At 70.1% G+C, this 54,439-nt stretch carries 59 protein-coding genes (2 of these 59 cut by a window edge); 16 read left to right on the plus strand and 43 right to left on the minus strand.

All coding sequences use genetic code 11. From position 1 onward, the window contains the following. From ERL55_RS10020 to ERL55_RS10050, 7 genes are all read right to left on the minus strand, one after another. A protein-coding gene (locus ERL55_RS10020) for an MAPEG family protein (protein WP_129136299.1) crosses the window boundary here: on the minus strand, window positions 1–47 show its start. 379 nt of this gene lie to the left of the window's left edge; 47 of the gene's 426 nt are visible here — the first part of the coding sequence; the start codon lies at window positions 45–47; its stop codon lies off the left edge, out of view. Window positions 48–93: 46 nt separating this feature from the next. Then, window positions 94–882 carry a succinate dehydrogenase iron-sulfur subunit gene (locus ERL55_RS10025; RefSeq protein ID WP_129136300.1) on the minus strand — a complete coding sequence of 263 codons (789 nt, stop codon included), beginning with the start codon at window positions 880–882 and terminating at the stop codon, window positions 94–96. 2 nt (window positions 883–884) lie between these two features. After that, window positions 885–1,112 (minus strand): hypothetical protein, encoded by a 228-nt coding sequence (locus tag ERL55_RS10030; protein ID WP_129136301.1) that lies wholly within the window; start codon window positions 1,110–1,112, stop codon window positions 885–887. A gap of 30 nt (window positions 1,113–1,142) precedes the next feature. Next, complete coding sequence (gene sdhA / locus ERL55_RS10035; protein ID WP_129136302.1) at window positions 1,143–2,933, minus strand: succinate dehydrogenase flavoprotein subunit; 1,791 nt, start codon at window positions 2,931–2,933, stop codon at window positions 1,143–1,145. A gap of 153 nt (window positions 2,934–3,086) precedes the next feature. Beyond that, a complete protein-coding gene (gene sdhD / locus ERL55_RS10040; protein WP_129136303.1) occupies window positions 3,087–3,506 on the minus strand; it encodes a succinate dehydrogenase, hydrophobic membrane anchor protein in 420 nt (139 codons plus the stop codon). Beyond that, window positions 3,503–3,898 (minus strand): succinate dehydrogenase, cytochrome b556 subunit, encoded by a 396-nt coding sequence (gene sdhC, locus ERL55_RS10045; protein WP_129136304.1) that lies wholly within the window; start codon window positions 3,896–3,898, stop codon window positions 3,503–3,505. Before sdhC ends, sdhD begins: the two co-directional genes overlap by 4 nt. Before the next feature lie 43 nt (window positions 3,899–3,941). Beyond that, complete coding sequence (locus ERL55_RS10050; RefSeq protein WP_241685747.1) at window positions 3,942–4,112, minus strand: DUF1674 domain-containing protein; 171 nt, start codon at window positions 4,110–4,112, stop codon at window positions 3,942–3,944. Window positions 4,113–4,137: 25 nt separating this feature from the next. On the opposite strand from ERL55_RS10050, the gene ERL55_RS10055 reads away from it, so the two are divergent. Both ERL55_RS10055 and ERL55_RS10060 read left to right on the plus strand, forming a co-directional pair. Further along, complete coding sequence (locus ERL55_RS10055; protein WP_129136305.1) at window positions 4,138–4,995, plus strand: folate-binding protein YgfZ; 858 nt, start codon at window positions 4,138–4,140, stop codon at window positions 4,993–4,995. Between the two features lie 148 nt (window positions 4,996–5,143). Beyond that, window positions 5,144–5,638: an OmpA family protein gene (locus ERL55_RS10060; protein WP_129136306.1), complete on the plus strand. Its 495-nt coding sequence runs from the start codon at window positions 5,144–5,146 to the stop codon at window positions 5,636–5,638. Window positions 5,639–5,708: 70 nt separating this feature from the next. On the opposite strand, the gene ERL55_RS10065 is transcribed toward ERL55_RS10060, so the two are convergent. The 4 genes from ERL55_RS10065 to ERL55_RS10080 form a co-directional block, all read right to left on the minus strand. After that, entirely contained in the window at window positions 5,709–7,985 is a 2,277-nt protein-coding gene (locus ERL55_RS10065; protein WP_129136307.1) for a thiamine pyrophosphate-dependent enzyme, read from the minus strand. Window positions 7,986–8,027: 42 nt separating this feature from the next. Next, window positions 8,028–8,579: a GNAT family N-acetyltransferase gene (locus ERL55_RS10070; RefSeq protein ID WP_129136308.1), complete on the minus strand. Its 552-nt coding sequence runs from the start codon at window positions 8,577–8,579 to the stop codon at window positions 8,028–8,030. An 89-nt stretch (window positions 8,580–8,668) separates the two neighbouring features. Continuing rightward, on the minus strand, window positions 8,669–9,832 hold the full coding sequence (locus ERL55_RS10075) for an acyl-CoA dehydrogenase family protein (protein ID WP_129136309.1): 1,164 nt from the start codon (window positions 9,830–9,832) through the stop codon (window positions 8,669–8,671). An 807-nt stretch (window positions 9,833–10,639) separates the two neighbouring features. Continuing rightward, complete coding sequence (locus tag ERL55_RS10080) at window positions 10,640–11,449, minus strand: glycine zipper 2TM domain-containing protein (protein ID WP_129136310.1); 810 nt, start codon at window positions 11,447–11,449, stop codon at window positions 10,640–10,642. Window positions 11,450–11,632: 183 nt separating this feature from the next. Between ERL55_RS10080 and ERL55_RS10085 the strand changes: the two genes are divergently transcribed. After that, a complete protein-coding gene (locus ERL55_RS10085; RefSeq protein ID WP_129136311.1) occupies window positions 11,633–11,872 on the plus strand; it encodes a DUF6116 family protein in 240 nt (79 codons plus the stop codon). Between the two features lie 13 nt (window positions 11,873–11,885). Further along, on the plus strand, window positions 11,886–12,650 hold the full coding sequence (locus tag ERL55_RS10090) for a TatD family hydrolase (protein ID WP_206733411.1): 765 nt from the start codon (window positions 11,886–11,888) through the stop codon (window positions 12,648–12,650). A gap of 24 nt (window positions 12,651–12,674) precedes the next feature. Here ERL55_RS10090 and ERL55_RS10095 read toward each other — a convergent pair whose 3' ends face one another. Then, window positions 12,675–13,484, minus strand: a complete 810-nt coding sequence (locus ERL55_RS10095; protein WP_129136313.1) for a tRNA threonylcarbamoyladenosine dehydratase — start codon at window positions 13,482–13,484, stop codon at window positions 12,675–12,677. An 81-nt stretch (window positions 13,485–13,565) separates the two neighbouring features. On the opposite strand from ERL55_RS10095, the gene ERL55_RS10100 reads away from it, so the two are divergent. After that, on the plus strand, window positions 13,566–14,027 hold the full coding sequence (locus ERL55_RS10100; RefSeq protein ID WP_129136314.1) for a hypothetical protein: 462 nt from the start codon (window positions 13,566–13,568) through the stop codon (window positions 14,025–14,027). A gap of 146 nt (window positions 14,028–14,173) precedes the next feature. After that, entirely contained in the window at window positions 14,174–14,650 is a 477-nt protein-coding gene (locus ERL55_RS10105; RefSeq protein WP_129136315.1) for a glycine zipper 2TM domain-containing protein, read from the plus strand. Window positions 14,651–14,716: 66 nt separating this feature from the next. Here ERL55_RS10105 and ERL55_RS10110 read toward each other — a convergent pair whose 3' ends face one another. Continuing rightward, on the minus strand, window positions 14,717–14,926 hold the full coding sequence (locus tag ERL55_RS10110; RefSeq protein WP_129136316.1) for a cold-shock protein: 210 nt from the start codon (window positions 14,924–14,926) through the stop codon (window positions 14,717–14,719). A 271-nt stretch (window positions 14,927–15,197) separates the two neighbouring features. Here ERL55_RS10110 and ERL55_RS10115 point away from each other — a divergent pair, with 271 nt between their 5' ends. After that, a complete protein-coding gene (locus ERL55_RS10115) occupies window positions 15,198–15,704 on the plus strand; it encodes a DUF456 domain-containing protein (RefSeq protein ID WP_129136317.1) in 507 nt (168 codons plus the stop codon). Window positions 15,705–15,757: 53 nt separating this feature from the next. Beyond that, entirely contained in the window at window positions 15,758–16,915 is a 1,158-nt protein-coding gene (locus ERL55_RS10120; RefSeq protein WP_129136318.1) for a phospholipase A, read from the plus strand. A gap of 207 nt (window positions 16,916–17,122) precedes the next feature. On the opposite strand, the gene ERL55_RS10125 is transcribed toward ERL55_RS10120, so the two are convergent. The 8 genes from ERL55_RS10125 to ERL55_RS10160 form a co-directional block, all read right to left on the minus strand. Beyond that, a complete protein-coding gene (locus ERL55_RS10125) occupies window positions 17,123–17,329 on the minus strand; it encodes a cold-shock protein (RefSeq protein ID WP_100322260.1) in 207 nt (68 codons plus the stop codon). Window positions 17,330–17,417: 88 nt separating this feature from the next. Further along, a complete protein-coding gene (locus tag ERL55_RS10130) occupies window positions 17,418–18,164 on the minus strand; it encodes an S-methyl-5'-thioinosine phosphorylase (RefSeq protein ID WP_129136319.1) in 747 nt (248 codons plus the stop codon). A gap of 42 nt (window positions 18,165–18,206) precedes the next feature. Next, complete coding sequence (locus ERL55_RS10135) at window positions 18,207–18,764, minus strand: hypoxanthine-guanine phosphoribosyltransferase (protein WP_129136320.1); 558 nt, start codon at window positions 18,762–18,764, stop codon at window positions 18,207–18,209. Further along, a complete protein-coding gene (nagZ, locus tag ERL55_RS10140; RefSeq protein ID WP_129136321.1) occupies window positions 18,761–19,762 on the minus strand; it encodes a beta-N-acetylhexosaminidase in 1,002 nt (333 codons plus the stop codon). The genes ERL55_RS10135 and nagZ overlap by 4 nt, the downstream gene beginning before the upstream one ends. Window positions 19,763–19,902: 140 nt before the next feature. Next, window positions 19,903–20,412, minus strand: a complete 510-nt coding sequence (locus tag ERL55_RS10145; RefSeq protein WP_129136322.1) for a CYTH domain-containing protein — start codon at window positions 20,410–20,412, stop codon at window positions 19,903–19,905. Window positions 20,413–20,433: 21 nt separating this feature from the next. Then, on the minus strand, window positions 20,434–21,798 hold the full coding sequence (gene rlmD, locus ERL55_RS10150) for a 23S rRNA (uracil(1939)-C(5))-methyltransferase RlmD (protein WP_129136323.1): 1,365 nt from the start codon (window positions 21,796–21,798) through the stop codon (window positions 20,434–20,436). Window positions 21,799–21,959: 161 nt separating this feature from the next. After that, the gene (locus tag ERL55_RS10155) at window positions 21,960–22,544 is read right to left on the minus strand and encodes a YdbL family protein (RefSeq protein WP_129136324.1); all 585 of its coding nucleotides are present in this window, start codon (window positions 22,542–22,544) and stop codon (window positions 21,960–21,962) included. A gap of 29 nt (window positions 22,545–22,573) precedes the next feature. Further along, complete coding sequence (locus ERL55_RS10160; protein WP_129136325.1) at window positions 22,574–24,595, minus strand: hypothetical protein; 2,022 nt, start codon at window positions 24,593–24,595, stop codon at window positions 22,574–22,576. A gap of 15 nt (window positions 24,596–24,610) precedes the next feature. Between ERL55_RS10160 and ERL55_RS10165 the strand changes: the two genes are divergently transcribed. Next, on the plus strand, window positions 24,611–25,357 hold the full coding sequence (locus tag ERL55_RS10165) for a response regulator (RefSeq protein ID WP_129136326.1): 747 nt from the start codon (window positions 24,611–24,613) through the stop codon (window positions 25,355–25,357). A gap of 44 nt (window positions 25,358–25,401) precedes the next feature. Here ERL55_RS10165 and recO read toward each other — a convergent pair whose 3' ends face one another. The 9 genes from recO to rpoE all read right to left on the minus strand — a co-directional run bounded on the left by recO (window position 25,402) and on the right by rpoE (window position 34,457). Continuing rightward, window positions 25,402–26,151, minus strand: a complete 750-nt coding sequence (gene recO, locus ERL55_RS10170; RefSeq protein ID WP_129136327.1) for a DNA repair protein RecO — start codon at window positions 26,149–26,151, stop codon at window positions 25,402–25,404. 33 nt (window positions 26,152–26,184) lie between these two features. Further along, the gene (gene era / locus ERL55_RS10175; RefSeq protein ID WP_129136328.1) at window positions 26,185–27,114 is read right to left on the minus strand and encodes a GTPase Era; all 930 of its coding nucleotides are present in this window, start codon (window positions 27,112–27,114) and stop codon (window positions 26,185–26,187) included. A 156-nt stretch (window positions 27,115–27,270) separates the two neighbouring features. Next, on the minus strand, window positions 27,271–27,936 hold the full coding sequence (rnc, locus tag ERL55_RS10180; protein WP_129136329.1) for a ribonuclease III: 666 nt from the start codon (window positions 27,934–27,936) through the stop codon (window positions 27,271–27,273). A gap of 18 nt (window positions 27,937–27,954) precedes the next feature. Beyond that, window positions 27,955–28,335: a DUF4845 domain-containing protein gene (locus ERL55_RS10185; RefSeq protein ID WP_100322249.1), complete on the minus strand. Its 381-nt coding sequence runs from the start codon at window positions 28,333–28,335 to the stop codon at window positions 27,955–27,957. Between the two features lie 82 nt (window positions 28,336–28,417). After that, window positions 28,418–29,209 carry a signal peptidase I gene (gene lepB / locus ERL55_RS10190; protein WP_129136330.1) on the minus strand — a complete coding sequence of 264 codons (792 nt, stop codon included), beginning with the start codon at window positions 29,207–29,209 and terminating at the stop codon, window positions 28,418–28,420. Between the two features lie 99 nt (window positions 29,210–29,308). Then, window positions 29,309–31,105, minus strand: coding sequence for a translation elongation factor 4 (gene lepA / locus ERL55_RS10195; protein ID WP_129137308.1), 1,797 nt, complete (start codon window positions 31,103–31,105; stop codon window positions 29,309–29,311). Between the two features lie 163 nt (window positions 31,106–31,268). Continuing rightward, window positions 31,269–32,810 carry a Do family serine endopeptidase gene (locus tag ERL55_RS10200; protein ID WP_343132713.1) on the minus strand — a complete coding sequence of 514 codons (1,542 nt, stop codon included), beginning with the start codon at window positions 32,808–32,810 and terminating at the stop codon, window positions 31,269–31,271. 64 nt (window positions 32,811–32,874) lie between these two features. After that, the gene (locus ERL55_RS10205) at window positions 32,875–33,843 is read right to left on the minus strand and encodes a sigma-E factor negative regulatory protein (protein WP_129137309.1); all 969 of its coding nucleotides are present in this window, start codon (window positions 33,841–33,843) and stop codon (window positions 32,875–32,877) included. Then, on the minus strand, window positions 33,843–34,457 hold the full coding sequence (gene rpoE, locus ERL55_RS10210) for an RNA polymerase sigma factor RpoE (protein ID WP_129136332.1): 615 nt from the start codon (window positions 34,455–34,457) through the stop codon (window positions 33,843–33,845). Before rpoE ends, ERL55_RS10205 begins: the two co-directional genes overlap by 1 nt. A 242-nt stretch (window positions 34,458–34,699) precedes the next feature. Here rpoE and ERL55_RS10215 point away from each other — a divergent pair, with 242 nt between their 5' ends. Next, window positions 34,700–36,757, plus strand: coding sequence for a 3-hydroxyacyl-CoA dehydrogenase NAD-binding domain-containing protein (locus ERL55_RS10215; protein ID WP_129136333.1), 2,058 nt, complete (start codon window positions 34,700–34,702; stop codon window positions 36,755–36,757). Window positions 36,758–36,809: 52 nt separating this feature from the next. Here the strand turns inward: ERL55_RS10215 and ERL55_RS10220 are convergent, their stop codons facing one another. The 12 genes from ERL55_RS10220 to ERL55_RS10275 all read right to left on the minus strand — a co-directional run bounded on the left by ERL55_RS10220 (window position 36,810) and on the right by ERL55_RS10275 (window position 47,079). Further along, a complete protein-coding gene (locus tag ERL55_RS10220) occupies window positions 36,810–37,169 on the minus strand; it encodes a PilZ domain-containing protein (RefSeq protein ID WP_129136334.1) in 360 nt (119 codons plus the stop codon). Between the two features lie 3 nt (window positions 37,170–37,172). Continuing rightward, window positions 37,173–38,144 (minus strand): DNA polymerase III subunit delta', encoded by a 972-nt coding sequence (locus tag ERL55_RS10225; protein WP_129136335.1) that lies wholly within the window; start codon window positions 38,142–38,144, stop codon window positions 37,173–37,175. After that, entirely contained in the window at window positions 38,141–38,785 is a 645-nt protein-coding gene (tmk, locus tag ERL55_RS10230; protein ID WP_129136336.1) for a dTMP kinase, read from the minus strand. The genes ERL55_RS10225 and tmk overlap by 4 nt, the downstream gene beginning before the upstream one ends. Before the next feature lie 47 nt (window positions 38,786–38,832). Next, entirely contained in the window at window positions 38,833–39,882 is a 1,050-nt protein-coding gene (gene mltG, locus ERL55_RS10235) for an endolytic transglycosylase MltG (RefSeq protein ID WP_129136337.1), read from the minus strand. A gap of 32 nt (window positions 39,883–39,914) precedes the next feature. Then, complete coding sequence (locus tag ERL55_RS10240; protein WP_129136338.1) at window positions 39,915–41,309, minus strand: aminodeoxychorismate synthase component I; 1,395 nt, start codon at window positions 41,307–41,309, stop codon at window positions 39,915–39,917. A gap of 163 nt (window positions 41,310–41,472) precedes the next feature. After that, complete coding sequence (gene fabF / locus ERL55_RS10245; RefSeq protein WP_129136339.1) at window positions 41,473–42,708, minus strand: beta-ketoacyl-ACP synthase II; 1,236 nt, start codon at window positions 42,706–42,708, stop codon at window positions 41,473–41,475. Window positions 42,709–42,836: 128 nt separating this feature from the next. Continuing rightward, window positions 42,837–43,076, minus strand: a complete 240-nt coding sequence (gene acpP / locus ERL55_RS10250; RefSeq protein ID WP_129136340.1) for an acyl carrier protein — start codon at window positions 43,074–43,076, stop codon at window positions 42,837–42,839. A 111-nt stretch (window positions 43,077–43,187) separates the two neighbouring features. Beyond that, window positions 43,188–43,931 (minus strand): 3-oxoacyl-ACP reductase FabG, encoded by a 744-nt coding sequence (gene fabG, locus ERL55_RS10255; protein WP_129136341.1) that lies wholly within the window; start codon window positions 43,929–43,931, stop codon window positions 43,188–43,190. 150 nt (window positions 43,932–44,081) lie between these two features. Further along, complete coding sequence (fabD, locus tag ERL55_RS10260) at window positions 44,082–45,026, minus strand: ACP S-malonyltransferase (protein ID WP_129136342.1); 945 nt, start codon at window positions 45,024–45,026, stop codon at window positions 44,082–44,084. Window positions 45,027–45,194: 168 nt separating this feature from the next. Then, complete coding sequence (locus ERL55_RS10265) at window positions 45,195–46,172, minus strand: beta-ketoacyl-ACP synthase III (RefSeq protein ID WP_129137310.1); 978 nt, start codon at window positions 46,170–46,172, stop codon at window positions 45,195–45,197. Between the two features lie 144 nt (window positions 46,173–46,316). Next, complete coding sequence (rpmF, locus tag ERL55_RS10270; protein WP_129136343.1) at window positions 46,317–46,511, minus strand: 50S ribosomal protein L32; 195 nt, start codon at window positions 46,509–46,511, stop codon at window positions 46,317–46,319. Window positions 46,512–46,569: 58 nt separating this feature from the next. Then, complete coding sequence (locus ERL55_RS10275) at window positions 46,570–47,079, minus strand: YceD family protein (RefSeq protein WP_129136344.1); 510 nt, start codon at window positions 47,077–47,079, stop codon at window positions 46,570–46,572. Window positions 47,080–47,214: 135 nt separating this feature from the next. Between ERL55_RS10275 and ERL55_RS14940 the strand changes: the two genes are divergently transcribed. Both ERL55_RS14940 and ERL55_RS14945 read left to right on the plus strand, forming a co-directional pair. Beyond that, entirely contained in the window at window positions 47,215–47,574 is a 360-nt protein-coding gene (locus ERL55_RS14940; RefSeq protein WP_164972176.1) for a hypothetical protein, read from the plus strand. Continuing rightward, on the plus strand, window positions 47,571–48,149 hold the full coding sequence (locus ERL55_RS14945) for a Maf family nucleotide pyrophosphatase (protein ID WP_164972177.1): 579 nt from the start codon (window positions 47,571–47,573) through the stop codon (window positions 48,147–48,149). The genes ERL55_RS14940 and ERL55_RS14945 overlap by 4 nt, the downstream gene beginning before the upstream one ends. A gap of 12 nt (window positions 48,150–48,161) precedes the next feature. On the opposite strand, the gene ERL55_RS10285 is transcribed toward ERL55_RS14945, so the two are convergent. Continuing rightward, complete coding sequence (locus tag ERL55_RS10285) at window positions 48,162–50,039, minus strand: glycosyltransferase family 39 protein (protein ID WP_241685749.1); 1,878 nt, start codon at window positions 50,037–50,039, stop codon at window positions 48,162–48,164. Window positions 50,040–50,145: 106 nt separating this feature from the next. On the opposite strand from ERL55_RS10285, the gene ERL55_RS10290 reads away from it, so the two are divergent. The 4 genes in view from ERL55_RS10290 to ERL55_RS10305 are tightly spaced (at most 7 nt apart) and all read left to right on the plus strand, a layout consistent with a single transcriptional unit that may run on beyond the window. Then, complete coding sequence (locus ERL55_RS10290) at window positions 50,146–51,099, plus strand: AAA family ATPase (protein WP_129136346.1); 954 nt, start codon at window positions 50,146–50,148, stop codon at window positions 51,097–51,099. 7 nt (window positions 51,100–51,106) lie between these two features. Next, on the plus strand, window positions 51,107–52,078 hold the full coding sequence (locus ERL55_RS10295; protein WP_241685750.1) for a DUF58 domain-containing protein: 972 nt from the start codon (window positions 51,107–51,109) through the stop codon (window positions 52,076–52,078). Further along, a complete protein-coding gene (locus tag ERL55_RS10300) occupies window positions 52,071–54,098 on the plus strand; it encodes a DUF3488 and transglutaminase-like domain-containing protein (RefSeq protein WP_129136347.1) in 2,028 nt (675 codons plus the stop codon). Before ERL55_RS10295 ends, ERL55_RS10300 begins: the two co-directional genes overlap by 8 nt. Beyond that, a protein-coding gene (locus tag ERL55_RS10305; RefSeq protein ID WP_129136348.1) for a Slp family lipoprotein crosses the window boundary here: on the plus strand, window positions 54,095–54,439 show its 5' portion. Its footprint extends 165 nt past the window's final position; the window shows 345 of its 510 coding nt (coding positions 1–345); its start codon is at window positions 54,095–54,097; its stop codon lies off the right edge, out of view. Before ERL55_RS10300 ends, ERL55_RS10305 begins: the two co-directional genes overlap by 4 nt.

The raw sequence follows: 54,439 nt of genomic DNA on the forward strand, positions 1-54,439 counted from the left end.
GCGACCAGCGCCAGGCCGGGCCACAGGATCGGATTGCTGGTCACCATCACTGCCCCCGAACGAATCGCGCCGGCGGGTGCCGGCGCGGGATGATCAACCGTGGCGCGCCAGCATCATCTGCTTGATCTGGCCGATGGCCTTGGCGGGGTTCAGGCCCTTCGGGCAGGTCCGCGTGCAGTTCATGATGGTGTGGCAGCGGTAGAGCTTGAACGGATCTTCCAGGTCGTCCAGGCGCGCGCCGGTGTCCTCGTCGCGGCTGTCGATGATCCAGCGGTAGGCCTGCAGCAGGATCGCCGGGCCGAGGTAGCGGTCGCCGTTCCACCAGTAGCTGGGGCACGCGGTGCTGCAGCAGGCGCACAGGATGCACTCGTAGAGGCCGTCGAGCTTGGCGCGGTCCTCCTTCGACTGCAGGCGCTCGCGGTCCGGCGGCGGCGCGCTCTGCGTGCGCAGCCACGGCTTGATCGAGGCGTACTGGGCGTAGAAATGCGTGAGGTCGGGCACCAGGTCCTTGACCACCGGCATGTGCGGCAGCGGGTAGATCGGCACGTCGCCGTTGCCCTTGCCGCAGTCCTCGATGGCCTTGGTGCAGGCCAGCGTGTTGGTACCGTCGATGTTCATCGCGCAGGAGCCGCAGATGCCCTCGCGGCACGAACGGCGGAAGGTGAGCGTCGGGTCGACTTCGTTCTTGATCTTGATCAGCGCGTCGAGAACCATCGGGCCGCACCTGTCGAGATCGACCTCGTAGGTGTCGACGCTCGGGTTGCGCCCGTCGTCCGGGTTCCAGCGGTAGACCTTGAAGGTCCGCACGCGCGTGGCGCCGGCCGCCGGGAAGTGGCGACCCGCCTGGATCTTCGAGTTCTGCGGAAGGGAGAATGCGGCCACGGTCAAATCTCGGTATTGGCAGGCGATTTCGGCGCCAGCTGTGGGACACGGACGGTACGGAGCAGCAGATAGACGACCAGCGCGCCCAGCGGGGTCGCGAAGATCGTCAGCAGCACCCAGAACATGACCTGCGCGAGATGCGCATTGCGCACGTAGAGCATGCGCAGGACCAGCGCCGCGGCGATGACGCCGAGCGCCCAGAGCATCATGAACTGATGGCTGAAGACCATACCGGACTCGCTCCTCGTTCGGTCACCCGGTCAGTAGACGCGGGCGACGGGGGGGACGACCTGGACCTCGTCGTCGAGCGTGTACATGTGCACCGGGCGGTAGTCGATGCGGGTGTTGCCGGCCTCGTCCACCCAGCACAGGGTGTGCTTCTGCCACTCGGTGTCGTTGCGGTCGGGGAAGTCCTCGCGGGCATGGGCGCCGCGCGATTCCTTGCGGTTCTCCGCCGACACGATCGTCGCCAGCGCCTGGCCGAGCAGGTTCTGCAGCTCGAAGGTCTCGATCAGGTCGGAGTTCCACACCAGCGAACGGTCGCTGACCTTGACGTCGGCGAACGACGCGTGGATCTCGCGGATCTTCTGCACGCCGTCGGCCAGCGTCTCGCCGGTGCGGAACACCGCGGCGTCGATCTGCATCGTGCGCTGCATCCGGTCGCGGATCTCGGCGGTCGAGGTGCTGCCGGTGGCGTGGCGCAGCGCGTCGAGGTTGGCCAGAGACCGGTCGCAGGCATCCTCGGCAAGGCGCTTGTGCGGGGCGCCGCTCTTGATGGTCTCGGCGCAGCGGTTGGCCACCGCGCGGCCGAACACCACCAGGTCGAGCAGCGAGTTCGAGCCCAGGCGGTTGGCGCCATGCACCGAGACGCAGGCGGCCTCGCCGATCGCGTACAGGCCCGGCACCACCGCATCCGGGTTGCCGTCCCTGAGCTGGACGACTTCGCCGCGGTAATTGGTGGGGATGCCGCCCATGTTGTAGTGGACGGTGGGGATGACCGGGATCGGCTGCTTGGTCACGTCGACGCCGGCGAAGATCCGCGCGCTCTCGGCGATGCCGGGCAGCTTCTCGTGGATGTCGTTGGGATCGAGGTGGGTGAGGTCGAGGTGGATGTGGTCCTTGTCGGTACCGACGCCGCGGCCTTCGCGGATCTCGATGGTCATCGAGCGGCTCACCACGTCGCGCGAGGCGAGGTCCTTGGCGTTGGGCGCGTAGCGCTCCATGAAGCGCTCGCCCTGGGCGTTGCGCAGGATGCCGCCCTCGCCGCGCACGCCCTCGGTGATCAGGCAGCCGGCGCCGTAGATGCCGGTGGGGTGGAACTGCACGAACTCCATGTCCTGCAGGCCGAGCCCGGCGCGCAGCGCCATGCCGCCGCCGTCGCCGGTGCAGGTGTGGGCGGAGGTCGCGGAGAAGTACGCGCGGCCATAGCCGCCGGTGGCCAGCACCACGCCATGGGAGCGGAACAGGTGCAGCGTGCCCTCGGCCATGTCGAGCGCGAGCACGCCGCGGCAGGCGCCGTCCTCGTCCATGATCAGGTCGAGCGCGAAGTACTCGATGAAGAAGCGCGCGTCATGCTTGAGCGACTGCTGGTACAGCGTGTGCAGCATCGCGTGGCCGGTGCGGTCGGCCGCGGCGCAGGTGCGCTGGGCGATGCCCTTGCCGTAGTGCGTGGTCATGCCACCGAACGGGCGCTGGTAGATCTTGCCTTCCTCGGTGCGCGAGAACGGCACGCCCTGGTGCTCGAGCTCGATGATCGCGGGGATCGCCTCGCGGCACATGTACTGGATGGCGTCCTGGTCGCCCAGCCAGTCCGAGCCCTTGATGGTGTCGTAGAAGTGGAAGCGCCAGTCGTCCTCGCCCATGTTGCCCAGCGCGGCGGAGATACCGCCCTGCGCCGCCACGGTGTGCGAGCGCGTGGGGAACACCTTGGTCAGACAGGCGGTCTGCAGGCCCTTGGCGGCAAGGCCGAAGGTGGCGCGCAGGCCGGCGCCGCCGGCGCCGACGACGACCATGTCGTACTTGTGTTCGGTGATCTTGTAGGTCGAGGTCATCGTGGGTCTCTGGTTGCGCGGGGGAGGCGGCGGGAGGCCTGGGCCCTGACCCCATCCCCCCTTCCGCACGCGGAAGAGGGGCGAAAGTGCCGGCGGGAGCCGCTTCGGCGGCACCCTCGCCCGGATCACTCCGGGGTCTCGGACACTGCGGAATTACAGGAGCGCGATGCGGGCGATCGCGTACAGCGAGGCCAGCGCGCCGAGCGTGCAGGCGACGATCGCCAGGAACTGCAGGGCGATCTCGAGCGAACGGGCGTGGATGTAGTCCTCGATGATGGTCTGCAGGCCCATCCGCGTGTGCCAGAACATCGACACCGCGAACAGGGTCAGCAGGATCGCGTTCCACGGCCGCGCGATGGTCTCGCGCACGCTGTCGAGGTCGGCGCCGATCATCGACACCAAGAGGCCCACCAGCCACGGCACCAGCAGCGCCAGCACCACCGCAGTCACCCGGATCCACCAGAAGTGCGAGGTGCCCGACTTGCCCGAACCCAGGCCGCGCGCGCGCGCCAGCGGGGTGCGGAGGTCGCGGCGCACCGGTGCGCCGTTCGCGTTCGCCTTGACGTCGCTCATGCACCACCCCGCAGCGCGACGAACCAGATCGCCGACGTCAACACCAGCGTCAGGCCGACCACGGCATAGCCGGACCGGTACACCTCGGGAAGCTCGAAGCCCCAGCCCGCATCCCACAGCAGGTGGCGAATGCCGGCGAGCAGGTGGTAGACCATGCCCAGCGAGAACAGGAACAGCGCGACCATGCCGACCGGCGAGGCCAGGCACGCGGCGGCGCGCTCGTAGGCGTCACCGCCCTGCGCCACGGCCAGCAGCCACCACGCGAACACGAAGGCGCCCACGGTGATGCCGATGCCGGCGATGCGGAACAGGATGGACAACAGCGACGTCAGCTGGAACCTGTACGTCTGTCCGAGCATGAAGGGTGACAAAGGGCGTTCGCGATTCGCCATCGCTGGCAATCTCCTCGCTGGCGGCGGTGCCGCGTGGCTGGAATCAGAAGTCGATACAGCGGCCGTTCTTTTCCCAGTCGCCGTATCGGGTGGGTTCGGGGCCGTCGCGTCCGCCGATTTCCACCGGCCTGGGCGTCGGATCCGTGGCGGGCGTGGCCGCCTGATCCGGATCCGGAGTCGGGACGCTTTCGCCTATCATGGCCGGGTTCTTCACCGCACGGATTCTAGTTCCCACGCCCATGCACGACAAGTCGGACGCCCTTCCCGGCGATTTTTTCGCCATCCCCGACATCCACGTGATCCGCATGCAGGGGCGCGACGCGATCGCGTTCGCGCAGGCGCAGTTCATGAACGATGTTGCTGCCCTGGCCGACGGCCAGTGGCAGTGGAACGGCTGGCTGACGCCGAAGGGCCGCGTGGTGGCGCTGTTCGCGGTGCTGCGCGTGGATGGCGAGACCCTGCGCCTGCTGCTGCTCGACGCCGACCCGGCGGGGTTCGTGGAGCGCCTGCAGCGCTTCGTGTTCCGCAGCAAGGTCACGCTGGCGCCCGAGGCCGACGTGGCGGTTGCGGGGGCATTCGCCGCGCCGGGCAGCGCCCGTGGCGCGCAGGCTTCGGTCAACGATGATGGCGCGACCGAGCTCGATCTCGGCGGCGTGGACGAGCCCCGCACCCTGCGCATCGGCGCCGGCCCGGCGACCATCGACCCGGTCGCCCACGGCCGCTGGCGTGCACTGGATCTCGCGCATGGCCTGCCGCGGCTGGAGCCGTCGCAGCTGGAGCAATGGACGCCGCAGCAGCTGTCGCTTGACCGCCTGCGCGCCTTCAGCGTGAAGAAGGGTTGCTACCCGGGGCAGGAAATCGTCGCGCGCACGCATTTCCTCGGCCAGGTGAAGCGGGGCCTCGCGAGGCTGCACACCGGATCGGCGACGGTGTCGGCCGGCGACGAGGTGACCGCAGCGAGCGGCAGCGGCCGCATCGTCTGCAGTCAGGGTGACGAGGCGCTTGCGGTACTGCCTCTGGATCCCGCGCCGGTCGACCTGCAGGTGGGTGGCACCGCCGCCCGAGCCCTGCCGTTGCTGGACGGCCTGGCGCGCTGATTGCGCGCTTGATCCAGGGCGGCGCGCGGCCCATATTCGCGCACGGTCATCGTTGTGGCGCCCGGACCGCGGACGCATCGGGCAGGACGCCATACCGCTTTCACGCAGTCGATGTATTGATACCGCCTCCAGAGGAAGGGGAACCACCATGCGCTTCGCACCGACCGCCGCCGCCGCGGCGCTTTCCACGCTGTTGCTTGCCGCCTGCGCCAGCCAGGCACCCGCCCCCGAGCCGGCGCCCGAACCGGTTCCGCAGCTGCCCTCGACGTTCCTCGAGCGGCTGTCCGCGGACGGTCTGTTCGCGTTCGGCAGTGCCAGCATCGAGGACTTCAGCGTCGAGGGCCGCACCGCGCTCGACGACCTGGCAACGCGCCTGTCGTCGCGCCCGCTCGAGATCGTGCACGTGATCGGCCACAGCGACCGCATCGGCAATGACCGCGCCAACCTGCGCCTGTCCGAGCAGCGTGCCAATGCGGTACGCGACTACCTGATCGACCGCGGCGTACCCGCCGAGCGCATCACCGCCGTGGGCCGCGGCAGCGTGGAGCCGGTGGAGGACTGCGAAGGCATGCGCGGCGACGCGCTGCGCGACTGCCTGGCGCCGAACCGCCGCGTGGAAGTGCGGGTGCAGTTCGCGGATTGAGCTGGACCGGGCCCTCTCCCCGCGCGGGGAGAGGGTCAGCACCACGCAGGCGCGGGCCGCCTCGAACGGCTCAGCCCTGCGCCAGTTCCGCCGCCGCCGCGACGATGTCCTCGTCCGACGGAATCACGAGGAACGCGGCGCCCGCAAGCGGAGTGAAGGTATCCGCGCCGACCACGCGCCGCAGTGGCTTGTGGCCCAGCCCGGCTTCGCTGATCGCGGTGATGATGCCCTCGCCCACCCCGGCGCTGCGGCGGCCCTCGTCGACCACCAGGATGCGCGCGCACTCGCCGGCATGACGGGCGATCGCGGCCTCGTTCAAGGGCAGCAGCCAGCGCAGGTCCACCACGCGCACCTTCCAGCCGTGCGCGGCCTCGATGGCACGCGCGGCGCGCAGGCTCATCGGCACGCCGTTGCCGAAGGTGAAGATCACCAGGTCACGGGCATCGGCGTCGTACACGCGCTCCTCGCCGAGCGGCATCGCCTCGTCCGGTGACGGGTACGTCGTCAGCCAGCCGCCGTCGCCCGGCTCGTGCAGGTCCTTGGCCATGTACAGCGCGATCGGCTCCAGCAGCGCGCACACGCGCCCATCCACCTTTGCCAGTGCCACCAGCGTGCGCAGCATGGTGGCGGCATCGTCGCCGCGGCTCGGGCAACCAATGACCAGCCCGGGGATGTCGCGCAGTGCGGTGATCGAGTTGTCGTTGTGGAAATGCCCACCGAACCCGCGCTGGTAACCCAGCGAGGCGATGCGCATGACCATCGGATTGCGGTACTGGTTGTTGGAGAAGAACTGCAGGGTCGCCGCCTCGCCGCGGATCTGGTCGCATGCGTTGTGGAAGTACGCCAGGTACTGGATCTCCGGCAGCGGCAGCAGGCCCATGTTGGCGTAGCCCTGCGCCATGCCGAGGATCGTGGTTTCGTCGAGCAGCGTGTTGAACACGCGGCGCGCGCCGAACGCCTTCTGCAGCCCCTTGGTGACGGTGTAGACACCGCCCTTCTGCGCCACGTCCTCGCCGAACAGCAGGACTTCCGGGTACTTGGCGAACAGGTCGTGCAGCGCGGCGTTGATCTGGATCGCCAGGTGCTTGGGCCCGGCGTTTTCCGGCAACTTCGCCTCGCCACCGAACGCCTGCAGGCGGCGTTCGTCAAAATCCGCGCGGGCGGCTTCGGCGGCCACGGCGTCGGGCGTGTACGGCGCCAGCGGCGCGACCACGTCTTCCAGCGTCGACAGGCGCGGGCGGCTGTCCGCGTCCTCGGCCGCAGCGAAGCAGCGCTCGCGCGTGGCCTCGTACAGCGCAAGCACCTCGTCTTTCGACATCAGCCCGGACTCGAGCGCGATCGACGCCGAGCGCAGCAGCGGGTCGGTCGCCTCCACCGCGCACAGCTCCTCGATCGAGCGCCATTCGATCTCGAAGTCGGTGCCGGCGTGGCCCATGATCCGCGTCGTGCGCAGGTGCAGGAAGGTCGGCCGGCGGGTGCGGCGGCAATGCTCGACCGCACGCTGCACCTCACCGTAGCCGGCGGCGAGGTCGAGGCCATCGGCGGCGAAATAATCCAGGTCGGTGCGGTTGGCGAAATTGCGTGCGATCCAGCCGTCCGGGGTCTTCACCGAGATGCCGATGCCGTTGTCCTCGCAGACGAACAGCACCGGCGCCGGCAGCTTCTGGTAGGCCGTCCAGGCCGCGGCGTTGAACGCGGTCTGCGCGGTGGCGTGGTTGCTCGACGCATCGCCGAACGAGCACACGACGATGCTGTCGTCGGGCACCGGCAGCGCATGGCCGATGCGGCGCCCGTGCTCGATCGCGATCGCGGTGCCCAGCGCCTTGGGCAGGTGCGAGGCGATGGTGGAGGTCTGCGGCAGCACCCACAACGGCTTGCTGCCCCACACCTTGTGGCGGCCGCCCGATGCCGGGTCGTCCTTGGAAGCGGCGAACGACAGCGCCGAATCCATCACCGGATCCATCCCCGGCAGCTTGCGGAAGCGCTCGGCCATGAAGCCGCCCGAGCGGTAATGCAGGAACGCGGGATCGGTATGCCGGGTGAGCCGGGCGACCATCGCGTTGCCTTCGTGGCCCGAGCTGCCGATGGTGTAGAAGACCTTGTTCTGCACGCGCAGCACGCGCGCCATCAGGTCGAGATGGCGGCTGATCAGCTGCGACTCGAACAGTTCGCGAAAACCGCGCGCGTCCAGCGCGCTGCCGTCGAGGATGGCTTCGTCAGCGGCCGGGCGGGCGTCGGCACGGCCGTCCCAGCCACGCACGGACTCCTGGAAGTTGACGTCGCAGATTTCCGCGCGGTTGAGCCCCTTCATGCGGGCGGGGATCGGACTGGGTACGGCTGCGAACATGTCGATGGAATGCCTGGTCGGGTGGTTGCGAAAGCGACGCGGTCAGCCGCGGCGCCTGCGGGTGTCCTGCCACTGCGCACGGGTCTGTCCCCAGACCTCGCACGGTGAATCCTGGTAGGGCGGTGGCAACGTGGCCATGCCGATAAACGTGGAACCGAGCCTCGACGCGACCTTCTTCGAGGCGACGTTCTCCGGCGCGAAGCAGTGGACGAAGTCGTCCCAGCCGAGTTCGTCCAGCGCCCAGTCGATGGCCGCCGTCAGTGCTTCGGTGGCGTAGCCGCGGCCCCATGCATCGCGGTGGAGCATGTAGCCGATCTCGTTGCCGGGCCAGCCATCGGGCTTCCACGGCCCGCCCTGCCCCAGCCACTGCCCGCTGTCGCGGTCGATGATGGAGAACATGCCGAAGCCCTGGATCATCCACGCGCCCGGTTGCTGCAGGAACTTGCGCCACGCCGCGGCACGCGGCATGTGGCCGCCGATCCAGCGCGCCGCGTCCTCGTCGCCGATCAGCTCGGCGAAGCGCTCGAAATCCCCCGCCTGCGGCAGGCGCAGGACCAGGCGCTCGGTTTCGATGCGGATATCCGGAAGCGACATGCCAGGTCCCCCAGGGCTCGATTGCAACGAGGCGAAATCCCGCGAATAAAGCGGATCGCGGGCCCCGGCTCGCACCGGAGCCCGGGAAGTCAGAACGCGTTGATGCCGGTCAGCTCGCGGCCCACCACCAGCTGGTGCACGGTCTCGGTGCCCTCGTAGGTGATCACCGACTCGAGGTTGAGCGCGTGGCGGATCGGCGAATGCTCGGTGGTGATGCCGGCGCCGCCGAGCAGGTCGCGCGCTTCGCGGGCGATGTCGATGGCCATGCGGCAGTTGTTCCACTTCGCAAGCGACACCTGGGTCGGCTGCATCTTCCCGGCATCCTTGAGGCGACCGAGCTGCAGGCTCAGGAGCTGTGCGCTGGTGATGCGCCGCGCCCAGTCGGCCATCTTGATCTGCGCGCTCTGGGTGGCCGCGACCGGGCGGCCGAACAGCATCCGCTCCTTGGAATAGTTCAGTGCCTCGTCGAGGCAGGCAATCGCCGCGCCGATCGGGCCCCAGGTGATGCCGTAACGCGCCTGGGTCAGGCAGCCGAGCGGACCCTTGAGGCCCTTGACGTTCGGCAGGCGGTTGGCGTCCGGCACGCGCACGTTGTCGAAGAACAGCGCGCTGGTCACCGAGGCGCGCAGGCTCATCTTGTGCTTGACCTCCTGCGCGGTGAAGCCGGCGAAATCCTTCTCCACCACGAAGCCCTGGATGCCGTCATCCGTCTGCGCCCAGACGATGGCGATGTCGGCGAGGTTGCCGTTGGTGATCCACATCTTCGAGCCGTTGATCACCCAGTCCGCGCCGTCCTTCTTCGCATGGGTCTTCATGTTGGCCGGGTCGGAGCCGCCGTGCGGCTCGGTCAGGCCGAAGCAGCCGATGGTCTCGCCGCGCGCCATCGACGGCAGCCAGCGCATCTTCTGCTCTTCGGTGCCGTAGGCGTAGATCGGGTACATGCACAGCGAGGACTGCACGCTGGCGAAGCTGCGCAGGCCGGAATCGCCGCGTTCGAGCTCCTGGCAGATCAGCCCGTAGCCGACGTAGTTGAGTTCCGCGCCGCCGTACTGGCTGGGAAGGGTCGCGCCCAGCAGGCCGAGGCCGGCGATCTCCGGGATCAGCTCCTTCGGGAAGCGGCCTTCGTCGAAGCACTCGCCGATGATCGGCAGCACGCGCTCGTCGGTGAAGCGCGCCACGGCGTCCTGGACGGCCTGTTCCTCCTCGGTCAGGAGCGAGCGGATGTCGTAGAGATCGTAGGGATTGAGGGCCATGGCGTTCGCGCGTGCGGAAAGCCGCGATTGTATCGCCCCGGCTGCGCGGGGCCATGGCCTGCTGACCTGTGCCGGATCCTTCGTCGGCGGAAGGCTGCACATGCCAACGGGGGGATCCTCTTCCCCCGGGGGCTTGCGCGGTCGGAGCCTGGAGCCGTCGGACGCATTGCGGGCGCATCAGGTGGATTACGCACGCGTCGACAGACGAATCACCTGAAAGGCACGAAGGCGTTGGCTGGCACGCGTGGCCCGCCACGGCCACAGGGGGATGCCCAGCCGGATATCTCCGCGTCCTGCTAACACATCCGGCCGCCGGCCATCCATGGCCGGCTCTGGACATCCCCCTGCGTCCGCGGCGGGCCCCGAGCCGTCACCGCGTCCGGGAGAAGATCAAGAGCGAGGATCGTCAGACAGTCATGGCAATAAAGGGCTTCGGCTGAGCCACTGTCGATCTCCGTGCCCGAACGGACGGACGCACGAGAGTGGTCGGTTGCAGACTTCGTCGGCTTCGGCTCTCCGTCGCCGAAGCCGACGAACGTCGAAGCCCGTCGCGTGCACCGGGGGGTGTGCGCACAGCCGGCCATGGATGGCCGGCGGCCGGCCGTGGCAGCTGGACGCGGACTCCGGCCGGGGCAGCACACCCCCCGTGTGCGCGACGGGCAACGCGGAGTCACCAGGAAGCAGCTTACAGGCGCAAAAACAGTCAGCTCGCGCCGTTGCCGTCGAGTTCGACGCAGGAAAAAGGGCCGGACATGGTCCGACCCTTTGACGTCACTTCAGGCAACCGGGCACGCGCCCGGCGCCTGGTTACTGCAGCCGCGCGTCGTCGTCGACAGCGGCGGTCTGGGTCACCACCTGGCCATCGAGTACCGGCAGGCGCTCGCCTGCGGGACGCTGCTCCATGCGCACGGTGCGCTCGCGCCCGTCGAAGCGGTAGGTCACGTCGTACGCCACCGGCACGTCCTCGGCGCCCAAGCGGATGCGCTCGCCAGGCTTGCTGTCGGTGCGCAGCGTGCCGGTGCTGCCGTCCGGGTTGCGGTAGGTCACGTCATAGGCGACCACCCGCGACGACTGCGAGGAGTCCTGCACGGTGCGGCACTGGCGGTCCACGCGTTCCACCACGCGGCCACCGACGTGGTTGCGGTCGACCCGGTTGCCGATGAAGCCACCTGCGGTCGCACCGGCGGCGGTGGCCAGCTTGCGGCCGTTGCCGCCGCCGACCTGGTTGCCGACCAGGCCACCGATCACCGCGCCCGCGACGGTACCGCCGACGTTGCCGTCGCGCTCGGGCAGGCGCTCCTGTACCACCACCTCCTCGCACACCTCGCGCGGCGTGGTGCTGGTGGTGGTCTCGTGGATCGGCGCGCTGCCGATCACGCTTGCGTAGAGGTCGCGGCGTTCGGTGATCGGCTCCACTTGCACCACGTCCGCGTATTCGACGCGGCCGCCCACCGGGATGGCGTCATCGGCCAGCGGCTGCTCGCCTTCGACCGCCTCGAACACGCCCGACGACGTACCGGTGGCCGGCACCTCGTCGCGGTTGCTCTGGAAGGCTGCGACAGCGACACCGCCGACCAGCAGCGATGCCAGGGCGATGGCGAGGGTGTTGTTCTTCATGGGTCTCTCTCCTTGCTCGCATGTCGCGAGGTGTCGCGAAGCGTTGAGCCGGATTCGAGCATTTCCTTCCTGAATGGATGCCGCGGAGAAAACGCTTACTCCTGTCAACGCCTGAACGCCGCGTTGAACCGTGCGTGCTAGCGTGACGACGAGCCGCCCAGACCCGCCACACGGAGTCCTCCAATGCGCTACCTGCTGCTCGGCCCGATGCTGCGCTGGCTCGGACGCCTGAGCTATCCACGCCTGTTCGCGGTCACCGCCGCGCTGTTCGCATTGACCCTGGTGGTGCCCGACCCGATCCCGCTGGTGGACGAACTGCTGCTCGGCCTCGGCACGCTGTTGCTGGCGCGGGTGAAGCGCAACGATGCCCCGGCATCCGATGGCCGGCCGCCGATCGACGGCCAGGCACGTCGCCAGCGCTGAGCACGTTCGCGTGATGCTGGTCGACACCCACTGCCACCTGGATGCCAGCGAGTTCGACGGCGACCGCGAGGCCGTCATCGCCCGTGCCCGCGAGGCCGGGGTGACCCGTCAGATCCTGCCGGGCACCCACGCCGACGAGTGGACGCTGCTGCGTGACGCCTGCCGGCTCGACCCGGGCCTGTACGCGGCCTACGGAATGCATCCCACCTTCCTCGAGCACCACGACGACGCGCATCTCGACCTGCTCGACGAATGGGTGCGCCGCGAACGACCGGTGGCGATCGGCGAATGCGGTCTCGACTACTACGTCGAAGGCCTCGACCTGGAGGCCCAGCAGCGCTGGTTCGACGGCCATCTGGAACTCGCGCGCGCGACCGGCCTGCCGCTGATCGTGCATGCGCGGCGCGCGGTGGATGCGGTGATCCAGTCGATCCGGCGCGTCGGCAAGGTGCATGGGGTGGTGCACAGCTTTGCCGGCAGCGAGGAACAGGCGCGCCAGCTGCACCAGCTGGGTTTCCTGATCGGAATCGGCGGACCGGTCACCTACGAGCGCGCCAAACGCATGCACCGGGTGGTGGCTGCAGTGCCGCTGGAGCAGCTGCTGCTGGAAACCGATGCGCCGGACCAGCCCGACAGCGGCCACCGCGGCCAGCGCAACGAGCCGGCGCGCCTGACCCGCGTCTGCGACGTGGTGGCCGGACTGCGCGGGATGTCACCCGGGGATCTGGCGGAAGCGACCACCCGCAATGCCTGCAGGCTGTTCGGCCTGCCGCAATAACTGCAGGCGGCGACCTGCCCGGCCTCAGGCCGCGTCGCGCGCCTTTTCCGCACGCGCCAGCAGCATCGCGATCGCCTTGCCTGCGGCGGCGAACGCGAACGTGCCGGTGATGTGGGTGGCGGCGCCGAGACCGGCCCCGCAATCGAGCTTCAGCGACGCTTCGCCATCGACCTTGGGGCGCAGCCCGCAGACACTGCCGTCGGCCTGCGGATAGCGCACGTTCTCCAGCGAGTACACCGCCGGCACCCCGAAGTAGCGCTTCGGCCCCTTCGGGAAGTTGAACTCGCCACGCAGCTTCTTGCGCACCAGCGCGAGCATCGCATCGTGCTCGGTGCGCGACAGGTCGCGGATGCGTACCAGCGTGGGATCGATGCGGCCGCCGGCCGAGCCGACCGTCAGGATCGGCTGCTTGCGGCGCCGGCACCAGGCGATCGCTTCGACCTTGGCGCGGAAGCTGTCGAACGCATCCACCACCAGGTCATAGCCGGGGCCGAGCAGTGCGTCGAGGTTGCCGGGGGTGAGGTAGCTGGCGACCGCGGCCACCTCGATCGCCGGGTTGATCGCACGGCAGCGCTCGGCCATCGCCTCGGCCTTGCCGCGGCCGTACTGGCCCGCGATCGCCGGCAGCTGGCGGTTGGTGTTGGACACGCACAGGTCGTCCGCGTCGATCAGCGTCAGCCTGCCCACGCCGCTGCGCGCCAGCGCTTCGACGGTCCACGAGCCGACCCCGCCGAGGCCGATCACGGCCACGTGCGTACGCGCGAGCGTGGCGAGCGCGCCCTCGCCATAGAGGCGGTCGATGCCGCGGAAACGGTCGGTCCAGGTGCTGTCCATGGCCGATATTCTAGTGCGCCCGCCACGCTGCGCCGGCACGGGCGCGTGCTATGGTCCGCCCGCCCCGCCACGGAGACCGCGATGTCCACGCCAGCCGACAAGCCCGCGCCCCGCCAGCCGTCCGCGCGGGTCTCCGCCGCGCAGCGCTACCTGTTCCTGTTCGTGCTGGGCCTGGTGGTGGGCGTGGTGGCCACGGTCATGCTGATGCGCGCGTTGCAGGCACGCGCCGACCACTTCCCGTCGAGCGTGATGCACGTGCAGCAGTGGCATCTCGACCAGCTGCGCACCAAGGTCGAACAGAACCGCTGCGAGGCCACGGACACCCTGCCCCACCTGCGCACGTTGCGGGTGATGGCGGACGACCTCGAGCCCGCCTTCGCGGACCTGCGCGACGACAGGCGCTTCTCCGCGGCCGCCAGCCAGATGCGCCGCACCCTCGATGCCAGCCTGGCGTCGCCACCGATCAATTGCGGCACGCTGGGCACCGCGACGCGCGACATCGGCAACACCTGCCGCGCCTGCCACCAGGATTTCCGCGGCTGACCGCCACGCGCGGATGAACCCTGGCCCGGTGGTCGACGACCGGGACGCTCCGGCCCATGCGGGTTGTCGGCCTGTTCACGGCGGCACTTCTACTTTCGCTGCGTGCGCGCCCTGTCGCGCATCACCTTCCGAAGCGGAGAGATGCCATGAAGACCCCGTTGCTCCTCACCACTGCCGCAGCCGCCGCCCTGGCCCTCGCGGGCTGCGCCACCTCACCGGGCTACGGCTCCGGCGGGTACGGCTCGGGCAGCAGCTACGGCGGCTACAACAGCGCCAACTGCCGCGACTGCGGCACCGTGACGCGGATCGAACGCCGTCCCGACAGCAGCCCCAACGTCGCCGGCCCGCTGATCGGCGGCATCGTCGGCGCTGCCGCCGGGCGCGAGATCGCACGACGCAACAGCGACAGTGACGGCCGCCGCAACGTGGCCACCGGCGCAGGCGCGGTGGCGGGTGCCGTTGCCGGCAACGCGATCCAGAACCGCACCGGCAGCGGCAACTTCTACGACGTCCACGTGCGCCTCAACGACGGCCGCACCGTGGTGATGGTGCAGGAGGATGTCAGCGGGCTGCGGGAAGGTTCGTCCGTGCAGGTCCGCGACGGACGTGCCTGGGCGCTGTAAGTTCCTCAGGCACCCATAGAAAAACCCGGCCAATGGCCGGGTTTTTCTTGTCACTCAGTTGGCCGCTCAGGCTTCCTGCACCGCATCCGCCTGCAGGCCCTTCTGGCCCTGGACGACGGTGAAGCTCACCCGCTGGCCTTCCTTGAGGCTCTTGAACCCCTGCATCTGGATCGCGCGGAAGTGCACGAACACGTCCTCGCCACTCTCGCGACTGATGAAGCCGAACCCCTTCGCGTCGTTGAACCACTTCACGGTACCCGTCTCACGATCTGCCATTACGCTTGCTCCCTCGAACGGACTGCCTGGACCTCATTGATGGGTACGCCGTCGCCGGCGGCTGGTTGCAAGGGGGAAGCGCAGAGCGTTCGATGTAGCGGACCGGTGGAACCACGCGGGTGCATCCAACACGAATCGACTGCATCCGGGCCACGTTTCACGGTGACCTTGACAAACACAGCGCGGCCAACTTATCGCGGGTTCAGGGAGAATGCAATCCGCTTCCCGGGCCCGTCCCGCGCACCCTCCGCCTCCCTTTTCCGGACCTGCCATGCAGACCGAACCGTTGTTCTACGCCCTTGCCATCCTGCTCGTCGTGGTCGGCCTGCTGGGGACCGTGCTGCCGGCCATCCCCGGCATCCCTCTGATCTTCGCCGGCATGCTGCTCGCGGCCTGGGCCGATGGCTTCGTGCATGTCGGCGGGCTGACGCTGGGGCTGCTCGCGCTTCTGACGGTGCTGTCGCTGCTGGTGGACTTCTGGGCCACCGCGATGGGCGCCAGGCGCGTGGGTGCCAGTCGCAAGGCCCTGGCCGGCGCGGTCGTCGGCACCTTCGTCGGCATCTTCTTCGGTATCCCGGGCATCTTCGTCGGCCCGTTCGCCGGCGCGATGGCGGGTGAGCTCTGGCATCGCCGCCGGATCGGTGCGACCGACCTCGGGGCCGCCACCCGGGTCGGCGTCGGCACATGGGTCGGCGTGGTGGTCGCGGTCGCGTTGAAACTGATGCTGGCCTTCGCAATGATCGGCGTGTTCGCGCTGTCCTGGTGGACCACGCGCTGACGACATCGCGCACGGTCCAATCCTCCGCTTTATCCAACCCCCACGAGATCCATATGCCCCGATCCCTCGCGCCGAGCCTGCTCGCCGCCGCCATTGCGCTCGCGTTCGCACCCGTTGCCCTCGCCCAGCAGGTCCTCCAGCCAGCCGACACCAGCGCGTGCGTGGGGCTGGAAAACGACGCGCAGCGCCTGCAGTGCTATGACACCGCCGCCGGCCGCATGCAGCAGGGTCCGCAGCAGGCCGACGTCGCGGCCGCCGTCGCCCGTGCCAGCGTCGAGGCCGATGCCGGGGTCGATGCCGAAGCACTCGATGCGGTGCAGCCCGCCGGCGAGATGTTCCGGGTCGGGGCGGACAGCCAGCGCCTGGATGCCATCGCCAACGTCGGCAAGGGCTCGCTGCTGGATACGCGCTGGGAGCTGGCGCGCGACTCCAAGCTCGGGCTGTTCAACTTCCGCGTCTACAAGCCGCTCTACCTGCTGCCGGCATTCTGGACCAGCGACATCAACAACATGCCGTCCTCGCCCAATCCGGACAACATCGTCGACACGCCGCAGTCGCTCGACAGCCTGGAGGCCAAGTTCCAGATCAGCTTCAAGACCAAGGCGCTCGAGAACCTGTTCGGCGACAACGGCGACGTGTGGATGGGCTATACCCAGAGCTCGCGCTGGCAGATCTACAACACCGACGAGTCGCGTCCGTTCCGCGAGACCAACTACGAGCCGGAAGTGCTGCTGGTCTTCCGCAACGGCTACAGCCTGCCGGGCGGCTGGCACGGGCGGATGAGCGCGATCGGCATCAACCACCAGTCCAACGGCCGTGGCGATCCGCTGTCGCGCAGCTGGAACCGGCTGATGTTCAACTTCGGCTTCGACCGTGAGAACTGGGCGCTGGTGGCGCGGCCGTGGGTGCACCTCAAGGACGGCAGCGACGACGACAACCCCGACATCGCCGACTACATGGGCCGCGGCGACCTCACCCTGATGCACGTGCGCGGCGACCATCGCTTCACGGTGATGGGCCGCCATTCGCTGCGCGGCGGCGACGAGTCGCGCGGTGCGCTGCAGGTCGACTGGGGCTTCCCGATCCACCCGGACTTCCGCAATTTCCGCGGCCACCTGCAGGTGTTCCACGGCTATGGCGAAAGCCTGATCGACTACAACCACAAGGCCACCTACATCGGCCTGGGCATCTCGCTGCAGGACTGGCTGTAACCGTTCACCCGCGGCGCAGCAACGCGACCGCGGGGCATCGACGTTCATGGCAGCGCCCTGTGGGAAGGCGGGAACGGATCTCTTCCCATCGAGATCGCCGCCAGTGGGTCCGGGCGGCCCGCCGTGGCCCCAAGGGAACGTCCAGAGCCGGCCATCACAAAAAAGCCCCGCACCGGGCGGGGCTTCGAGGTCACCGTGGTCCGTGGCTCACGCGACCGGGGCCACGCCCGTCGCCTGGGCGCCCTTGGGGCCCTGGGTCACTTCGTAGCTCACGCGCTGGCCTTCCTGCAGGCTACGGAAGCCCTTCGAATCGATGGCCGAATAATGGACGAATACGTCCGAACCGCCGTCTTCCGGGGCGATGAAGCCGAAACCCTTGGCGTCGTTGAACCACTTCACTGTGCCGTATTGCATAACCCTTCCACCTTCGTCTGGATTCGATAGCGCACGCCAATCGGCGCACGGGGCCGAGTATCGAAGCAAACGGTCGCGGTTTGCAATCTCAGGACGTCAGGAAGCGACGCAGGATGGCGGGTATGGACGCGGACACCGCGGCAACGTTGTCCAGCACTTCCTGGAACGTGATCTCCTCCGCATCCGCGCAGCCCGCGGCCCAGTTGGCGACGATCGCCAGGCATGCGTATTCCAGCCCGAGTTCGCGTGCCAGCGCCGCCTCCGGCATGCCGGTCATGCCGACCAGGTCGCAACCGTCGCGGCGCAGGCGCGCGATCTCCGCCTTCGTTTCCAGCCGTGGACCCTGGGTGGCGCCGTAGCAGCCGCCATCGACGACGTCGACGCCGGCCGCACGCGCGGCATCCAGCAACTGCGTGCGCAGTGTCGGGGTGTAGGGATCGCCGAAATCCACGTGCAGGACGTCGGTGCCCTCCTCCTCGCAGAAGGTGGAAACCCGCCCCCAGGTGTAATCGATGAGCTGGTCCGGGCAGGCGAGCACGCGCGGGCCGAAGCGTCCGGTGATGCCGCCCACGGTATTGAGCGCGATCACCCGGCGCGCGCCGAGCGCCTGCAGCGCGGCGAGGTTGGCGCGGTAGTTGATGCGGTGCGGTGGCACCGAGTGGCCTTCGCCGTGGCGCGCCAGGAAGGCGACACGCAGGCCTTCCAGCGTGCCGACGCGCACCGGCCCCGACAGCGCGCCATAGCGCGTCGGCGGCTGGTGGGTATCCACGTTGTCGAGTTCGGCGATGCGGTAGAGGCCGGTGCCGCCGATGACGGCCAGGTCGATGTTGATCATCGCGGTTCCTGTGGACGTGCCAGGTTCAAGACATGCCGGGGATCACTCGGCGAGCGCGTAGATCGCCGGCAGGTTGCGGCCCTGCTCGTGGAAATCCATGCCATAGCCGAACACGTAACGGTCCGGCACCTCGACGCCGATGTAGTCGGCGACGATGCCCTCGACGCGACGGTCGTGCTGCTTGTCGGCCAGCACCGCCACGCGCACGTCGGTGGCGTTCTGGTCCTCGCACCAGCGGGTGACCGCATGCAGCGTGTGGCCCTCGTCGAGGATGTCGTCGACCAGCAGCACGCGGCGGTCGCGCATCGGGGTCGCCGGCCGGTGCAGCCATGCCAGCCCCGAACCGCGGGTCTGGCCGCGATAGCGGGTGGCGTGCAGGTATTCGAACTCGACGTCCAGCCCGCGTTCGCCGAGCGCGAAGGCAAGCTGGGTCGCGAACGGCATGCCGCCATGCATGATGGTGACGAACAGCGGCGGCACCGCGTCCGCGGCGTAATCGGCGTGGATGGCATCGGCCATGCGCGCGATCGCGGCATCGAGCGTGGCGCGGTCGTGCAGGCACTCCGCGCCCACGAGCGCGTCGGCAAGTCTGGGCGTCATGCGATGAAGCCTCCCGGGATGGCGCCGCGCGCGGCGTTGTAGCGCTGGTCGGCGAGCAGGCCATCCCAGCCGAGCGCGCCGCGGCCGATCAGGCCGGTCAGCGCCATCGTGTTGAGCGCACGGCCTTCCACCGCCGCAAGCGACTCGGCCACCAGCTCCGGATGGCAGACCAGCACCACGTCGCAACCGGCATCGAGGTGCGCATCGATCCGCGCCCTGACACCACCCACGCCGTGCGCCGCGGCCATGCCGATGTCGTCGGAGAACACCACGCCGCGGAAGCCCATCTCTTCGCGCAGGATCCCGTTGATCCAGCGGCTGGAATAGCCGGCCGGCTCCGGGGCCACCTGCGGATACACCACGTGCGCCAGCATCACCGCGTCGGCGCCGGCATCGATGCCGGCAACGAACGGCACGAGGTCATGCGCACGGATCTCGTCGAGCGCGCGGTCGTCGACGGCGTTGTCGAAATGGGTGTCCTCGCGCACCGAACCGTGCCCGGGGAAGTGCTTGAGGGTGGCGGCCATGCCGGCATCGTGCATGCCTTCGACGTAGGCGCGGGTGAGCGCGGCGACGACCTCCGGATCGGCATCAAAGGCACGGTCGCCGATGGCGAGGTTGCCACGGTGCAGGTCCACCACGGGGGCGAAGCTCAGGTCGACGCCGGTGGCGCGCACCTCGGTGGCCATCAACCAGGCGTGCTCGCGCGCGGCGGCCAGTGCGCCCTCGCGGTCATCGCGGTAGCGCGCACCGAAGGTTTCCAGCGGCGGCAGCGCGGCATAGCCGTCGCGGAAGCGCTGGACGCGACCCCCTTCCTGGTCCACGCAGACCAGCTGCGGCCGCGGCGCGGCTTCGCGGATCGCCTGCGACAGCTCCGACACCTGCGCGCGCGAGGCGAAGTTGCGGGTGAACAGGATCACGCCGGCGCAGGCATCATGCTGCAGCCAGTCGCGTTCCTGGGCGGTGAGTTCGGTGCCGGCGACGCCGATCACGAGCATGCGGGGGTCTCCATCGGCACAGGTCGTGCCTGCCCGGCATTGTCGCAGAACCGCACCGCGGCTTGCGGGTGCGCCCGCTGCGCGGCGCTACAGCGTTCGGCAATCACATCCCGGGATTCCGTCAAACCCGGCGTGGCCGCTCAACGACCGGAGCGTTCGTCCCCGCTCCATTCGCGGTACGGACGATCCGCCAATGCGAGGTTGTAGTAGCGCTGCAGATCGGTGACCTCGTCGCCCAGCCAGTCCGGTCGTTCGAAGGCTTCGTGCTCGTCGGCGAGTTCGATCTCGGCGACCACCAGCCCTGCGTTGTCGCCGTCGAACTCGTCGATCTCCCACAGATGCGCGCCGTGGCGCACCAGGTGGCGGCGCTTTTCGATCCGGCCGCCCACGCACAGCGCCAGCAGCGCGCGCGCATCGTCGACCGGCAGCGGGTATTCGAATTCCTGGCGGCGCAGCCCGACTTCGCGCGACTTGATGTTGAGGAAGGCCAGGTCGTCCTGCAGCCGCACCCGCACCGAAGCGCGCTGCGCGCCACTGTCGAGCGAGGAGGCATCGTTGAGATAGCCCTGCGCCATCACCACGGTGCGCTCGACCGCATCGCGCCAGCACCCGTCGCGAAGCAGGAACTTGCGTTCGATCTCAACGCCCATGCATCACCTCCAGTGCTGCGCTCACGGTTCGAACAGCGCGATCGATTCCACGTGCGCGGTGTGCGGGAACATGTCCATCACCCCCGCGGCGCGCAGCTTCCAGCCGCGCTCGTTGACCAGGTAGCCGGCATCGCGCGCCAGCGAGCCGGGATGGCAGCTGACGTAGACGATGCGCTTGAGCCCCTTGAGCGACAGCTGCCTGAGCACCGCATCGGCGCCCGAGCGCGGCGGATCCAGCAGCAGCCGGTCGAAGCCCTGCCGCGCCCACGGTTTGCCATCGAGCGGCTGGGTCAGGTCGGCGGCATGGAACTCGGCGTTGCCAAGCGCGTTGAGCGCGGCGTTCTCGCGCGCACGTGCCACCAGCCCGGCATCGCCCTCCACGCCCACCACCTGCGCGCTGCCGCGCGCCAGCGGCAGGGTGAAGTTGCCCAGCCCGCAGAACAGGTCGAGCACGCGCTCGCCGGGCTGCGCATCGAGCAGTTCGATGGCGCACGCGATCATCTTCTCGTTGAGGCCCCTGTTGACCTGGATGAAGTCGAGCGGGCGGAACTTAAGCGTCACGTCCCACTGCGGCAGGCGGAACGCCAGTGGCGGATCCTGCGGCCACAGCGCATGCACCGAATCGATGCCACCCGGCTGCAGGAAGATCGCGAACCCGTGCTCCTGCGCGAATGCGAGCAGGCGCCCGCGGTCGTCGTCCGAGAGCGGCGCGAGGTGGCGGAACACCAGCGCGACGGTGTCGTCGCCGGCGATGAACTCGATCTGCGGAATCTCGCGGCGCGCGTCCATCGAATCGACCAGCGCCGACAGCGCCTCGACGCGCTCGCCGATCGCCGGGATCGCGGTGTAGCAGATCGACAGGTCGGCGACGAAACGTGGATCGAGCTCGCGGAAGCCGACCACGGTCTTGCCCTTCTTCTCCACCCGGCGCACCGAGAACCGGCCCTTGCGGCGGTAGCCCCACTGGCGGTCGGTCAGTGGCGGCAGCACCTCGTCCGGGGTCACATGGCCGATGCGGGTGAAGTTGTCGAGCAGTACGCGCTGCTTGGCGACGATCTGCTTGGATTCATCCAGGTGCTGCAGCACGCAGCCGCTGCACACGCCGAAATGCGGACAGCGCGGCTCGACGCGATCCGGCGAGGCGCGCTCGACCTCCAGCGTGACCGCCTCGTCGAAGCTGCGCGAGCGTGCGGTCTGGCGCACGACGACGCGCTCACCGGGCAGTGCGCCGGTGACGAACACGGTCTTGCCGCCCTCGCGGCGGGCAACGCCGCGGCCGTCATGGCTGAGGTCGAGGATGTCGAGCGGGAACGGGGTCTGGTCGAGTCGGGCCACGTGGCGGAGCGGTAGCTGCGGAAGCCGTCCATTGTCGCAGAGATCGTCCATGGCCCCTGCACAGGTGGGGCGCCCCCGGCGGTGGCGATGCTCCGGCCTGCGGGCATCGCGCCAGCGCGCCCCCACGCCACACACTGGGGCTTCAGCCGCGATGTGCAGTCGGCCCGGTCAGCGACGGGTCGCGCGCGGGCTCTGCGCAGCGGGCTCAGCCGTTACTTCTGGCGCCAGCTGCCGCCTGCGTCCTGGTACCACCAGCCGCCCTTGGCGCGCTGCACCCACTGCTCGGCGAACACCTGGCGGATGCGCGGCTCCCAGTCGGGCTGGCCGTTGGCCACCGCGATCTCGCGGTAGACCGCGCGCGCATCGCGGTTCTGCTCGGCGACCGCCTGGTTGACCTGCGCCCGCTGTGCCATCGGAATGCTGCCGGCATCGCGCACCGAGACTTCGCCATTGCTGGTGAAGCCCAGCGCGCCGGAATCGAAATGCGCAGACAACGTGCCGCGGAAACGCTCGGCCATGCGCGAGCGGATCGCCTCGATCGCCGGTGTGCGGATGGTGATGTCCGGGCTCTGCGCGTGCGCGGTGGAGATGCCCAGCAGCATCAGCGGGTGGAAGCTGCCGCCACGTGCCATGCCGCCCGGGGGCGTGGTGCTCGCGGGTGCCGCCTCGCGGCCGATCACGTCGTCGACGAATTCGCGCGCGGCCTCGCGGGCCTCGGCGGCGGGGAAATACACGTTGATGGTGACGCAGGCGGTCAGCACCAGCGCGGTGGCGAACATGGCGAACCAGCGGATCATGGACGTCTCCTGACAGGAAAGGGCGGCGGTCACTCCACCACCGGTGCGACATCGCCACCGACCGCCGCCGCGACGCGCTCCACCAGGGTGGGCCAGTCGACGTTGCGGTTGTGGCCGACGACATCCAGCCGCGGCAGGCCGGAGCCCTCGACGATAGTAAAGGTGTTGCCCGCTGAACGCAGTCCGCCCATCTCGCAGACCTCGTTGCGCAGGCGGCAGCTGATGCCGATGCGGCGATAGCGGAAGTCGTCGAACAGGCCGATGAGCTGCGCCTGCAGCGAACCCGCGAACGACGCATCGCCGACGCTGGAGATGTCCTGCACCGCACGCTGGCTGATGCGCTGGCGTACGCCACGGCGCCGCTCGGTGTGCAGCTCGCCATCGAATGCGGCGAGCTGCCAGTCCACCAGCCGCAGGCCATCGAAGCGGCCATGCAGGCGGCCGTCGATCTGGCCGATGTCGAACACCCCGGTGAGCATGGTGAGGTCGAGGTCCTCCAGCTCGATGTCGGCCGACAGCGAGGGCGCCACCCCGAACGGCCGCTCCAGCGCCAGCGAGCCGAAGCGCACCTCGCCGTCGAACACGTGCATCGCCAGCCCGCCGTCGAAGTCCAGTCGCTGGTCGGCATAGCGCATGCGCGGAATTTCGCCGCTCAGGGTGCCGGCGAACGCCGGCCAGCCGAACGCCGAAGCCAGTTCGTCCAGGCGCAACGCCTCGACCGCGAGCCCCGACTCGATCCGCATGCCCTGCCCCTGCGCCGGCAGCAGCAACGACAGGTCGGAAAACCGCAGCTGGCCGTCGAGCATCCCGACGGCCACGTCCCCGCGCAGGTCCAGGCGTCCGGCGACGCTGCGGAACGGCAGCGTCGCAGGCCCGAATTCCACCGCCTGCAGGCGCCCACCGCGCCACGACAGCGCGCTGTCCACGGGCGCGCCTTCGGAGATGCGCAGGTCGCCATCCAGCCCGGCGAAGGCGAAGCGGCCGCGACCATCGGCGATGTCGACCCCGCGCAGGCCGGCATCGATACCTGCAAGCGCGCCGTCGACCATCCGCACGTGCGCGTCCACGGTGCCGGCCAGGGTCAGCCCGGGCAGCCCGGCCACGCCCAGCCAGCCCGACAGGTAGCGCGGCGGTAGCAACGATGCATCGTCGCTGTGCAGCCGCAGGTCCATGGCGCGCAGCGAGGCATCCGCACCCAGCGCCACCGCGCCCTCGGCGCGCAGGGCTGCGCCGTCGTCCCAGCGCAGGTGCGTGAACCGCCAGCCCGCATCCGGCTGTTCGCGCACCGCATCCACGGTCAGCGCGATCGGCGCCGACGGCAGTTCGAGATAGGCCGCGCCCAGCAGCAGGTTGGCGCCGCGCAGCGTGCCGCGCAGTGCGAGTGCGTGGGCCGCGCCCGGCTGGCGGTAGTCGACGTCCACGGCCAGGTCGATGCCCTCTCCGGCGAATGCGCCGTCGTCGGAGTCGAAGGCGAGTCCGCGACCGTGCAACGTAGCCCCGATGCGCAATGGCGCCGCGGTGGCGACATGCACGTCGACGCGGCCGTCGAGCGTGCCGCGCCCCGGTTGCAGGGTCGGCGCCGCCTGCTGGATCAGGGCCGTAGCCCATGCCAGCGGCACCCGCGTGAGGTCGATGCGCACGAGGTCGGGAGAGGTGGCGTCGCGATGCAGTGCCAGGGTCGCGGCACCCTGCCTGAGCCCGGCCGACACCACCGATGCATCCAGGGCCACTGCGAGTGCCACCGGAGAACCGTTGCCGGCACGCAACGGGCCGTCGCAGCCCCAGGCCCCGGTCCCGGGCCGCCGCAGCGGGCAGCGCCAGTCGAGGTCGCGGAAAACGTAGCCCAGCGTCGGCGATTCCACGCGTTCGGCCTGCAGGCGCAGCTCGCCGGCCTCCGCCCCTTGCGGCCAGTGCAGCTGCACGCGCACGCCGTGCAGTTGCGCCACCGCGGTCTCCACCCGCTGGATCGTCGCTTCCGCCGTGCGCGCCGCCACGGATGCGGGCAGTGCGCAGCCCGCGGCGACCAGGAGTAGGATGAGGAGGCGACCCATCCAGGAAGGATACCCATGGACCGTAGCGGCCCGAGCACGCCCCGCCTGCTGCTGGTCGAGGACGAACCGGCAAGCCGGCTGTTCCTGCAGGCCGCGGCCGCCGCGCTGCCGGCGCAGGTCGATACCGCCGACCGCCTGTCCGAGGCCTACGCGCTGGCGAAGAACAACGATTACGCCCTGTGGATGGTCGACGCCAACCTGCCCGACGGCGACGGTGGCGCCCTGCTGCGCCGCCTGCGCGAACACGGCCTCGACACACCGGCCATTGCCCACACCGCCGCCTGCGACGACAGCGAACGCCAGCGGCTACTGGCGGACGGCTTCATCGACGTCGCGATCAAGCCGCTCAGCGCTGCCGCGTGGCAGGACGCGATCCGCGCCGCACTGGATGGCCGTGCCGCGCCGGCGGAGGTGGACGCATCGCACGCGCCCGCAGGTGCCGCCCCGGTGTGGGATGACCAGGCCGCCACCCGTGCACTCGGCGGCAACCCCACCCACGTGACCGCCCTGCGCGACCTGTTCCTCGCCGAATTGCCGATGGCCCGCGAGCAGGTGCTGGCCGCGGCGCGCGTGCACGATCACGACCGCCTGCGCGGTGCGCTGCACAAGCTGCGCGCGAGTGCCGGCTTCGTCGGCGCCGCCCGGGTCGATCACGCGGTGCAGGCGCTGCAGGCGATGCCCGATGACGCGGCCGCGTTGCAGGGCTTCGTCGACGCCACCGACCAGACCTTTGCAACGCCACAGACGGTACAGACCGCCTGAGCCCGGCCGGAGCGACCGCCGCCGGCGACCGCCCGCGGCATGCGTCAGTCGCCGGTCGGTGCGGGCCTCGGCGCGGCACCGGCGAGCCGGCCGAGGTCGGCCATCAGCTCCCACGACTTCAGCCCGCGCGATCCCAGGTGGTGGGCGAGCACATCGCGCAGCACGCGGCGCAGCCCTGGCAGGTCTTCGGCATCAGGCGTCCGGTCTGCGGCCAGCGCCAGCAGCGCACGACCGGTCGCGGCGCGGCTGCGCTCGCCGTCGCGCTCGCTGAGCACCCGGCGCGCGCCCTGCTCGGGATCGATCCGGTAGCGCGCCGCCGGGTCGATCGGCGTGCCGTCGCTGGCGCTGTCCCACGCCAGGCCGAAGCCGAGGGCGTCGAGCAGGTCGCGCTCGAAGCGCCGCAGCGTCCAGGCAAGCCCCGGCGCCGCAAGCCGCTGGCGCACCGTCGCATAGAGTTCGAACAGTTCGGCATGCGGATCCTGGCGGGGTGCCAGCCGCAGCATCAGTTCGTTGACGTAGAAGCCGGCCAGTACCGCGTCACCGGTCAGAGATGGCGCGCGGTCGACCGCTTCGGCGCCGGCCAGCGTCGCCAGTTCGCCACGCTGCACGGCATCGAAGCGGATCTGCTGCAGCGGCTGCAGCGCGGCGCGCAGGGCGTGGCGGCGAGGCGATTGCACGCCGCGCGCCAGCAGGCCGAGCCGACCGTGCGACAGGCTCAGCACTTCCACCAGCAGGCTGGTCTCGCGCCAGCGGCGCGCATGCAGGACGAATGCCGGTTCACCGGTGTAGCGCATGGCGCGGGGTCCGGAAGCGCTCGGCGCCGGCGATCAGCGGTCCGGGCGGCCCGGGTCCTCGTAGCCGAACGCACGCAGCGCGGCCTCGTCGTCGGACCAGCCCTCGCGCACGCGCACCCAGGTCTCGAGGAACACCTTGCGGTCGAACAGGCGCTCCATGCCCAGTCGCGCCTTGCCGCCGATCTCCTTCAGCCGCGTGCCGCCCTTGCCGATCACGATGGCCTTCTGGCCTTCGCGCTCGACCCAGATCACCGCGGAAATGCGCGCCATGCCGGCATCGTCGACGAACTGCTCGATCTCGACGGTGGTGGCGTACGGCAGCTCCGCGCCGAGCTGGCGCATCAGCTGCTCACGCAGCAGTTCGGCGGCGAGGAAGCGTTCGCTGCGGTCGGTGATCGCATCCTCCTCGTACAGCGCGGCCTGCTGTGGCAGCAACGGCAGCACCGCCGCCACCAGGCCGTCCAGGCCCTTGCGCTTGAGCGCGGAGACCGGATGCACGCTTGCGAACTCGCGGCCGTCCGACACCCTGGCCAGGTACGGCAGCAGCGACCCCTTGTCCTTGATGCGGTCGACCTGGTTGACCACCAGCAGCACCGGCACGCCACTGCCGTGCAGCAGGTCATAGGCGGCGCTGTCCTCGTCCTCCCAGCGCCCGGCCTCGACCACCAGGAACGCCGCATCCACGCCCTCGACGGCCCCGCGCGCTGCGCGGTTCATCCAGCGGTGCATCGCGGTGGCGCTGGACTTGCCCTGTTCGCGGTGCAGGCCGGGGGTATCGACGAGCGCCAGTTGCCCCCCGGGCAAGGTCGCAACGCCAAGCAGGCGATGACGCGTGGTCTGCGGCCGGTTCGAGACGATGCTGACCTTGGCGCCCACCAGGGCGTTGATCAGGGTGGATTTGCCCACGTTGGGGCGACCGATCACGGCGACATGGCCGGCGCGGTAGGAGGTGTTCTCAGTCATCCGCGCATTGTATGCGTCGCCGCGGCTGCGGCGGGCGAAGATGGCGGTCCGCCCGGCGAGCGCGGGCTGTTCCCGGCACGGGTCCACGCGGAGGCACGCGTCCTGCGTGATCGGCGCTGATCCGCGCGATCCGCAGCAAGAACCCTGGGCTCGCCGTCAGCGCGGCGCTTCGAGCTGCTCGAGGATCGCCGCGGCCGCGGCCTGCTCGGCGGCACGCCGGGAACCGCCCTCGCCCTCGCTGGCCAGCTCCGGCTCGAGGATCCGGCAGGCGACCACGAAGGTGCGCGCGTGTTCGTCGCCGCTCTCGGCCAGCAGCTCGTACTGCGGCAACGCACGCTGTCGGCCCTGCAGCCATTCCTGCAGCCGGGTCTTGGCATCCTTGCCGACCTTGTTGATCTCGAAACCCTCGAGCTCCGGCGCAAGCCAGGCCAGTACCGCGCTGCGGCAGGCGTCGAAGCCGGCATCGAGGTAGATCGCGGCGATCACCGCCTCCAGTGCATCCGAGAGGATGGAGTCGCGGCGATGCCCGCCCGACTTCATCTCACCGGGCCCCAGCATCAGCCGCGGCCCCACGTCGAGCCGCCGGGCGATGCGCGCAAGCGTCGATTCGCGCACCAGCTCGGCGCGCGCGCGGGTGAGCGCGCCTTCGTCGGCACGCGGGAAGCGCTGGTACAGCGCCTCCCCGGCGATCAGGCCGAGCAGCGCGTCGCCGAGGAATTCCAGCCGCTCGTTGTGCGGCGCGCCGGCACTGCGATGGGTCAGCGCCTGCGCGAGCAGGCCCTGGTCGCCGAACCGGTGGCCGAACGGATCACTGCCGGCCATCGCGCACACGCATCGGCATTATTCGCCGGCACCCGAACGGGTCAGCGCCTGCGAGGCATTGAACTTGCCGACCACGTCGAGGTTGCCGACCAGCGGGCGACGGATCTCGTAGTTCACGTCCATCTGCCAGCCGTTGTCGATCCGGCGCAGCTTGACGTGCTCCTTCTTCACGTTCTCCGAGTAGCTGATGTACAGCCGGCGGAAGAACAGGTCCTGGATGCGCGCGGGATCCTGGGTGGCGATGCCGGGCTCCTGCGACAGCCCCTTCATCGCCTGGCGCACGCTGTAGTACTCCGAGTACATCGGGAACAGTTTCATCAGGATGTAGGCGGCGAACCCCACCACCGACAGCACGATGACGAACCCCAGCAGGGTCATCCCCTTCTGCTTCTGCTTCATTGCCCTTCTCCCCGAAAGGTGCATGTCCGGCTGCGATGCTAGCGGCAGGCCGGGCCCTTGGACAGGGCCGGGCCGCGGTGATTCAACGGATGCTGCGGCCGATGCGGTCGAAGCCGACACCGCCGGCGGCACCGTCCCAGTTCATCCAGATCAGGAACGCCTTGCCGCGCAGCTGGCTCTCGGGCAGTTCGCCCCAGAAGCGGCTGTCGTCGCTGCGGTCGCGGTTGTCGCCCATGACGAAGTAGTGTCCCGGCCGCACCGTCCACTCGCCCTCGCCCGGATCACGGAACGGCAGCCCGGTGATCTCGAGAACTTCATGGCTGCGCCCGGGCATCTCCTCGCGCAGCAGCGTGGCGCCGGTCATCTCCTGGCCACGGCCACGACCCTCGTAGGCGCCGCCATCGATGTAGTCGAAGGCTTCGCCGTTCACGTACACGGTGTTGTCGCGGTAGGCGATGGTGTCGCCGGGCAGGCCGATGACGCGCTTGATCCAGTCCTGGTCGGGATGGTGCGGCGGGCGGAACACCACGACGTCGCCGCGCTCGGGCTCGCCGATCTCGATGACCTTGCGGTTGTTGATCGGCAGCCGCAGGCCGTAGGAGAACTTGTTGACCAGGATGAAGTCGCCGATCAGCAGCGTCGGCATCATCGAGCTCGACGGGATGCGGAACGGCTCGGCGATGAAGCTGCGCAGGATCAGCACCGCCGCCAGGATCGGGAAGAAGCTGCGCGCGTAGTCGACGATCACCGGTTCGTCCGACCCGAGCAGGCCACCGCGGCGTGCACGGCCCTTCGCGAAGACCAGGCGGTCGAGCAGCCAGATCAGGCCGCTCAGGAAGGTCAGGCTGACCAGTCCGATTTCAAACCACTTCATTGGCGCTCCTTTGCGGCCGCGCAGTGCGACGGCAGGCGCACGCAGGCGCCGCACACGCGCGCGCTGCGCGTACCGGCGACCGGGCGTGCACCACGGTGATCACGAATCGCGACTGGTATTCAGCACGGCGAGGAAGGCTTCCTGGGGGATCTCGACGCGTCCGACCTGCTTCATGCGCTTCTTGCCTTCCTTCTGCTTTTCCAGGAGCTTCTTCTTGCGCGAGATGTCGCCACCATAGCACTTGGCCAGCACGTTCTTGCGCAGCGCCTTGACCGTGGTGCGGGCGATGATCTGCGAGCCGATCGCGGCCTGGATGGCGACGTCGAACTGCTGCCGCGGGATCAGGTCCTTCATCTTCTCGGTGAGCTCGCGGCCACGACGGTCGGCATGGCTGCGGTGCACGATCACCGACAGCGCATCGACCTTGTCGCCATTGATCAGGATGTCCACGCGCACGAACGGGCCGGCGTCGAAACGCACGAAGCTGTAATCCAGCGAGGCATAGCCGCGGCTGACCGACTTCAGCTTGTCGAAGAAGTCCAGCACCACCTCGGCCATCGGCAGTTCGTAGGCGACCTGCACCTGGCTGCCCATGTAGGTGATGCCGACCTGGCTGCCACGCTTCTCCTCGCACAGGGTGATCACCGCGCCCACGTAGTCCGGCGGGGTGAGGATGTTGGCGCGGATGATCGGCTCGCGGATCTCCTCGATCTGGTTCACCGGCGGCAGCTGTGCCGGATTGTCCAGCGGCATGATCCCGCCGTCCGTCTTGAGGATTTCGTAGATGACCGTGGGCGCGGTGCTGATCAGGTTGAGGTCGTACTCGCGCTCCAGGCGCTCCTGCACGATCTCCATGTGCAGCATGCCGAGGAAGCCGCAGCGGAAGCCGAAGCCCATCGCCTCGGAGCTCTCCGGCTCGAAGCGCAGCGCGGCGTCGTTGAGGCGCAGCTTGTCGAGCGCTTCGCGCAGGTCCGGATAGTCCTCGGCATCCACTGGGAACAGGCCCGCGAACACGCGCGGCTGCATCTCCTGGAAGCCCGGCAGCGGCTCGGAGGCGGGGTCGGCCATCAGCGTCAGGGTGTCGCCGACCGGCGCACCGTGCACGTCCTTGATGCTGGCGTTGATCCAGCCCACCTCGCCCGCACGCAGCGACGGCATTTCCTTGCGCTTCGGCGTGAACACGCCGACCTTGTCGACCTGGTGCCAGCGGCCGGTGGACATCACCTGGATCTTGTCGCCGGCCTTGATCTCGCCCTGCATCACGCGCACCAGCGACACCACGCCGAGGTAGTTGTCGAACCACGAGTCGATGATCAGCGCCTGCAGCTTGTTGCTGCCGCGGTCGGCCGGCGGCGGGATGCGATGCACGATCGCCTCCAGCACCTCTTCCATGTTCAGGCCGGTCTTGGCCGACACCGCCACCGCGTCGCTTGCATCGATGCCGATCACCGCCTCGATCTCGCCCTTGGCGCGGTCGATGTCGGCGGTGGGCAGGTCGATCTTGTTGAGCACCGGCACCACTTCCAGGCCCTGCTCGATGGCGGTGTAGCAGTTGGCCACCGACTGCGCTTCCACGCCCTGCGCGGCATCCACCACGAGCAGCGCGCCTTCGCAGGCGGCCAGCGAACGGCTGACTTCATAGGAGAAGTCGACGTGGCCCGGGGTGTCGATGAAATTGAGGAAGTAGGTCTCGCCGTTGCGCGCCGTGTACGGCACCGAGACCGATTGCGACTTGATGGTGATGCCGCGTTCGCGCTCGATCGGGTTGTTGTCGAGGACCTGCGCTTCCATCTCGCGCGCGGTGAGGCCACCGCACAGCTGGATGATGCGATCGGCGAGCGTCGACTTGCCGTGGTCGACGTGGGCGATGATGGAGAAGTTGCGGATATTCCGCATCGAATGGGTCATGGGGGGTGGCGCGTCGGCGTCAGGGGGCGAAAAACGCGCCATTGTCGCACAGGGCGCACGGTCGCCAGCGCTCCTGGCGATGGCGTCCGCGCAATGCACGTCGCCCCTCGCGGGGCGACGCAGCAGGGACCGCAGGGTTCCGGGAGGCGGGTTATTCCGACTCGGCGCGCGGGGTGACCGCGATGAACTGGCTGCCGCGGGCGTTGCGCACCAGCAGCATCACGGTGTCGCCCGTCCTGGCGTCGCGCAGCGCGCGATCGAGTTCCGCCGGTGAATTGACCTCGTCGCGGCCCACGCGCAGCACGACATCGCCGGGCTGGATGCCGGCACGGCGCGCGGCCACGCCCTCGACGCGACCGATGCGCACGCCCTTGCCGGCCTCCACGCCGAGCTGGCGACGCTCGGCGTCGGCCAGCGGCTGGCCGACCAGGCCCAGCGGGTTCGACGATGCCGACGGCGCGGCGCCCGGTTGCGGCGCGCCACTGCCGGCGCGGCCGGCCACCAGGCTGCGGTCGAGCGGCGCGAGCGTCAGTGTGTAGTCGCGCTCGCGGCCCTCGCGGAACACGGTGAGCTTCACCCGGGTGCCCGGCGCCTTGTTGCCGATCAGCGGCGGCAGCTCGCTGGGCTGGTAGATGCGGGTGCCGTCGACCGCGCGGATCACGTCGCCCGGCTCGATGCCGGCCTTTTCCGCAGGGCTGTCGGGCACCACCTCGTTGACCAGCGCGCCCAGGGTGTCGGGCAGGCCGAAGCCGCGCGCCTGTTCCTGGGTCATCGGGATCGAGTTGAAGAGCACGCCCACCTGGCCGCGTTGTACCGAGCCGGTGTCCTTGATCTGCTCGGCGACGTTCATCGCCATGTCGATCGGGATCGCGAAGCTCACGCCCTGGAAGCCACCGGTGTTGGAGAAGATCTGCGAATTGATGCCGATCACCTCGCCGCGCGTATTGAGCAGCGGACCACCCGAGTTGCCGCGGTTGATCGCCACGTCGGTCTGGATGAACGGCACGTACTGCTGGTTGGCATAGGGATTGGAGCGGCCGGTCGCACTGACGATGCCGGCGGTCACCGACTGCTCGAGCCCGAACGGCGAACCGATCGCCACCGCCCACTGCCCCGGCTTGACCAGGGTGGCGTCGCCGGCGCGCAGCGCGGTCAGGCCGTTGGCATCGATCTTCAGCAGGGCAACGTCGGATTCCTGGTCGCTGCCGACGATCTCCGCCTCGAACTGGCGGCGGTCCTGCAGGCGCACGCTGACAGTCTGTGCATTCTCGACCACGTGGTGGTTGGTGAGCACGTAACCGTCGGCCGAGATCACGAAGCCGGTGCCGGTGGAGGTGCCGCGCGGCATGCCCGGGTCCGCGCCACCGGGCGCACCCGGCAACCGGAAACCCGGGCCGAAGAAGCGCCGGAAGATCTCGGGCAGCATCTCGTCGTCGGGCATCTGCCCACCTGGCTGGTTGCGTGCCGCAGGCGCACCCACCAGCACCTCGATACTGACCACGCCGGGGGCGACCTGCTCCACCAGCCGGGTGAAGTCGGGCAGCCCGGTGACCAGCTGCGGAGCGGCGGGCGCGGACTGTGCGGGCGCGGTGGCCGCGGCCTGCGGTTCGGCGGTGGCGACCGGGAGCACGATGGCGGTGGTGGCTGCGGCGGTCATGGCGACCACGGCAACGATGGGCAGCGCTTTCTTCATCGGGGAAGGATCCTCGACCGGTTTCTGTGTGGGGTGTGCACGCGATGGACATCGCGTGCGGGGGTCATTGGACGCCGGGTGTCGTCGGTGTATCGGCGGTATCGACGGACGCTCCGGCCCCGAGACTGCCGACCGGCATCGGCCAGACCAGCGTCGGACGGGGCCGCGCATCGATCTGCGGCTCGAACGGATGGTAGGTCCGCACCTGCATGGTGTCGGGCCCGTACCCGGCGGCAAACGGATTGCCGACCCCGGCGCGCGGCCATGGGCGGGCGGCCGGTGCGTCCACGGCCACCACGGACTCCACCGCCGCAACCATCGGACGCGACGCTGGCATCGACGGCTCCATCGGCTCCGCGGCCTGCCGGCGTGGCTGCGCGGCCACCGCGACCTGGGTCTGCTGCGAACGCCCGGCGGCTGCCGGCGTGGCCGTGACACCGCTGCCGCGCGCCTGGCGCTCGCTGCGACGCGGCACGTCCACGGCCGCCAGCGCGGCGGCGCTGGCCAGTGCAAGGGTGCTCGCGTCCATGGCCTCGGCCTCCGGCGCCATTCCGGGCACCACCGCCCCGCTGGCCGGTGCGGCGTTGCCCGCGGCGACGCGCGACGGCAGCTCCGTCTCCACTGGCGGCTGCATCTGCCGGCCGACGAACAGCGCCGCCATCGCCACCGATGCCGCAAGCGCCGCGCCGCCGCCCCAGCGCATCAGCCCGGCGCGGCGCGCGACCGGCGCGGCCTGCACGGTCACCGTGTCCTCGGGCAGCCTGGCGCCCGCATTGATCGCCAGCGCGATGCCGGCGGCAAAATCGGCTGGCAGCGGCGCCTCGTGGCGGCCACGCAGCACGTCCCCGCAGACCTGCCAGCGCTCCCAGCAGCCGGCCAGTTCGGCATCGTGCTCGAGTCGGCGCAGCATGAAGCGCGCCTGGTCCGGCGACAGTTCGCCATCCAGCATCGCCGACAGCTGCTGGCGGTGATAGCGGTAGAGCTTGTCGGGATCGGGCTGCAGCTGCAGCGCGTCGCTGTCGTCTGGAAGCATCATCGGATCGCGCGCTCCACGGGTGTGTCATTGTCCATCAGGGGCTTGAGTTCCTGGTCGATCGCCTCGCGGGCCCGGAAGATGCGCGAACGGACGGTACCGATCGGACAGCCCATGCGGGTGGCGATGTCCTCATAGCTCAGGCCGTCGACCTCGCGCAGCGTGATCGCGACCCGGAGCTCCTCGGGCAGTGCTTCGACCGCGCGCATGACCGTTTGTTCCATCTGTTGTCGCATCAGTTCACGTTCGGGGGTGTCGCTGTCGCGCAGGCGGATGCCGGAATCGAACTGTTCGGCGTCGGAGACATCGATGTCATCGGTGGGCGGCCGCCGCCTGTGTGCAACGAGGTGGTTCTTCGCGGTGTTGACGGCGATGCGATGCAGCCAGGTGTAGAACTGCGCATCGCCGCGGAAGTTGCCCATCGCGCGGTAGGCACGGATGAAGGTTTCCTGCGCCACGTCCTGCACTTCGCTCCAGTCGGCGATGTAGCGGCCGATCAGCGCCGCGATGCGGTGCTGGTACTTGCGCACCAGCAGGTCGAACGCAGCGGTGTCGCCGCGCTGCACGCGGCGGACGAGTTCCTGGTCCAGCTGTTCGGTATCGATATCGGCCATCGGCCGGCAGCTCCTGTGGCCCGGCCGGACTGGCTGGGCGGCGTGACCCGCATACGGGCAGGAAGTTCCGTGGTCTGAACCCTGTGGAGCATCTGGGGGTTGCCGTGCCGTCCCACAAGCCGGCGCCGGAACACGGCGTCAGCGCGCGGCGAAACGGCCTTCGACGGGCCGGCGGATTTGACGCAGGCGAAACAACCTCTGGATCATAAGGGCCTTTCCCGTACCCTATCGGATGGTGCCGCATGTTTGCAGGCCTCGACGGACTGCGCCTCAGTCATTGGAAAGCCGCGCAACGCGAGGATGGCGTGCTCGTGCTGGCCTTCGACCGCGCGGGCGAATCGGTCAACACGTTCGCGCAGGACGTGCTGATCGAACTCGACGCCGTGCTCGAGCGGCTGGCGCTCGAGCCGCCGAAAGCGGTGGTGGTGACCTCGGCCAAGGAAAAGGGCTTCATTGCCGGCGCCGACATCCGCGAGTTCGCGGAGTTCGACGCGAAGGGCACGATCGGTGATTCGATCCGTCGCGGCCAGCAGGTGTTCCAGCGCCTGGCCGATCTGCCGTGCCCGACGGTCGCCGCCATCCACGGCTTCTGCATGGGCGGCGGCACCGAGATCGCGCTGGCCTGTGATTACCGCGTCGCCAGCAATGACGGCTCCACCCGCATCGGCCTGCCGGAAGTGAAGCTCGGCATCTATCCGGGATGGGGCGGCAGCGTGCGCCTGCCGCGTCTGGTCGGCGCGCCGGCGGCGTTCGACATGATGCTGACCGGCCGCACGCTGTCGGCCAAGGCCGCGCGTGGCATCGGCCTGGTCGACAGGGTCGTCGAGCCCGCGCTGCTGCTGGACGCCGCGGCGACGCTCGCGCTCAAGGGTGCGCAACGGCCACTCAGGCAGCGCGCACTCGGCTGGGCGACCAACACCTGGCCCGCGCGCCAGTTGCTGGCGCCGCAGATGGTCAAGCAGGTGTCGCGCAAGGCACGCAAGGAGCATTACCCGGCACCGTACGTGCTGATCGAGACCTGGCGCCGCACCGGCGGATCCACCGCACAGCGGCTGGCGGCCGAGCGCAAATCGGTGGTCCGGTTGGCGGGCACGCCGACCGCGCGCAACCTGACCCGGGTGTTCTTCCTGCAGGAGCGCCTGAAGGCGCTCGGCGGCAGGCACCACGGCATCGGCCATGTGCACGTGGTCGGTGCGGGCGTCATGGGCGGCGACATCGCCGCCTGGTCCGCCTACAAGGGCTTCGAGGTGACCTTGCAGGACCGCGAGCAGCCATATATCGACAAGGCGCTTGCGCGCGCGCAGGAGCTGTTCCAGAAGAAGGTCAAGGACGACGCCAAGCGCCCCGATGTCGCCGCGCGGCTGAAGTCCGACCTCCTGGGCGAGGGTGTGGGACGGGCCGACCTGGTGATCGAGGCGATCATCGAGGACACCGATGCCAAGCGCGGCCTGTATACGCAGGTGGAGCCGCGGCTCAAGGCGGATGCGCTGCTGGCGACCAACACCTCGTCGATCCCGATCGACGGGCTTGCGCAGGGCCTGGCACGTCCGGCGCAGTTCGCCGGCCTGCACTACTTCAACCCGGTGGCGCTGATGCCGCTGGTGGAGATCGTGCGCCACCCGGGCATGGACGAGGCCACGCAGCAGCGGCTGGCGGCGTTCTGCAAGGCGATCGACAAGCTGCCGGTGCCGGTCGCCGGCACCCCCGGCTTCCTGGTCAACCGGCTGCTGTTTCCGTACATGCTCGAAGCGGCGACCGCGTATGCCGAGGGCATCCCGGGGCCGGCGATCGACCGTGCCGCGGTCCGGTTCGGCATGCCGATGGGGCCGATCGAACTGATCGACACCGTGGGCCTCGATGTCGCCTCCGGGGTCGGCCGCGAGCTCGCGCCCTACCTCGGCCTGCAGATCCCCGCCACGCTGGCCACCCCGCCGGAAATGGGCCGACGCGGCAAGAAGGACGGTCAGGGGTTGTATGCCTGGGAAGACGGCAAGGCGAAGAAGCCGGAACTGCCGAAGGACTACAAGGCGCCCGACGACCTCGAGGACCGCCTGGTGCTGCCGCTGATCAACGAGGCGGTGGCGGCACTGCACGATGGCGTGGTGGCGGATGCCGACCTGCTGGATGCGGGAGTGATCTTCGGCACCGGCTTCGCGCCGTTCCGCGGCGGTCCGATCCAGTACGTGCGCGAGACCGGTGTCGACGCCGTGCTGGCCCGGCTCAAGGTCCTGCAGGCGCGGCATGGGGACCGCTTTGCGCCACGCCCGGGCTGGGACAACCCGGCATTGCGCGGCGCCTGACCGCGGACACCTGCGGGGCGCGGCGCACGCCGCGTCCCGTAACGCGCCCGGCTCACATCGTGTGCGTGGGCTTCTCTGAATTGGCGGTGCCGGCCAGCAGGGTCTCGATCCTGCCACGCACGTTCTCGCCTTCCTGGGTATCGGCGAACTGCACGCCGATGCCGGCCATGCGGTTGCCCTGCGCGCCCGGCGGCGTCACCCAGATCACCTTGCCGGCGACCGGCAGGCGCTCGTTGGACTCCGGCAGCACCAGCAGCACGAACACCTCGTCGCCAATGAAATAGCGCTTGGCGGTCGGCACGAAGATGCCGCCCTGCTTCAGGTACGGCATGTAGGCGCTGTAGAGCTGGGCCTTGTCCTTCACCGTCAACGACAGGATGCCCTGTCGCGCGCCGCCACCGGTTGCCGCCATTCGCTATCTCCTCGTACCGCGCCCGCCGGCGCTCCTGCTGTGTCCGCTCTCGCCCATGGCCTCGCGCCAGGCCAGCAGCAGCTCGCCCACCGCCAGGTCCGCCCGCACGGTGGTGCGCAGCAGGTCGCGGGTGCGGTTGGCATGCGCGAACCAGGCCGTGAGCCTGCGGGTTCGCACGGGGTCGGTCAAGCCGGCCGCACGCGTCGCCGCGAGGTCGGCGGCATGGCGCAGGCGCGCGTCGGCATCCTCGTCGCCGGTCCAGCGCCTGGCGACTTCCGACGGCGCCAGCGTGCCCGCGGCCAGCGCATCCAGATCCGTGGCGACGCCGGCACGCAACGCCATGCCACCCTCGCGCAGCCAGTGCTCCGCGATGCCGGGATGTCCGCGGGCGGCATCCAGCGCCTCGGCCGCGGCCTTGCCCGCATGGCCCTGCGACTGCAGCCAGGCCAGTGCCTCGTCGCGCGGCGGAAGGCGGAACTCCAGGCGCTGGCAGCGGCTGCGGATGGTCGCCGGCAGCCGCATCGGCTCCGCGGCCACCAGCCACAGATAGCGGCCGGGTTGCGGCTCCTCGAGCGTCTTCAGCAGCGCATTGGCCGCGGCATGGTTGATCGCATCGGCCGGGTCGACGATCGCCACCCGTGCCTGCCCGTACTGCGCGGTGAGCGACAGCTTGCCGGTGAGCGCGCGGATCTGTTCGATGACGATCTCGGTGCGCATGCGCGTGCCTTCGCGGTTCGGCTCGAGGCCCACTGCAAGCAGATCGGGATGGGTGCCGGCGGCGATCAGGCTGGCCGCGCGCGCATCGTGGCCTGCGCCGAGCAGGTGCGATGCCAGCCGGTCGGCCACCACCCGCTTGCCCAGCCGGGCCGGCCCGCACAGCAGCATCGCATGGCCCATGCGGCCGCCGTCGAGTGCATCCACGGCGCGGTCGAAGACGCGCCGCTGCCACGGCGCAAGCGCCGGTGAGGGATTCACGCCCGCGTCCTCCAACCATGCAGCGCAGCCACCGCGGCCGCTGCCACCTCGTCCGCCGGCGGCGCCGCATCGATGATGCGGAAGCGGCCGGGCTCGGCGTGGGCACGGGCGAGATAGGCGGCGCGCACGCGCTCGAAGAACTCGTCGCGCTCGCCTTCGATGCGGTCGGGCACGAGGTCGCGGCCACGGGTGCGTTCGCGGCCGCGGGCGACATCGATGTCGAGCAGCAGGGTGAGGCCCGGGCGCAGGCCGACGAAGCCGTGCTCGAGCAGCTCGATGCGCGCGGCGTCGAGACCGCGGCCACCGCCCTGGTAGGCATAGCTGGAATCGGTGTAGCGGTCGCACAGCACCCATGCGCCGCGCGCGAGTGCCGGCTCGATCAGTTCGCGCACGTGCTGCACCCGCGCGGCGAACACCAGCAGCAGTTCGGCTTCGGCGACCGCCGGGGCGCCGCCGGGATCGAGCACGAGTTCGCGGATACGCTCCGCCAGCGGCGTGCCGCCGGGTTCGCGGGTGACCAGCACCTCGGCCCCGTCCTCGGCCAGGGCGGTACGCAACGCGGTGAGCACGGTGGTCTTGCCAGCGCCCTCGCCGCCTTCCAGCGAGACGAAGCGCGGATGCGTGGCCATCGCGCCGGGCACGCTCGCCCCGGATGCCGGCGACCCGGCGGCTGGCGTCGAACCGCCCATCACTGCGCCACGCGCGCGCGGTAGCGGCGCACGTACTCGCGCACCGCCACGTTGTGTTCGGCATAGGTGCGCGAGAACACGTGCCGTCCACTGCCGTCACCGATGGCGACGAAGTACAGCGCATCGCCGTCGGCGGGTTGCGTGGTCGCGCGAAGCGCGGCCACGCCGGGCATCGCGATCGGCGTCGGCGGCAGCCCGTCGCGGGTGTAGGTGTTGTAGGGGGTGTCGGTCTGCAGGTCGCGGCGGCGGATGTTGCCGTCGAAGTCCGCGCCGATGCCGTAGATGACGGTGGGATCGGTCTGCAGGCGCATGCCGATCTGCAAACGGCGCACGAACACCCCGGCAATCTGCGGCCGTTCCTCGGCGATGCCGGTTTCCTTCTCCACGATCGAGGCCAGCACCAGCGCCTCCTCCGCCGTCTGCAGCGGCAGGTCGTCGGCACGCTGGGCCCAGGCCTCGTCGAGCGCGCGTTCCAGCGCGCGGTTTGCACGACGCAGCACGTCGAGATCGCTGTCGCCACGGGTATAGAGATAGGTCTCCGGAAGGAAGCGGCCCTCCGGGTGCACGCCCGGCCGGTCGATGGCCGCCATCAGCGCGGCGTCGTCGAGCGCGGCGCTGTCGGATTGGAGATGTTCAGCGCGCGCGAGCGCTGCACGCAGTTCGCGGATGTTCCAGCCTTCGACGATGGTGAAGCGGTGCCGCACGACCCGGCCGTCGCGCATGTTGGCCAGCACGTCGCGGGCGCTCATGCCGGGCTCGAGCGCGTACTCGCCCACCTGCAGCCGCCCGGCGGCGCCGAGCTGGCGGGCCAGGAGCTGCCATTCGAGGTCGCTGCCTTCGCGCACGCCGGCCTCGCGGATCTTCTGCAGCACGCGGGCGAAGGAATCGCCGCGTTCCACCACATAGCCGTCGCCGGCATCGATGCCTGCCAGCGGTTCGTGCCGGAAATCCTGCCAGCGGTCCCACGCCCAGTACGCCGCGCCACCGGCGAGCAGTGCGAACAGGGCAAGAAAGGCGCCGATGCCGCGCCAGCGTCGGGAGGTGGCCATCAGCGCACGCCGTGTGCGGGGTGGGGGGCAGGTCATCGCGCAAGGATAGCGTGGGTGCCCCGGCTCTGCGTCGGCTCGGCGTCCGCCGCGAGTGCGTGCAGCATGCCGCGCGCCTTCGCGCGCGTCTCGTCGAGCTCGCGCTGCGGATCGGAGTCGGCGACGATCCCGGCGCCGGTGCGGAAGCGCACCCGCTCCCCGGCCACCTCGGCACTGCGGATGAGGATGTTGAGGTCCATGTCGCCGTCGCGGTTGAGCCAGCCCATCGCGCCGGTGTAGGCGCCGCGGCCGACCGCCTCGAGCTCGGCGATCACCTGCATGCAGCGCACCTTCGGGCAGCCGGTGATGGTGCCGCCGGGATGGACCGCGGCGATGACCTCGCCGGGCTTGGCGTCGGCGCGCAGCAGGCCGCGCACATTGCTGACGATGTGGTGGACATGGGCATAGCTCTCCACCGTCATCAGCTCGTCCACCTCGACGCTACCCGGGGTACACACGCGGCCGAGGTCATTGCGTTCGAGGTCGACCAGCATCACGTGCTCGGCGCGTTCCTTGGCATGCCCGACCAGTTCGCGCACGCGCGCGGCGTCGTCATCGCCCGGCAGGCGTGGCCGGGTGCCGGCGATCGGACGGGTCTGCACGACATCGCCGCGCACGTTGACCAGCCGTTCCGGCGAGGCGCTGACCACGGTGCCGCCTGCCGTTGCGAACAGCCCGGAAAACGGCGCCGGGCTCATCGTGCGCAGGCGGGCGTACAGCAGCGCGGGATCCAGCGGCGCGTCGAAGCGGGCCTGCCAGCCGCGCGACAGGTTGACCTGGAACACGTCGCCGGCGGCAAGGTAGTCGAGGATGCGGCGCACGCCATCGAGGAATGCGCCGGGCGCGTCCTCGTCGAGCGTTGCGGGCGCCACCCAGGCCGGGAGTGCCGGCAGCGCTGCGCGCGACAGGTCCGCTTCGATGATATCCAGCAGCCCGCCGTGCGCGGTTTCGGCCACCGCGATGCACTCCCCGGTGGCATGGTCACGCAGCAGCGCTGCCGGGCAACGCAGCGCCTGCGCCACCGGCAACCCGTCGGCGGGCAGCGGCAGGCGCAGCACCGGCTCGATCTGCGCACCCAGCTCGTAGCCCAGGAACAGCGCCCAGCCACCACGGAACGGCCAGCGCAGTTCCTCGCGCGGCTGTCGCAGCGTCTGCCAGTGGCGATCGAGCACGTCGAGGAAGCCGCCTTCCAGTGCGTTGCCGCGCGTGTCGCGCACGACGCCATCCGTGTCGAGCGAGAAGCAATCGCCGTCGGTGACCAGCAGCAGGTCCCATCGCGCCTGCGCGGTGCCGTGCGCCACCGATTCCAGCAGCACCGGATAGCGCTGCGGCGCCCGCCGGTGCAGCGCGAGCAGGTCGGTATCCGGAGCGAGTTGGCGGGTGATCAGCACGGCGGTGTCCAGGTGGAAGGCGGCAACGTGATGCGACGCGCGGTCTTCCACGCCGCCGGCAGCCGCAGACGACCGTCGGCGTCGAGCGCACGCATGCACCCGCCGGAGATGCCGGCACCATCGGCCGGCGCGGCATCACGCATCGCATGGAGGCCTCTGCGGCTTACACCTTCGCGAACACCAGCGTGCCGTTGGTGCCGCCGAAGCCGAACGAATTCGACATCGCCACCTCGACCTGCGCGTCGCGCGCGGTATTGGGGATGTAGTCGAGGTCGCAGCCTTCCGACGGATTCACGAGGTTGATCGTGGGCGGCAGCACGCCAGTGTGGATCGCCATCGCCGAGTACACGGCCTCGATGCCGCCGGCCGCGCCCAGCAGGTGCCCGGTCATCGACTTGGTGGAGCTGACCATGACCGAACGCGCGTGGTCGCCCAGCGCCTGCTTGACCGCCATCGTCTCGGCGAGATCGCCAGCCGGCGTCGAGGTGCCGTGCGCATTGATGTAGCCGATGCGGGCAACGTCGATGCCGGCGTCGTTGATCGCGTTGCGCATGCAGCGTGCCGCGCCCTCGCCGTTCTCACTCGGCGCGGTCATGTGGAACGCATCGCCGCTCATGCCGAAGCCGATCAGCTCGGCGTAGATGCGCGCCCCACGCGCCCTGGCGCGCTCGTATTCCTCGAGGATCAGGATGCCGGCACCGTCACCCATGACAAAGCCGTCGCGGCCCTCGTCCCACGGGCGCGACGCACGCGTCGGCTCCTCGTTGTGGGTGGACAGCGCCTTCATCGCGCAGAAGCCGCCCAGCGAGGTCGGCGTGGTCGCGTATTCGGCGCCGCCGGCGATCATCGCGTCGGCATCGCCGTACTGGATCATGCGCATCGCCAGGCCGATGTTGTGGGTGGCCGTCGTGCACGCGGTGACCGCGGCCACGTTGGGCCCCTTGGCACCGGTCATGATCGACACCTGGCCCGCGATCATGTTGATGATCGTGCTGGGCACGTAGAACGGCGACACCTTGCGCGGGCCGCCCTCGTGGTACTTGATGGTGGTGTCCTCGATGCCCTTCAGGCCACCGATGCCGGCACCGATCGCCACGCCGACGCGCTCGCCGTCGGCGGCCACGTCGAGGCCCGAATCCTCGACCGCCATCATCGAGGCGGCCACGCCGTAGTGCACGAAGGTGTCCATCTTCTTGATGTCCTTCGGTGCGATCCAGCGGCTGGCGTCGAAGCCCTTGACCTGGCCGGCGATGCGGGTCGGGAATGCGGACGCATCGAAATGGGTGATCGGGGCGATGCCCGAACGACCCGCGACGATCGCTTCCCAGTTCGAGGCGAGGTCGTTGCCGACCGGCGACAGGATGCCCATCCCGGTGATCACCACGCGACGCTTGGACATGGAATGCTCCTCAATCGGTTCTGGATCGCGGCGCCACAGTGCAGGCCGCAAACGCACGAGGCCGCATGCGCGGCCCCGGGCAGGTCATGCAACGGCCGGGCGCACGAAGGCCCCGGCCGCCGGGCGCGTCAGCTCTTGACGTGCGCCTTGACGTAGTCGATCGCCTGCTGGACCGAGGTGATCTTCTCGGCGTCCTCGTCGGGGATCTCGCACTCGAACTCTTCTTCCAGCGCCATCACCAGCTCGACGGTGTCGAGCGAGTCCGCGCCCAGGTCGTCCACGAACGAAGCGCTCGGGTTGACTTCCTCTTCCTTCACGCCGAGTTGCTCGACGACGATCTTCTTGACGCGCTCTTCGATGGTGCTCATGGATGTGCTCCGCTCAGGGCCCTGATTCGGCCGGTAGTGTAAGGGAAAGGCCGCCGGGCAGCGATGCGCGCCGGCAACCGTGAAGCTGGGGGAGTGTCCCCCGGTCCGGTGTCACGGCATGTACATGCCGCCGTTGATGTGCAGGGTCTCGCCGGTGATGTAGGCCGCGTGCGGCCCGGCCAGGAAGGCCACGGCATTGGCGATGTCGGCGGGCTCGCCGAGGCGGCCCAGTGCGATCTGGCCCAGCAGCGCGGTCTTCGCGTCCTCGGGCAACGAACGGGTCATGTCGGTGTCGATGAACCCGGGTGCCACGACGTTCACCGTCACCCCGCGCGAGCCGATCTCCTTGGCCAACGATTTCGAGAAGCCGATCACGCCGGCCTTGGCGGCGGCGTAGTTCGCCTGGCCGGCATTGCCGGTGACGCCGATCACCGAGGCGATGTTGATGATGCGGCCCTTGCGCGCCTTCATCATGCCGCGCATCACCGCCTTCGACATCCGGTAGACGCTGCTGAGGTTGGTGTCGAGGATGGCCTGCCAGTCCTCGTCCTTCATGCGCATCAGCAGGTTGTCGCGGGTGATGCCGGCATTGTTGACCAGGATCGACACCGCGCCGAATTCCTTCGTGACCGCATCGACCAGCGACTCGACCGAGGCCGCATCTGCCACGTCGAGCACGCGACCGTGGCCGCCGTGGGCCTGCAGGCGCGTGCCGATCGCCTGCGCGCCGGCCTCGCTGGTCGCGGTGCCGATCACGGTCGCGCCCTGCGCGGCCAGCGTGTCGGCAATGGCCGCGCCGATGCCGCGGCTGGCGCCGGTGACGAGTGCGATCTCGCCCTGCAGTGGTGGATTCATTGCTCAGTTGCTCCGTACAGCGTGCTTCGCCGCGGATTCTCGCGGATGCAGGCGGATAAACCAACAAACCGACGACGCCGGACCCGGCGATCGCGGCGGATCTCGATGAGGCCGACTATCCGCGGTGTCCCGCGGGCAGGCGTGGATGGATCATGCCTTCCATTCGGCCAGCGCGGCGTCGAAGTCGGCCGGCGTGCCCAGCGCGCGCGCCTCGAACGCCTTGTCGATGCGTTTCGCCAGCCCGGTCAGCACCTTGCCCGGCCCACACTCGGCGAAACGGGTGACACCGCGCCCGCCCAGCGCCTGCATGCACGAGGTCCAGCGCACGGGCAGGTACAGCTGGCGCACCAGCGCGTCACGGATCGACTGGATGCCCTCGTGCACTTCGCCGTCGACGTTCTGCACCACCGGCAGCGCGGGTTCGCGCCAGTCGGTGCCGGCCATCGCCTCGCCGAGACGGTTGGCCGCCTCGCGCATCAGCGGCGTGTGCGACGGCACGCTCACCGCAAGCTTCACCGCCTTGCGCACGCCACGCTCCGACAGCAGGCCCAGCGCGCGGTCGACGCCTTCGGCTTCACCGCCGATCACGATCTGCCCGGGCGAGTTGTAGTTCGCCGGCACCACCACGAAGTCGCTGGACAGCTCGCGGCAGGCCTCTTCCACCAGCGCATCCTCGGCGCCCAGGATCGCCGCCATGGCGCCCTTGCCCGCCGGCACCGCCGCCTGCATGAGCTGCCCGCGCAGGCGCACCAGGCGCGCGGCATCGGCCAGGTCGATGGCGCCTGCCGCGACCAGCGCGCTGTATTCGCCGAGGCTGTGGCCGGCCAGCGCCACCGGGCGCGCAACGCCTTCCGCCTGCCACAGCCGCCACACCGCCACGCTCGCCGCCAGCAGCGCCGGCTGCGTGAACTCGGTGGTGTTGAGCTGCTCTTCCGGGCCGTCCTGGCTCACCACCCACAGGTCGACGCCCGCACCTTCGGACGCCTCGGCGAAGGTGTCGCGGATCGACGCATGCCGCTGCGCGAGCTCGGCGAGCATGCCCAGCGACTGCGAGCCCTGGCCGGGGAAAACGAAAGCGAGCTGGGAATCGGTCACGCGCGGGTCCGGCTGGGAAAACAAGCGCGGCATGATACGGGCTGCGCCGTCGGGACGTCTGTACGACCGCGTATGTCACAGGATCGGCGACGTTCGCCCGATACGACGACGCCCCGGGATGTCCGGGGCGTCGCGCGAATGAGGCGGGCGTCCGGGCCTGCGCCCGGCTCAGTAGCGCAGCAGCGCGGAGCCCCAGGTGAAGCCCCCACCGAAGGCTTCCAGCAGCAGCAGCTGGCCGCGCTCGACGCGGCCGGAGCGCACTGCGACGTCCAGCGCCAGCGGCACCGAACCCGACGAGGTGTTGCCGTGCTGGTCGACGGTGACCACCACGCGTTCCATCGGCATGTCCAGCCGCTTGGCGGTGGCCTCGATGATGCGCAGGTTGGCCTGGTGCGGGATCAGCCAGTCGATGTCGTGACGATCCAGGCCATTGGCGGCGAGGGTTTCCTCGACCACCGAGTCAAGCGCCTTGACCGCGTGCTTGAAGACCTCGTTGCCGGTCATGTTGATGCGCACGCCGGCATTGGGGGCGTTCTCGTCGAAGCCCACCGACACGCCCACCGGGTTCCACAGCAGCTCCTTCTTGCCGCCATCGGCATGCAGGTGGGTGCTGAGGATGCCGGTCCCGCTATCGGCCTTGAGCACGACCGCACCGGCACCGTCGCCGAACAGCACGCAGGTGGCGCGGTCGTTCCAGTCGATCATGCGGGTCAGCGTCTCGGCGCCGACCACCAGCACGGTGCGCGCGGCACCGGAACGGATGAACTTGTCGGCGATCGACAGCGCGTACACGAAGCCCGAGCACGCCGCATTGACGTCGAACGCGCCGCAGCCGGCAACGCCGAGGCGGTGCTGCAGCAGGCAGGCCGTGGACGGGAAAATGAGATCCGGCGTGGTGGTGCCGAGGATGATCAGATCGAGCTCGGACGCATCGACCCCCGCAGCTTCGAGCGCACGCACCGACGCGTGGTACGCCAGATCGCAGGTGGTCTCGCCTTCGGCGGCGATGTGCCGGTTGCGGATCCCGGTACGCGACGCGATCCACTCGTCGCTGGTGTCGACCCGCCTGGCAAGCTCGTCGTTGCTGACGGCGTTTGCCGGCAGGTAGCTGCCGGTCCCGGCAATCCGCGCATACACGCGGGGCATCGCGCCCGTGTCAGTCATCGTGTGCCGTCATCCTCGCAACCGCCACCCTCAGGCGGGCGGCAGGACGCGCCACGCGACGGGGTGAGCCCTGCGGCCGCGAGGCGCTGGAAACCGCCACGCCCGTGGGCGCGACGGCACTCGCCGTCAATCTTCGTCGGCGATCTTGACCTTCGGCTGGATCACCTGGCGACCACGGTAGTAGCCGTCGGCGGTGATGTGGTGGCGGATATGGGTCTCGCCGGTGGTCGGGTCGGTCGACAGCTGCTTGGCCTGCAGCTTGTCGTGCGCGCGACGCATGCCGCGGCGGGACGGGGTGACTCGGGATTTCTGCACAGCCATGGGATTGCTCCAGCAAACAGTTCTACGATCTTTGGGAGTTGGGCCGCCCGTGGGCGACTCAGGTGTTCTTTTTCAGCGCCTGCAGCGCGGCGAACGGATTGGCGCGCGCCTCCTCGTCGGCGGACACCGGCCAGTCGCGCTCCACCGCTTCCGAACCCGGCGCCACCGGCACCAGCGGCACGGCGAGCAGAAGTTCGTCCTCGACCAGGTCCGCGGGCCGCAGCGTGCCATCTTCCGGCACCAGCAGGGCTTCGTATCCGGGCGGAAGCGCGGCCTCGTCGGCCTCGTCGCGGATCAGGCCGAAACGCTGCTCCAGCTGCACCGGCTCGTTGAACGCCTGCAGGGTGCGCTGGCACTGCAACGGCAGCCCGGCTTCGACCCGCAACGCAACGAACGGCACCTGGAACGCGTCACGCCCGAATTCCATGACGTAATCCGCATCGCCTTGCGTCGCCTGCAGTACCTCGCCAAGGCGGGGCATTGCCGACAGCGGCAAGCGTCCTTCGAACACCCGCCGTGCGACGACAAGGCGCCAGACGTCGACGGTTTCGGGAAGATCGGCGGACATAAGAGGCGGAATGTTAGGGCTTCGCAAAGTGCGCTGTCAAATTGGAGCCGCGCGGAAAAATCCAGCTGCCCCGTGGATTTGCCGCCTGCCACCGCCCGCGGCAGACTGCCCCTCCCCTTCCGGGCGCCGACGGCCTTGATTCCGACCGCAACCCTGTTCGCCGTGGTCATTGTATGCGCTGCCTGCTGGTGGCAGTTGCGTCGCCGCGGCAGCCGCCGCCAGCAGGCGCTGTCGGCGGTGCTGGATGCCGCGGATGCCTTCGAGGACCGTCTGCGGGTGGCACGGGCCGAGATCGAGGCGGTGGCCGGCAGCGACCACAACCCGGTGCGCGAGGCCATGCAGGAGATGCTGCGCCAGCGCCTGTGGCTGCAGCAGCACGGCCATGCGGCAACCACCGGCCAGCTCGACCAGGTCCGCGATTCGATCGACACCGCGCGCGCGCGCATCGAGCAGCAGCTCGACCGCATCGAACAGGCGCGGGCGCCGCTGTCGTGACCGGCGCGCTGATCCTCGCCTCGACCTCGCGCTACCGGCGGGAACTGCTCGGGCGCCTGCGGCTTCCGTTCACCACCGAACGGCCCGAGGTCGACGAGACCCCGCTGCCTGGGGAGGCACCGGCGGCGCTGGCGTCCAGGCTGGCGGTGGCGAAGGCACGCGAGGTTGTGCGCCGGCACCCGGGCGCCTGGGTGATCGGCTCCGACCAGGTCGCAGGCTTCGATGGCCACGCGCTCGGCAAGCCCGGCATCCGCGATGCCGCGATCGTCCAGCTGCAATCGACGTCGGGCTCCAGCGTGCAGTTCCTGACCGCGGTCGCGCTGTGCCGTGGCGACGCACTGGCCGGGGAGGCACTCGACACCACCACGGTGACGTTCCGGTGCCTGCAGCGGGCGGAGATCGAACGCTACGTCGACGCCGAGCAGCCGCTCGACTGCGCCGGCAGCTTCAAGAGCGAGGGACTCGGCATCGCGCTGTTCGACGCCATCGACACGCGAGACCCGACCGCGCTGATCGGCCTGCCGCTGATCGCCACCGCACGCCTGTTGCGCGACGCCGGGTTCGTGCTGCCTTGAAGCTGCGCGCGTTCAGCGCAGGCGGATGCGCCGTTCGCTCCAGGTCTCGACGCTGCCGTCGGCGCCTTCGATCTCCATCCCCAGCCAGTAGTCGCCCGCCGGCAGCGCGGAGGCATCGACCTGCGCGGAGAACGCCACCGCCGGTTGCCCGGGATCGTTGGAACGACCCTGCAGGAACTCGCCCACCCAGCGGTTCTCCTGCCCGTAGTCGGCGGTGGCGACCACCTCGCCGTCGAGCGTCAGGCGGACCTCGCGCACACCCACGCCATCCTTCACTGCCCAGCCGTAGACGCGGAACTCCCGCTCGACGGTGGCGCCGGCTGCAGGTTCCTGCAGATGCGCGACCGCGGGCGTCGCGCACGTACCGCTTTGCTCCGGCGCAGTGCCGTCGAAACGCAGCAGCAGGAATCGCCGGCCGCCATGGTCGATGTTGACCGCCTCGGGGTGCGGCAGGTGGCCGAAGCGCTGGCACAGGCTCTGGTAATGGGCGAGAAGCTCGCTGAACTTGACGTCGGTGGTGCCGACCACCAGCAGCACCGGCCCCGGGGCCAACTCGCGCGCGCCTTGCGCTTCCAGACCCCACAGCCGCAGCTGCGGGGCACGGCCATGGTCGCGGTTGAGCGGATGGTCGAGCACCGCGATACGCGGATCGCCGAGTGCGAAACCGAGTTCGGCGCCGATCTTGAAGTTGTCGGCCACGATCTGCGTGCCGGCGGGCATCTGCGCGCGTGCCTTGGCCACCGCGGCGGCCAGTTCGTCCCAGCCGGCGAAGTTGGACGGGTACCACTTCGCCGACGCGGCCTGCTCGCGCACCAAGGGCGACGAGACCGCGGCGTAGTAGCCCAGGAACGCCACCAGCCCGGCTGCCGCCAGCGACCAGGTGGCGGTGCGCAGCCAGCGCGGCCAGGTGTCCAGCAATGCAGGCAGCAGCGCGATCAGCGCGATATAGCCCGGCAACGGCCAGTGGAAGCTCACCCGCTCGACATCGGCGAAGAAGCCCAGCACGAAGAAGCCGGCCACCAGCAGCCCGCCCAGTAGCGCCAACAGCCGGTGCACCGGCTCGCGGCTGCGCGCACCGTGCCACGCCGCCGCCAGCAGCGCGACGAACAGCAATGGCGTCACCACCCCGGCCTGCACCGGCAGGAACAGCAGGCCTTCGCCATGCAGCGCCCACGGGTGGCGGTCGACCAGCTGGAAGCGCAAGCCGGCCTCGGCGTTGTCGAAATTCCAGGCCAGCAATGGCGCCCACGCTGCGGCACCGAAGGCGATCGCGATCCAGGCGCGCGGATCGCGCAACGCGCGCCGGCCACCTTCCAGGCACAGCAGCGCGACGAATCCCACCCCGACCACCGCCGCGAAGCGGTAGTGGCTGAGCGCGCCCACCGCCAGCCCGAAGGCGAGCAGGCTGGCGCTGCCGGCATCCACCCTGCGTACCAGCCGGGTAGCGGCGTCCACGCATGCAAGCGTCGCCAGCGCCATCGCCACGTCGGGCAGCGCCAGCAGGCCCAGGGTGCCCGCCAGCGGCAGCAGCAGCACCGCGATGCCGGCCAGCCACGCGCTGCGCTCGTCCACCTCGCGGCGCACCAGCGCCACCATCCACCACGGCAGCAGCGCGGCCATCAGCAGGAACGGCGCGCGCACCGCCAGCACATGGTGCCCGCCGATCTCCACGCCCACGCGGATCAGCCACGCGGTCAACCCGGGCAGGTCCGAATACGCCCACGCCGGGTGCTGGCCTTCCTGCCAGTAGAAGGCTTCGTCGACGAACAGCGGCAGCCGCGTGGCAAGCACGATCTTGACCAGCGTCACCACCCCCCAGAGGGCGATGAATACATGGCGCGGATGCCAGGCGCGCACGCCGGCCCCGCGCATTCCGATGTCTGTCGGCATCCGTATGCGACCCAGTTACACTCGATTGATGAAGTTGGCGCCCGCGGCAACGGGGAGACGCGGGCCATGGCGACATCACCGCACGCCCCGTTTTCCGGAGACCCGCATGGCCGATACGCCCACCCACGCCGACATGCTACCCGACGCGCTTTCACGATCGCTGGGCGCGGCTCAGGAGCAGGTGAATTCGTTGGTGCTGGGCAAGGCCCACGAGGTACGGCTGGCGTTCGTCGCGCTGCTGTCGGGCGGCCACCTGCTGATCGAGGATCTACCCGGGCTGGGCAAGACCACGCTCGCGCATGCGCTGGCGGCGACCCTCGGCCTGGAGTTCCAGCGCCTGCAGTTCACGTCCGACCTGTTGCCGTCGGACATCGTCGGCGTCTCGGTCTATGACGCACAGGCGCGCAGCTTCGAATTCCATCCCGGGCCGGTGTTCACCCAGGTGCTGCTGGCCGACGAGATCAACCGCGCACCGCCACGCACGCAGAGTGCGCTGCTGGAGGCGATGGCCGAGCGCCAGGTCAGCATCGACGGCGTCACCCACGCGCTGCCGGACCCGTTCTTCGTCATCGCGACGCAGAACCCGCTCGACCTCGCCGGCACCTACCCGCTGCCGGATTCGCAGCTCGACCGCTTCCTGATGCGCCTGAGCCTGGGCTATCCCGGTGCGGAAGCCGAACGCGCGCTGCTGGCCGGCAGCGACCGCCGCGACCTGATCGCGCAGGCGCTGCCGGTGCTCGGTGCCGACGACGTGCTGAAGCTGCGCGACGCCGTCCAGCGCGTGCACGCAAGCGATGCGCTGATCGATTACGTGCAGGCGCTGGTCGCGCGCAGCCGCCACCACGGCGGCGTGCGCATCGGCCTGTCGCCGCGCGCCGGCATCGCCCTGCTGCGCGCCGCGCGTGCCTACGCGCTGTTGCTGGGCCACCGCCATGTCGTCCCCGAAGACGTGCAGGCACTGTTCGTCGCCGTGGCCGGCCACCGTCTGGTGCCCGCCAGTGATGGCGGCGATGCGACGGCGCTGGCCAAGGCCATCCTGCACGCGGTGGCGGTGGACTGAGTTCCTGATGGCCGCGAGCGCCCGCGCACCGTCACGCATGTTCCAGCGCCTGCAGGGCCTTGCACGGCCGCGTGCGCCCGAAACGCTGCCGGCGCGGCTGGACCGCCGCCGCATCTACGTGCTGCCAACCGCCTTCGGGCTGTTCTTCTTCGCGCTGTTGCTGACGATGGGCGTGGGCGCGCTCAACTACAACAACAACCCCGCGCTGCTGCTGTGCCTGCTGCTGGCCGGCACCGCGCTGGCGAGCCTGCTGCACGCGCACCTGCAATTGAGCGGACTCGCTGTCCAGGCGGTCGACGCGGAGGCCGTGGCCGCGGGGCGTCCGCTCGCGCTGCGCGTGCATGTGCGCGCCGATCCCGGCCGCCCCCGGCGCGGGCTCGAGGTTCGCGCAGGTGACACCGCCGCCGCCCTGCACCTCGACGACGGCGCCGGCGAAGCGGTCATCGAACTGCCGACCATGCAGCGCGGCTGGCTCGACGTCGGCCGCCTGCGGATCTCCACCACGCGCCCGCTGGGGTTGGCGCGGGCCTGGTCGTGGGTCTGGCCGGAAGCACCGATGCTGGTCTACCCGGCCCCGGAGACGCACGGCCCGCCGCTGCCCGAAGGCGCCGGCGACAACGCACAGGCGCGGCTGCACGCGTCCGGCGACGATGTCCACCACCTGCGCAACTGGCGGCGTGGCGATTCGCGTCGTGCGATCGCCTGGAAGCCTTCGGCGCGCCGCGGCCAGCTGCTGGTCCGCGAGTACGAGCAGCCGCAGGGCGCCGACGTCGTCATCGACTGGCGCGGCACCGTGGAACTGCCCTACGAGGCGCGCATCCGTCGGCTTGCGCGCTGGGTGGACGAGGCCGAACGCGACCAGCGCCGCTACGTGCTGCGCCTGCCGGGACAGCCCGCGGTCGGTCCCGCGCGTGGCGCGCTGCATCGCCATGCCTGCCTGCGCGCGCTGGCACTGCTGCCGGAGGCCGGGCATGGCTGAGGGCATCGCGACATTGCCGGGCCTGTCGCCTGCGGCTCCCGCCGCGGTGGCCGATCGACGCAACCTGCCCGACGCCGCCCGCGCGTGGTCCCTGGCGGCCTCGTTCGCGTGCCAGTTGCCGTTGCTGCTGCAGCTGCCGGGATGGCTGGGGCTGGCGATCGGCGCCCTCGCCGTCGCGGTGGCGGCGATCTCCTGGAAGCGCCGCCTGCCGTCGCTGCTGCGCGCGCTGCTGGCGCTGGCGGCGGTCGGCCTGGTGCTGGCCGGCAGCGGCTTTTCCTTCGGTCGCGACACCGGCTGCGCGCTGCTCGCCGCGATGCTGGCGATCAAGCCGGTGGAGCTGTTCACCTGGCGCGATGCGCGCAGCCTGCTGGGCTTCGCGCTGTTCGCGCCGTTCGCGACCTTCCTGCTCGACCAGGGGCCGCTGTCGCTGCTGCTCGGGCTGGGCGGGGCCCTGGTGGCGCTGGCCGCACTGTGGCGGCTGGCGGAACTCGACGCCGAGGTGCCCACCGAGCCGCTGCCGCCGGCACGGGCGGTGGGCCGGCGCCTGTGGCGGGTCGGGCGTCTGGCGATGGTCGGGCTTCCGCTGGCACTGGCGGCGTTCTGGCTGTTTCCGCGCATGGCCTCACCGCTGTGGGGCGTGCCGGAACGTGCGATCGCCAAGCCGGGGCTGTCGGGTGAGATGGGCCCGGGCGACTGGCTCGACCTGATGGGTGACGATTCACCGGCCCTGCGCGCGCGTTTCTTCGGCCCCGTTCCGGATCGCACCGAGCTCTACTGGCGCGGCCCGGTGCTCACCGATTACGACGGCCGCCGCTGGTCCCGGGCCGAATGGGCGCAGGGCCTGCCACCCGCGGAGGTGCGCCATGACGGCCCGGTATGGGACTACGAACTCGAACTCGAGCCCACCGACCGCCGCTTCGCCGTGACCCTGGACCTGCCGCTGGCCGAGCCCGAAGGCACCCGCCTCGGCCACGACCACAGCACCACGTCCTGGCGTCCGCTGAGTTCGTTGCGCCGCTGGCGGCTGCAGTCGGCGCCACCGGTTGCCTACGAGGCCGAACTGCGGCCGATGCTGCGCACGATGGCGCTGCGCCTGCCCGAGGCCTTCAACCCGCGCACCATCGCGCTGGCCCGGCAGTGGCGCGCCGAAGCCGGTGACGGCATGGCCGCCGACGAAGCGCTGGTGCAGCGCTTCCTCGACTGGGTACGCAGCGACTTCGCCTACACCCTGGCCACCGGCCTGCCCGGCCGCCATGCGATCGACGAATTCCTGTTCGACGAGCAGGAAGGCTTCTGCGAACACTACGCCGGAGCCTTCGTGGTGTTCATGCGTGCCGCGGGCATCCCCGCGCGGGTGGTGACCGGCTATGTCGGCGGCTACTACAACCGCTTCGGCGACTACTGGCTGGTGCGCCGCGAGGACGCCCACGCCTGGGCCGAGGTGTGGCTGGAAGGGCGCGGCTGGGTGCGCGCCGACCCCACCGCCGCGGTGGCCCCGGAGCGCATCTACGACACCATCGCCAACCTGTCCGAGGACGGCGGCGCCGCCCGCGACGCGCTGGCCGGGATGTGGGACGTCGGCGACTGGATGCGCCGGGGGTGGAACGACTTCGTGCTCGGCTTCGACGCCACCCGCCAGCGCCAGCTGCTGAGCCCGCTGGGCATCCGCGACCTCGAGATGCAGCAGCTGGTGGTGCTGTTCGCGGCGCTGGGCGGCATGGCACTGGCCTGGATGCTGTGGCTGGTCGGGCGCAGCGAGCGCGAACGCGACCCGGTGCTGCGGGCCTGGCATGCGCTGGGCGCACGCTATGCCCGGCACGGGTTCGCACCGGCACCGCACGAACCGGCCAGCGCCTGGGCCGCGCGCGTGCTGGCGGCGCGGCCGCACGACGCCGCGCTGGCCACGCTCAGCGCGCGTTTCTCCGACTGGCGCTACGCTCCCCACCCCGCCGGACCGGGGGCCGCACGCGCGCTGGCCCGCGACCTGCACCGGCACCGACCCGCGGAGACGCCCCGATGAATCGCGCCCACCTGCCCGCCGCACTGACCGTGGCGATCGCCTGCACGCTGCTGGCCGCATGCGCCACCGCGCCCACGCCGCTGCAGGGCACCTTCGCCGAAGTGTCGCCCGACCAGGCCACGACGGCGGCGTCCACCATCGGCACCGCGGTGCGCTGGGGCGGGCGCATCGTCGAGGTCACCCCGCAGCCCGACCGCACCTGCTTCCAGATGCTCTCGGCACCGCTGGATGCCAACGGCCGGCCCAGTTTCAGCGGCAACCAGGCCGGCGGCCGCTTCATCGCCTGTCGCACCGGCTTCTACGACCCCGCACTGTTCACCGCCGACCGCGAAGTCACCTTC

The sequence above is a fragment of the Luteimonas sp. YGD11-2 genome (assembly GCF_004118975.1).
Lineage (GTDB): Bacteria > Pseudomonadota > Gammaproteobacteria > Xanthomonadales > Xanthomonadaceae > Luteimonas > Luteimonas muca.

Excerpts from the sequence above, each read along its gene's own strand:
- ERL55_RS10030 (WP_129136301.1), bottom strand. The coding sequence starts at position 1,112 with ATGGTCTTCAGCCATCAGTTCATGATGCTCTGGGCGCTCGGCGTCATC.
- sdhA (WP_129136302.1), bottom strand. The coding sequence starts at position 2,933 with ATGACCTCGACCTACAAGATCACCGAACACAAGTACGACATGGTCGTC.
- sdhD (WP_129136303.1), bottom strand. The coding sequence starts at position 3,506 with ATGAGCGACGTCAAGGCGAACGCGAACGGCGCACCGGTGCGCCGCGAC.
- sdhC (WP_129136304.1), bottom strand. The coding sequence starts at position 3,898 with ATGGCGAATCGCGAACGCCCTTTGTCACCCTTCATGCTCGGACAGACG.
- ERL55_RS10055 (WP_129136305.1), top strand. The coding sequence starts at position 4,138 with ATGCACGACAAGTCGGACGCCCTTCCCGGCGATTTTTTCGCCATCCCC.
- ERL55_RS10060 (WP_129136306.1), top strand. The coding sequence starts at position 5,144 with ATGCGCTTCGCACCGACCGCCGCCGCCGCGGCGCTTTCCACGCTGTTG.
- ERL55_RS10065 (WP_129136307.1), bottom strand. The coding sequence starts at position 7,985 with ATGTTCGCAGCCGTACCCAGTCCGATCCCCGCCCGCATGAAGGGGCTC.
- ERL55_RS10070 (WP_129136308.1), bottom strand. The coding sequence starts at position 8,579 with ATGTCGCTTCCGGATATCCGCATCGAAACCGAGCGCCTGGTCCTGCGC.
- ERL55_RS10075 (WP_129136309.1), bottom strand. The coding sequence starts at position 9,832 with ATGGCCCTCAATCCCTACGATCTCTACGACATCCGCTCGCTCCTGACC.
- ERL55_RS10080 (WP_129136310.1), bottom strand. The coding sequence starts at position 11,449 with ATGAAGAACAACACCCTCGCCATCGCCCTGGCATCGCTGCTGGTCGGC.
- ERL55_RS10085 (WP_129136311.1), top strand. The coding sequence starts at position 11,633 with ATGCGCTACCTGCTGCTCGGCCCGATGCTGCGCTGGCTCGGACGCCTG.
- ERL55_RS10090 (WP_206733411.1), top strand. The coding sequence starts at position 11,886 with ATGCTGGTCGACACCCACTGCCACCTGGATGCCAGCGAGTTCGACGGC.
- ERL55_RS10095 (WP_129136313.1), bottom strand. The coding sequence starts at position 13,484 with ATGGACAGCACCTGGACCGACCGTTTCCGCGGCATCGACCGCCTCTAT.
- ERL55_RS10100 (WP_129136314.1), top strand. The coding sequence starts at position 13,566 with ATGTCCACGCCAGCCGACAAGCCCGCGCCCCGCCAGCCGTCCGCGCGG.
- ERL55_RS10105 (WP_129136315.1), top strand. The coding sequence starts at position 14,174 with ATGAAGACCCCGTTGCTCCTCACCACTGCCGCAGCCGCCGCCCTGGCC.
- ERL55_RS10110 (WP_129136316.1), bottom strand. The coding sequence starts at position 14,926 with ATGGCAGATCGTGAGACGGGTACCGTGAAGTGGTTCAACGACGCGAAG.
- ERL55_RS10115 (WP_129136317.1), top strand. The coding sequence starts at position 15,198 with ATGCAGACCGAACCGTTGTTCTACGCCCTTGCCATCCTGCTCGTCGTG.
- ERL55_RS10120 (WP_129136318.1), top strand. The coding sequence starts at position 15,758 with ATGCCCCGATCCCTCGCGCCGAGCCTGCTCGCCGCCGCCATTGCGCTC.
- ERL55_RS10125 (WP_100322260.1), bottom strand. The coding sequence starts at position 17,329 with ATGCAATACGGCACAGTGAAGTGGTTCAACGACGCCAAGGGTTTCGGC.
- ERL55_RS10130 (WP_129136319.1), bottom strand. The coding sequence starts at position 18,164 with ATGATCAACATCGACCTGGCCGTCATCGGCGGCACCGGCCTCTACCGC.
- ERL55_RS10135 (WP_129136320.1), bottom strand. The coding sequence starts at position 18,764 with ATGACGCCCAGACTTGCCGACGCGCTCGTGGGCGCGGAGTGCCTGCAC.
- nagZ (WP_129136321.1), bottom strand. The coding sequence starts at position 19,762 with ATGCTCGTGATCGGCGTCGCCGGCACCGAACTCACCGCCCAGGAACGC.
- ERL55_RS10145 (WP_129136322.1), bottom strand. The coding sequence starts at position 20,412 with ATGGGCGTTGAGATCGAACGCAAGTTCCTGCTTCGCGACGGGTGCTGG.
- rlmD (WP_129136323.1), bottom strand. The coding sequence starts at position 21,798 with ATGGACGATCTCTGCGACAATGGACGGCTTCCGCAGCTACCGCTCCGC.
- ERL55_RS10155 (WP_129136324.1), bottom strand. The coding sequence starts at position 22,544 with ATGATCCGCTGGTTCGCCATGTTCGCCACCGCGCTGGTGCTGACCGCC.
- ERL55_RS10160 (WP_129136325.1), bottom strand. The coding sequence starts at position 24,595 with ATGGGTCGCCTCCTCATCCTACTCCTGGTCGCCGCGGGCTGCGCACTG.
- ERL55_RS10165 (WP_129136326.1), top strand. The coding sequence starts at position 24,611 with ATGGACCGTAGCGGCCCGAGCACGCCCCGCCTGCTGCTGGTCGAGGAC.
- recO (WP_129136327.1), bottom strand. The coding sequence starts at position 26,151 with ATGCGCTACACCGGTGAACCGGCATTCGTCCTGCATGCGCGCCGCTGG.
- era (WP_129136328.1), bottom strand. The coding sequence starts at position 27,114 with ATGACTGAGAACACCTCCTACCGCGCCGGCCATGTCGCCGTGATCGGT.
- rnc (WP_129136329.1), bottom strand. The coding sequence starts at position 27,936 with ATGGCCGGCAGTGATCCGTTCGGCCACCGGTTCGGCGACCAGGGCCTG.
- ERL55_RS10185 (WP_100322249.1), bottom strand. The coding sequence starts at position 28,335 with ATGAAGCAGAAGCAGAAGGGGATGACCCTGCTGGGGTTCGTCATCGTG.
- lepB (WP_129136330.1), bottom strand. The coding sequence starts at position 29,209 with ATGAAGTGGTTTGAAATCGGACTGGTCAGCCTGACCTTCCTGAGCGGC.
- lepA (WP_129137308.1), bottom strand. The coding sequence starts at position 31,105 with ATGCGGAATATCCGCAACTTCTCCATCATCGCCCACGTCGACCACGGC.
- ERL55_RS10200 (WP_343132713.1), bottom strand. The coding sequence starts at position 32,810 with ATGAAGAAAGCGCTGCCCATCGTTGCCGTGGTCGCCATGACCGCCGCA.
- ERL55_RS10205 (WP_129137309.1), bottom strand. The coding sequence starts at position 33,843 with ATGCTTCCAGACGACAGCGACGCGCTGCAGCTGCAGCCCGATCCCGAC.
- rpoE (WP_129136332.1), bottom strand. The coding sequence starts at position 34,457 with ATGGCCGATATCGATACCGAACAGCTGGACCAGGAACTCGTCCGCCGC.
- ERL55_RS10215 (WP_129136333.1), top strand. The coding sequence starts at position 34,700 with ATGTTTGCAGGCCTCGACGGACTGCGCCTCAGTCATTGGAAAGCCGCG.
- ERL55_RS10220 (WP_129136334.1), bottom strand. The coding sequence starts at position 37,169 with ATGGCGGCAACCGGTGGCGGCGCGCGACAGGGCATCCTGTCGTTGACG.
- mltG (WP_129136337.1), bottom strand. The coding sequence starts at position 39,882 with ATGGCCACCTCCCGACGCTGGCGCGGCATCGGCGCCTTTCTTGCCCTG.
- fabF (WP_129136339.1), bottom strand. The coding sequence starts at position 42,708 with ATGTCCAAGCGTCGCGTGGTGATCACCGGGATGGGCATCCTGTCGCCG.
- acpP (WP_129136340.1), bottom strand. The coding sequence starts at position 43,076 with ATGAGCACCATCGAAGAGCGCGTCAAGAAGATCGTCGTCGAGCAACTC.
- fabG (WP_129136341.1), bottom strand. The coding sequence starts at position 43,931 with ATGAATCCACCACTGCAGGGCGAGATCGCACTCGTCACCGGCGCCAGC.
- ERL55_RS10265 (WP_129137310.1), bottom strand. The coding sequence starts at position 46,172 with ATGCCCCGCGTGTATGCGCGGATTGCCGGGACCGGCAGCTACCTGCCG.
- rpmF (WP_129136343.1), bottom strand. The coding sequence starts at position 46,511 with ATGGCTGTGCAGAAATCCCGAGTCACCCCGTCCCGCCGCGGCATGCGT.
- ERL55_RS10275 (WP_129136344.1), bottom strand. The coding sequence starts at position 47,079 with ATGTCCGCCGATCTTCCCGAAACCGTCGACGTCTGGCGCCTTGTCGTC.
- ERL55_RS10285 (WP_241685749.1), bottom strand. The coding sequence starts at position 50,039 with ATGCCGACAGACATCGGAATGCGCGGGGCCGGCGTGCGCGCCTGGCAT.
- ERL55_RS10290 (WP_129136346.1), top strand. The coding sequence starts at position 50,146 with ATGGCCGATACGCCCACCCACGCCGACATGCTACCCGACGCGCTTTCA.
- ERL55_RS10295 (WP_241685750.1), top strand. The coding sequence starts at position 51,107 with ATGGCCGCGAGCGCCCGCGCACCGTCACGCATGTTCCAGCGCCTGCAG.
- ERL55_RS10300 (WP_129136347.1), top strand. The coding sequence starts at position 52,071 with ATGGCTGAGGGCATCGCGACATTGCCGGGCCTGTCGCCTGCGGCTCCC.